We start from the raw sequence: 43,085 nt of genomic DNA on the forward strand, positions 1-43,085 counted from the left end.
ATCATCTGCACCTACGCGCCCATGAGCGAGAACGAGGTTCGCGAGTACAAGCCCAAGGTGGTGCTGCTCGACGAGAAGAACCGCGTCAAAGAAATTCGCAAACTTTAAGGATCAAGATGGAACACATCGTCAATCCGACCATCACCAACCTGATCATCTTCGTGCTGGCCATCTACGTGGGCTACCACGTGGTGTGGACGGTGACGCCCGCGCTGCACACGCCGCTGATGGCGGTGACCAACGCGATCTCGGCGATCGTGATCGTGGGGGCGATGCTCGCAGCGGCGCTCACCGAGACACCGCTGGGCAAGGGCATGGGTGTGCTGGCCGTGGCGCTGGCCGCGGTGAACATCTTCGGCGGCTTCCTCGTCACGCGGCGGATGCTGGAGATGTTCAAGAAGAAGGACAAGAAGCCGGCGGCCAAGGAGGGTGCCAAATGAGCATGAACCTCGTCACCTTGCTGTACCTCATCGCGAGCGTGTGCTTCATCCAGGCGCTCAAGGGGCTGTCGCACCCGACGACCTCCATTCGCGGCAACGTGTTCGGCATGGCGGGCATGGCAATCGCGGTGCTCACCACCGGCGCGCTGATCGTCAAGCTGGCCAGTGGCAACGTGGGCGGCCTGGGCTGGGTGCTGCTGGGTCTGGTGGCCGGTGGCGCCTACGGTGCCTACCGCGCCAAGACGGTCGAGATGACCAAGATGCCCGAGCTGGTGGCGTTCTTCCACAGCATGATCGGCCTGGCGGCGGTGTTCATCGCGATCGCCGCGGTGGTCGAGCCCGCCGCCCTGCTGCACGGGCTGGCCAAGGGCGACCCGATTCCCACGGGCAACCGGCTGGAGCTGTTCCTGGGGGCGGCCATTGGCGCCATCACCTTCAGCGGCTCGGTGATCGCCTTCGGCAAGCTGTCGGGCACCTACAAGTTCCGGCTGTTCCAGGGCGCGCCGGTGCAGTTCGCTGGGCAGCACATGCTCAACCTCATCCTGGGCCTGGTGACCATCGGGCTGGGCATCTACTTCGTGGCCACGCAGAGCATGCCCGCGTTCTTCGCGATGCTGGCGCTGAGCTTCGTGATGGGCGTGCTGATCATCATCCCGATCGGCGGGGCGGACATGCCGGTGGTGGTATCCATGCTCAACAGCTACTCGGGCTGGGCGGCCGCGGGCATCGGCTTCTCGCTGGACAACTCGATGCTGATCATCGCCGGCTCGCTGGTGGGGTCCTCAGGGGCGATCCTGAGCTACATCATGTGCAAGGCGATGAACCGCTCGTTCTTCAACGTGATCCTGGGCGGCTTCGGGGGCGAGGCAGCCACCACCGGCGGGGCGGCGCAGCCGCAGCGCAGCGTCAAGAGCGGCAGCGCGGACGACGCGGCGTTCGTGCTGGGAAACGCCGAGACGGTGGTGATCGTGCCGGGCTACGGGCTGGCGGTGGCGCGCGCGCAGCACGCGGTCAAGGAACTGGCCGAAAAGCTCACGCACAAGGGCATCACGGTGAAGTACGCGATCCACCCGGTGGCCGGGCGCATGCCCGGGCACATGAACGTGCTGCTGGCCGAGGCCGAGGTGCCGTACGACCAGGTGTTCGAGATGGAGGACATCAACGGCGAGTTCGGGCAGGCGGACGTGGCGATCATCCTGGGGGCCAACGACGTAGTGAACCCGGCGGCGCTGCAAAAGGGCACGCCCATCTACGGCATGCCGATCCTGGAGGCGTACAAGGCCAAGACCATCATCGTGAACAAGCGCTCCATGGCCGCGGGCTACGCCGGGCTGGACAACGAGCTGTTCTACATGGACAAGACCATGATGGTCTTCGGCGACGCCAAGAAGGTCGTCGAGGACATGGTCAAGGCCGTCGAGTAGCGCGGCCTTCGCCGCAGGCCGCGGCAACATGGCAAAAACCTCGGACAGGGTCCGAGGTTTTTTTGCGCCGTGTTCTTGATGATCCGTCTCCGATTGTGCAATTTTCTGTGGAATGAATTGCAGAATTCTGTGAGTTCGTGAGACCATCGTTCGGCGTTGTCCTCATCCGCCGCCTGCGCTGGTCGTGGGCATGACCGCGCATACACTCTCGGCTGAACCCTGCGGTGTTTACAGGTTGGCGTGGTCGACGGCCTCGCCAGAATCTCTCGTGAACGCTGCCTGCATCAAATGATGGCTCGCTGGCTTGAGCCCACAACGGAGAGCAACAAGGCTGATGGTTTCACCGGAACGACGTTCGTCCCAGCCTGCCTCTCCCGCACCCACCGAGGAGGAGTACCGCGAGTACCTCCACGACGTCCTGGCGCGCTACATCACCGGCAACGGCACGGCCAAGCAGTCGGCCGCGCTGAGTGAACTGGTGGAAGTCACCGGCCGGTCGATGAGTGCGGCCAGGAACTGGCTGGTGTACCGCCAGCACCTGCCTGACATCGAGTCAGTGGCCAAGATCGTGCGCCACTGGAACATCCCGTTGAGTGAGGTCTTCCCCCGCGAACTCCCGGCTGCGCGAGCGGTGGGGGCGGACGAACCGGGGGCTGCGGCGCCTGCGCCTTTCGACATCAACGACCTGTCGATGTTTCCGCTCTTCGGGCCTCATCAGGACGCGGCTGCGATGGAAAAGGCGCTCGCAGGCTACACCGAGCAGCCTCGCACCGCCATGCTGGTGCGCATGGCCTGGCCCGACCAGGAGCCGCTGATTCGCATGGGCGACCTGATGCTCGTGGATTCATCGCAGGAGCAGATCTCGCGCAACGGCATGTACCTGCTGCGGATCATCGTGGCCAGGGGTGCGCCGTTTACATGTGTGCGCATGGCCGTCCTGCAGCCCGGCTTGAACACAGTCAAGCTGGTCTGCACCAATCCGCTGTATGCGGCAAGCGAGGAGTCGCATGTGCTGGAGGATGGCCTGCTGCCGCCGCACATCGCGGTGCTGGCCCGGGTCGTCGGGGTCATGAACCGGTGCTGAAAAGAAGCCCGGTAGCTTTTTGAAACTTGTGCGAAATAGAATGTTTCGCACAGAAATCTGATAGTTTTCGTCAGAAAACTGTATCTTCTCCAGGTGCCGATGTCCGTGGACTTTCAGTCGACGTGAACAGGCGCTGAGGCTTCGGCCTGCGCGCGCCCGACATCGAGCGGCGCGAAAACCCTGGAGATTCGAAGATGCAATTCCATCTGAAGTCCTATCGCTTCGAAGGCCTGTACCGGGACCCGGGGCTGCTTCAAGAGCGATCGGGTGTCTTCGTCATCCTTGGTCGAGCCCACGACGACGCACCGTGGGTGGTGCTCGACCTGGGTGAGGCCGCCAGCCTGCGAGAGCACGTCGCCAACCACGTGCGGTGCGAGGCCTGGAGTCGGTTGGGGCACCGAGACCTGGCCTGTGCGGTGTTCTATTGCGACGAATGGGACCGGCGCTCGATTGACGAAGAATTGCGCGGGCACTTCGACTTGCCGGGCGGCTTGCCGGACCTGTGCTTGTGAGTTCGCCCCCTGCCCCGCGTTGTGCGGTGTGCTGCCAACTCTGGATGAGCCAGGCCGACATGGCGGTGCTCTTTGGCACGACCACGCAGAACATCACCATCCGCATCAAGACGCTGTATGCCGCGGGTGTGCTCGATCCGAACGACACCCGCCGCCGCATCCTTCAATCGTGCATGGAGGGCAGGCGGGAAGTGCGGCGCCATGTGTACATCTACAACCTGCAGGTCATCGTGGCCATTGGCCGAGGCATCCGCGGCAGGCTGGGCGAGGTGTTTCGCCGCTGCTGCCACGACGTCAACGACGGCGCGGATCTCTGACGGCGGCACGCTGCACCGTCAAAGCCGGGGCACACCTGGCGCAAAGCTTGCTCGTGCGACCCGCGGATAGGGTTTCCGTCAGCCCCTGCTCAGGGGGGAGGCGGTCCGCACGACGGAACCATTCGGTTAAAACCCATGAGTCCGAGATCACACAACCATCGGAGGATCCCTTGATTTCCACCAGATTCCGTGCGGCACTTGCCGCAGTGCCTCTCGCGCTGGCCTTCACCCAGGCCGCGCATGCCGTGTCGTCCACCGACGATCCGGCTGGCCGCGTGCTCAATCCTGGCGCGTTCGGCGGAGCATTCGACGGCGTGGCCAAGCTGCTGTTTTCCAACAGCAGCGGCAACTTCGTCTGCTCCGGCTCGCTGCTGTCGGGTGGGCAATACGTGCTCACGGCCGCCCATTGCGCCGATGACTTCACCTCGATGACCGTCGACTTCAAGCTCGGTGGTGTGGTGCGCACCGCCGCCGCCGCCTACGTGCACTCCGGCTGGAACGGCACGCTCGACACCGGCGCCGACATCGCGATCATCAAGCTCGACTCGAAGGTCACGGGCATCCAGGGCTTCAACCTGAGCACCACCAACGACGTGGGCAAGAACGTCCTGCTGGCCGGCTACGGCCTGGTCGGCCAGGGCCTGAACGGTGCCACCGGCTTCGACCGCGACCCGCCCGGCACGGTGCCGCGCATCTGGCGTCCGCACTTTGGCTACAACACCATCGATGCCACCGGCAAGCAACTGGACGACCTGCTGTTCGGGCCGGGTGCCGGCGACAACACCTATGGCGAGAACTACGTCTACGACTTCGACGACGGCACCTACGAACACAATGGCCTGCAGCGCCTGAAGGACGACTTCGGTGCACCGTGGGCTGACAGCAGCGCCGGCCTGGGTGCCGACGAGGCACTGATCGCCGGCGGCGACTCCGGTGGTGGCGACTTCGTCTGGACCGGCAGCGAGTGGCTGCTGACGGGCGTGCACTCCTGGGGCTGGGGCGTTTGCGGCGAGATCTATGCCGACTGCGACACCTCACCGGGCACGAACTCCAGCTTCGGCGACTTCTCCGGCTCCACCGCGGTGTTCTCGCACACCGACTGGATCAAGAGCGTGACGGCCGTGCCCGAACCCGATACCTATGCCCTGATGCTGCTGGGCCTGGGCGTGGTGGGCAGCGTGGCGCGCCGCCGCAAGGCCGCTGCACGGTAAGCGACAGGAAGCCGCCCTTGGTGGCTTTCGTAGACACGGCACCTTCGGGTGCCGTTTTTTTGTCGGGTTCCGCGGCAGGCGGCATGGGCCAGGGGCTGCGGCTGTGGCGGTCGGCCTGGGGCCGACTGCGCTGCGCTGCTCGCACCGAGGGGTGCACGGGGAAACTCCCGCCGCGCCCCTGCGGTGCGCTGTGGTCAGACAGTCCCGGTGAGTCAGAAGACGAAGCGTGCTGCGCACGCCACCCCTCGGTGCTGCGCTGCTCGCCGCCACAGACGCAGCCCCTGGCCCATGCCGCCTGCCGCTCAAGTGGCGAAGGCTTGGCTCGACGAGAAAACCCAAAGCCGCAACAGCAAAGGCGTGGGTGGGCTGGCTGGGGCGCGCATCAGGAAGCGGCGAGGAGCGCAGGCTTCATGGGCACGCGCGCAGCGCGCTTCGTCTTCTGACTTGCCGCAGCATGTTTGAACGCAGCGCACCGCAGGGGCGCGGAGTGAGTTCTGCGGCAGCCCATGAAGCCGAGCACCGCAGCGGAGTCGGCCAACGGCCGACCGCTTCCGCCGCGCGCCCCAGCCAGCCCACCCACGCCTTTGCCCAACCCGCCCCATCCCCCAAAGGTGGGTACTCCTAAGCGCACTGCCCTAGAAACGTCTATCGAATCCCCTCATACGTGCCTGTCAGTGATGCGTCAGAATCGCCCACCGATCAGGAGAGCAAGCACCAATGGAAAAAACCTGGCTGAAGCACTACCCCAAGAGCGTGCCGGCGACCATCGACGTCGAGCAGTACACCTCCCTCGTGGCTCTCATCGAGGAAAGCTTCAAGAAATACCGTGATCTGGCGGCCTACAAGTTCATGGGCAAGACGATCACCTTCGGCCAGGTGGATGATGCTTCCCGTGCCTTCGCGGCCTACCTTCAGGCGCAGGGCTTTGCCAAGGGCGACCGCATCGCGGTCATGATGCCCAACATCCCGCAGTACCCGGTGGCCGTGGCTGCCATCCTGCGGGCCGGGTACGTGGTGGTCAACGTCAACCCGCTGTACACCCCGCGCGAGCTGGAGCATCAACTCAAGGACTCAGGCGCCAAGGCCATCGTGATGGTGGAGAACTTCGCCACCACGCTGCAGCAGGTGCTGTCGGCCGTGCCCACCAAGAAGGTCATCCTCACCGCGCTGGGCGACATGCTGGGCTTCCCCAAGAGCATGATCGTCAACTACGTCGTGCGCCGCGTGAAGAAGATGGTGCCGGCCTACGACATCCCCGGTGCCGTCAAGTTCATGGACGCGCTGTCGCAAGGCCGCGGCAAGTCGTACAAGCCTGCGCAGATCAGCGCCGACGACATCGCCGTGCTGCAGTACACCGGCGGCACCACCGGCGTGAGCAAGGGCGCGGTGCTGCTTCATCGCAACCTGGTGGCCAACATCCTGCAGTCCGAGGCCTGGTACCAGCCCGCTCTTTCGAAGATTCCAAAGGGCGAGCAGATCGTCACCATCTGCGCGCTGCCGATCTATCACATCTTCGGCTTCAACACGAACATGATGCTGTCCATGCGCATGGGCGGCTGCAACATCCTCATCGCCAATCCGCGCGACCTGCCGGCGGTGTTCAAGGACCTGCAAGGACAGAAGTTCCACAGCTTCCCCGCAGTGAACACGCTGTTCAACGCCATGGCCCACCACGCGCAGTTCAGCACCGTCGACTGGTCCAGCCTGGTCATCAGCGTGGGCGGCGGCATGGCGGTGCAAAGCGCCACGGCCAAGCTCTGGCTGGAGAAGACCGGCTGCCCCATCGTCGAAGGCTACGGGCTGTCGGAGACCTCGCCCTCGGCCACCTGCAATCCGGTGGACAGCACGGCCTACAGCGGCAACATCGGCATGCCCATGCCCAACACCGAGCTCACGCTGCTCGATGACGACGGCCGCGAAGTGCCCTTGGGCGAGCGCGGCGAGATCGCGATCAAGGGCCCGCAGGTCATGGCCGGCTACTGGCAGCGTCCCGACGAGACCGCCAAGGTCATGACGAGCGATGGCTTCTTCCGCACCGGCGACATCGGCGTGGTCGACGAGCGCGGCTACTTCAAGATCGTGGACCGCAAGAAGGACATGATCCTCGTCAGCGGCTTCAACGTGTACCCCAACGAGGTCGAGGATGTGGTCAACAACATGCCCGGCGTGCTGGAGTGCGCGGCGGTGGGTGTGGCCGACTCCAAGGCCGGCGAGGCGGTGAAGCTGTGCATCGTCCGCAGCGACCCGTCGGTGACCGAGGCCCAGGTGCGGTCCTATTGCGAAGCCAACCTCACCGGCTACAAGCGGCCCAAGGTGGTGGAGTTCCGCACCGAGCTGCCCAAGTCGCCGGTGGGCAAGATCCTGCGCCGCGAGTTGCGCGACAAGGTCTGAAGCCGGCCCGTTCGCCATTGATCTGGGACAGTTCGCGGCGTTGACGGCGGGGCAAAAGCCCCGCAGGATCACGACAATTGCAACATGCTTGTACGTGCTTGCTGCTAATCTGTGAGTAAGAGCGACTAGGCAAAGCAAAGAATTCAGCCCTGTCGCAGTCAACCTTCAGGATGCATCGGTGATCTGGGCCAAGACAGAAGCTGGGCGGGTGGAAATGCAAGCGAAGGCGCTCGTGAAGGAGCGCGCGCAACGCAATCTTCTCTTGTTGATCGACGGGCAGAAGTCCGAGGAAATGCTGCTGGCCAACGTGGTCGGCATCAAGGCTGATGACTTCACCGCGCTCGAGGCCATGGGCCTGATCGAGCCGCTGGCCGGACCGGCCGGCCGGTCTGCACGCCCGGTGGCTGCAGCGCCTGCAGCCGCTCCCGCAGCGCCCGCGGCAGCACCGACCACGGTGGACATCTCCACCGAAGCCGCCCCGCTGGACTACGCCCATTTCACCGAGACCCTCACCCAGCTCATCTCCAAGGAGCTCGGCCTGCGCGGCTTCACGCTGACGCTGGCGGTCGAGAAGGCCGGCACCATCGAGGAACTGATGGAAGTGGCCCGCCGCGCGATCGACCAGATCCGCGACCGCAAGGGCGCACCCGCTGCGGACGCCGCCCGCAAGGCGCTGTTCGGCGCCTGATCCTTCCTGTCCTCGCTGTCGGATCGGGCCATGGCGATGCGACCGTTGGCCATCGTCAGCGCCATGCACGAGGAGCTGCATGCACTGCTGCCGCTGCTTGACGCGCCCTCGCAGCGCACCCTGGCGGCACGGCGCTTCCACATCGGCACGCTGGCCGGGCAGCCGGTGGTGCTCGTGCTCTCGGGCATCGGCAAGGTGGCTGCGGCCACCACCGCAGCCTTGCTCATTCATGAGTTCGATGCGCAGGCCATCGTCTTCACCGGCGTGGCCGGCGGGCTGGGTCCCGGAGTGAAGGTCGGTGACGTGGTGGTCGCCACGCAGGCACTGCAGCACGACATGGACGCCTCGCCGATCTTCCCGCGCTTCGAAGTGCCGCTCACCGGCCGCTCGCGCTTCGATGTGGACGAGGTGCTCAGCGGCCACCTCGCCACCTCCGCTGAAGACTGCCTTCACCGTGCGGATGAGCTCATGGTCCGCGCCCACCTCGAACCCTTCGGCATCGCCGCGCCGCGCGTTCATCGCGGCCTGGTCGTGAGCGGCGACCGCTTCGTGTCCACCGCCGCCGAAAGCCGCGCCCTGGTCCAGGCCCTGCCCGACGCCCTCGCCGTGGAGATGGAAGGCGCCGCCCTCGCCCAGGTCTGCGCCGACTTCGGTTGCCCCTTCGCGGTCATGCGGACCATCTCCGACCGTGCCGACGACGATGCGCATGCCGACTTCTCGCGCTTCATCGCCGAGGTCGCGAGTGTCTACACCCGGGTGGTCGTCCTGCATTGGCTGCAGCAACTGCCGGCCTACACTGGCGCAATGGGAATCCAATCCTCTGATCGATGAAGGCGGTCTTCAGGCTGCCGTGGCGGGTGCTTCGCGTGGCATTCCTCGCGCTGGCGGCCATCGTCATCGCCATCGAGGAATGGGGCTGGCGGCCGCTCACGGCCATGGCCGCGCGCTTCGCGAAGTGGCCCCCCATCGGGCGTCTCGAAGACTGGATCCGCCACGCGCCGCCTCGCGTGGCGCTGCTGTTGTTCCTCGCACCCGCGGTGCTGCTGTTTCCCATCAAGCTGCTGGCGCTGTGGCTCATCCACCTGGGCCGCACGACGCTGGGCGTGGTCGTCATCCTGGCCGCCAAGGCGCTGGGCACGGCTTTCGTCGGGCGACTGTTCATCCTCACCGAGCACCAGCTCATCACCTTCCCCTGGTTCGCGCGGTCTCTGTCCTGGTGGCGTGCCACCAAGCTGCGCGTGAAGTCTGCGGTGCAGACCTCGCTGCTGTGGCGAGGTGCCGCGCGGCTCAAGCGCCGCATCTCGATCTGGGTACGTCGCCGTTCCCGTGCCCTGCGGCCCCATTGATCCTCACCCCATGCCCCGCCTCTTCGTCGACCTGCCGCTTCACGAGAACGCCGAACTCACGCTGCCGCCCGGTCCTGCGCGGCACGTGCAGGTGCTGCGCATGCAGCCCGGCGACACGCTGACCTGCTTCAACGGCGCAGGTGGCGAGTGGACGGCCGAAGTCCTGCGCATGGGGCGTCAGGATGTGGAGGTTCGCATCGGTGCCCACGACGCCGTCGACCGCGAGCTGCTGGTCAAGGTCACGTTGGCGGTGGGCATGCCGGCCAACGATCGCATGGACTTCCTCGTCGAGAAGGCCACCGAGCTGGGCGTGCACGCCATCCAGCCGCTGGTGTGCGAGCGTTCGGTGCTGCGGCTGTCGGGCGAGCGAGCCCTCAAGAAGGTCGAGCACTGGAAGGGCGTGGCCGTCGCGGCCGCGGAGCAGAGCGGCCGAACCCGCGTGCCCGCCATCGAGCCGGTGCTCGCGCTGCCGGCATGGCTGGCAGGGCATCGCTGCGATGCACAACGATGGCTGCTCAGCTTCTTGCGCAGTGCAACATCACTGGGTCATGCTGCACCTGCACATGATGTCGTGTTCGTCAGCGGGCCCGAGGGTGGCTTGAGTCCTGCGGAGGAAGGACTCGCACAGCATGCCGGTTTCGCGCCGGTGACGCTTGGTCCACGCGTGCTGCGTGCCGACACCGCGCCGCTGGCGGCCCTGTCTTTTCTTGCGCTGCAGCATCGTTGAACCGATTCCAACTGCGTGAGGGCTTTGCCCACCTCGCTTGCCACGCGCCTGAAGACCGCCGCAGAATGGGCCAGCGAGTGACTTCCGGAGATCATCATGGGTCTGCTCGATTCGGTGATCGGTGCACTGTCCGGCGTGCGCAGCACGAGCGGCAGCGGAGACATGCTGAACGTGGTGCTTCAGATGCTGGCCAATGACGGCGAAGGCATCGGCATCGATGGGCTGGTCGAGCGCTTCAAGGACAGCGGCATGTCCTCGGTGCTGGAGTCATGGATCGCGCGCGGCAGCAACCTGCCCATCTCCGCGGAGGACTTGCAGCGTGTGCTCGGCACCGAGACCGTCGAGGAGATCGCGCAACAGGCCGGACTGTCGCGCCGCGTCACCGCGGACCGTCTCTCGCAGATGCTGCCCTTCGTGATCGACAAGCTCACGCCGCATGGCCGGCTGCCGGCCAATGGCCTGGGCGATCTCGGCCAGCTCATGGGGCGCATGGCGGGGCGCTGAAGCCCTTCAGTGCGCGCGCATCGTCCCCGACACGAGATCGAAGCGGAACAGACGGCACTCGATCGGGCCATTCCACATCGGCACCCGCCGGCTCTCCTTCAGGCGCATCGCGCCGGGCAGCTTCATGTCCGGGCTGAGCACGAACGCCGTCCATCCAGCCGGATGCTGGGTGTAGGCGCGCTTCCAGTGCGACGCCAGGCGGGGGAAGAAGTCGTCGGGGGTGTCACGGTCCTGTGCTGAGGGACGCGCAGCCTTGCCGCCGACCTCGATGCGTTCGCCATAGGGCGGGTTGAGCATCAGCGTGCCTTGCAGCGCATCGGGCAATGCCGGCGCAGGGCGCTCCAGCGCATCACCGCCGTTGAAGGTGATGGCCGCCTCCACGCCCGCGCGCTGCGCATTGCGCCGCGCGAAGTCGACCATGCGGAAAGACACGTCGCTCGCGAAGATGGGTACCGCGCTCGGATGGATGCGTGACTGTGCGTGGCTCTTCATGCGCTGCCAGGCGGCGCGCATCTCGGTGGATGCGAAGGGCAGCAGGCGCTCGAAGGCGAAGCGGCGCTTCAGGCCAGGCGCGATGCCGCAGGCGATCTGCGCAGCCTCGATGGCGATGGTCCCCGAGCCGCAGCAGGGGTCGTGCAAGGCGCCGCCATGTTCGGGCGTGCCCTTCCATCCGGCAGCGGCGAGCATGGCCGCGGCCAGCGTTTCCTTCAGCGGCGCGTCGCCCTTGTCCTCGCGCCAGCCGCGCTTGAACAGCGGCTCGCCCGAGGTGTCCACGTAGACGGACGCGCGCTGCGGACCCACGTGCAGCACGACCTGGAGATCGGGCCGCTGCGTGTCCACGCTGGGGCGCTCGCCGGTGGCTTCGCGCATCTCGTCGCACACGGCATCCTTGATGCGCAGCGCGGCGAAATTCAGGCTCTTGAGCGGGCTGCGCTGCGCGGTCGTGTCCACGCGCAGCGTGTGCTGCGGCGTGATCCACTGCGTCCAGTCGACCGTGCGCGCGAGCTTGTAGAGATCGGTCTCGTCGAAGTACTCGCCTTCGGCCACTTCGACCAGCACACGCTGAGGCAGTCGGCATTCGAGGTTGAGCGCCATGACCTCGTCTGGGCCGCCTTCGAGCATCACGCCGCCGCGCTCGGTCTGCAGCTGCGCATCGGGCAAGATGGCGCGCACTTCGTCGGCCAGCAACTCTTCGACGCCGGCTGCGCAGGGCAGGAAGATCGGCAGCCCCATCAGAGCGCCTTGCGCAGGTTGGCCGGCGCGATCTTCAGGGCTTCGCGGTACTTGGCGACGGTGCGCCGCGCGACCTGGATGCCCTGCTCTTCCAGCATCTGCGAGAGCTGGCTGTCCGACAGCGGCTTGGCCGGGTCTTCGGCAGACACGAGCTGCTTGATGAGGGCGCGCACCGCGGTGCTCGACGCATTGCCGCCGGCCTCGGTGTTCAGCGACGAACCGAAGAAGTACTTCAGCTCGAAGGTGCCGAAGGGCGTGGCCATGTACTTGGCGGTGGTCACGCGAGAGATGGTGGATTCATGCAGGCCCAGCTCGTCGGCGATCTCGCGCAGCACCAGTGGCTTCATCGCGATCTCGCCGTGCGTGAAGAAGCTCTTCTGCCGCTCGACGATCGCCTGCGACACGCGCTGGATGGTGTCAAAGCGCTGCTGGATGTTCTTCATGAACCAGCGCGCCTCCTGCAGCCGCGAGCTCAGGCCGGCACCGGCGCCCGAGGCACCGCGTGACGAACGGATGGCCTGTGCATACAGGTCGTTGATGCGCAGCTTGGGCATCACGTCCGGGTTGAGCACGACCTTCCAGTTGCGGCCCGACTTCTGCACGATCACGTCGGGCACGATGATGTTGGCTTCGGCCCGCGCGAAGGGGCGCGCCGGCTTGGGCTCCAGCGAGGTGATGATGCCCTGCGCCTCCTTGAGCAGCGCCTCGTCGGCGCCGGTCGCTGCGATGAGCTTCTTCACGTCGCGCCTGGCGAGCAGATCGAGATGCTGCTTGCAGATGATGATGGCGATCATCTGCGCCTCGCTGCGCGGCAGCAGCCGCAGCTGCAGGATGAGGCACTCCGACAGGTTGCGCGCGCCGACGCCGGCGGGCTCCATGCTCTGCAGCCACTTGAGCGCGCATTGCAGGCGGTCGATCAGTTCCTCTTTCGCCTCGGGGTCCTCGTCGCCCACGAGTTCGGCGGCGATCTCTTCGAGCGAGTCGGCGAGGTAGCCGTCTTCGTTGAGCGATTCGATGAGCACATGCAGCGCCGCGGCATCTTCGGGCGACAGCCGCATGCCCGGCAGTTGCTCGCGCAGGAACTCCTGCAGCGTCTGCGAGGCCTGGTTGCGTTCCTGCGGGTCGAAGTCGTCGTTCTCGCCCGTGCCGGAGCCCGCGCTGGGCGTCTCGCGGATGCCGTCGAAGTCGTCGCGCTCGGTGCCGTTCTCCCAGTCCTCGCGCTCGGTGGCGCCGAACTCGGCGCTGTCCACGCCCGCGGCGTCGTCGCTGCCGGTCGCGGCTTCGGAGGCGTTTTCGGATTCGCGCTCACCCGCCCGCTCGGCCGTGCTCAGCCGCTCGGTCATGGGCTCGTAGGTGGGCGTGAGGTCCTCTTCCGCTTCGAGGAAGGGGTTCTGTTCGAGCATCTGCTCGACTTCCTGGTGGAGTTCGAGCGTGGAGAGTTGCAGCAGTCGAATCGATTGCTGCAGCTGTGGCGTGAGCGCCAGATGCTGGGAAAGCCGAACCTGTAGCGAGGGTTTCATGACCTACATGCGGAAGTGTTCGCCCAGGTACACCTTGCGAACATCCGCGTTCTCGACGATTTCGGTCGGCGTGCCTTCGGCGAGCACCCGGCCTTCACTGATGATGTAGGCGCGGTCGCAGATGCCCAGCGTCTCGCGCACGTTGTGGTCGGTGATGAGCACGCCAATGCCGCGTGCCTTGAGGAAGCTGATGATGCGCTGGATCTCGATCACCGCGATCGGGTCCACGCCCGCGAAGGGCTCGTCCAGCAGGATGAAGCGCGGCTGCGTGGCCAGTGCCCGGGCAATCTCCACGCGGCGGCGTTCGCCGCCTGACAGTGCCGGAGCCGGCGAGGCGCGCAGCTTCTCGATGCTGAGGTCGCGCAAGAGGCCGTTGAGCAGCTCGTCGATGAGCGATGCCTTGAGCGGCTTGCCGTGCTCGTCCAGCTGCAGCTCCAGCACGGCGCGGATGTTCTCCTCCACCGTGAGCTTTCGGAAGATGGAGGCTTCCTGCGGCAGGTAGGACAGGCCCAGCCGCGAACGGCGGTGGATGGGCAGGCGCTCGACCGCTTCGCCGTCGATGGTGATCTTGCCGGCATCGGCGCGCACCAGGCCCACGATCATGTAGAAGCTGGTCGTCTTGCCCGCGCCATTGGGGCCCAGCAGGCCCACCACCTCGCCGGCATCGACGGCCAGGTGCACGTCCTTCACGACCTTGCGCACGCCGTAGGTCTTCTGAAGACCCTGCGCGGCCAGGCGGCCGGAAGATCGCGGCGCGGCGGCCGCCGCGCCGCTCACTTCTTGTCTCCGAGGGTGGTGCTGGGCTTGAGCGCCGCGGCTGCGGCAGCCGATGCGGCTTCCGCAGCGGCCGGCGTGCCCTCGCGCGGCGTCAGCACGGCGCGCACGCGCCCGCCCGTGGATGGATTGGCGCCGGCATTGCCCTGCGCGCCGCCGGACACGCTGAACACCTCGGTGGTGTTGTCGTAGGTGACCTGGCTGCCCGTGATCTCGTCGCCGATGCTCTCGCCACGCAGGCGCCGCACGGTGGCGTTGTTGACGAAGCGGATGGTGTCGGGCTTCTCGTCGTATTCCAGCCGGTCGGCCTGGCCATCGATGAACTCGTCCACGCCGTCGCGCTTCTGGCGGAAGGTGGCGGGCTTCTGGGCGGAGCCGAAGGCGGTGGCCACCTTGTAGCCGTCAGGCCGCTCGCGCACTTCCACGCGGTCGGCCTTGATGACGATGGTGCCCTTGGTGATGACGACGTTGCCGGCAAAGACCAGCACCTGCTTGAGCAGGTCGAAGTTGCCTTCCTTGTCCGCCACCACGTTCAGCGGCTTGGTCCGGTCGGCCTTTTCGGCCAGGGCCGGGGCACTCAGGCCGAACGCGAGCGCGGCGGCGAGCAGGGTGCGGACAGGGGTGGAAAGCAGATGTGTCATAGAGGCATGAAACTTGCAGACCATTCTAGCCCGAAGAGTTTCATGCCGAGGGAAAATCCTTGTCCGCCTGACGAACAAGCCCGCCGCCACCGGGGAAAGGCACGGCCGGACGAACGTGCGGCCCGCCGATTCTGCCGTGATGTCTGCCGCCGGCGGCTGGTCTAGACCACCTGGCCGGTGGCCTAAAGCAAGATTTGTGCGGTAGCTGCGAATCTGAGCCTGGGCGGGCGTTGTGGACTACGTGGCCGGCGTCCTCAGGTACAGCGAGGTCAGCCGCACCATTTCTGCCGTTGCCTCCTCCAGCGTCACGCCGGAGGGCCGCTCGTACACCACCGCGTGCACCAGGGCGTGCAGCGAGTGCATGAGCACGTAGATGGCCAGGTCCAGGTTGGGCACGCGGATCTCGTCCGTGTAGCGCGACAGCAGGGTGCGCAACTGGCTGCTGATGCGCGCCTCGACCGCGGCATGCTCGTCCAGCGTGTCCAGCCCGGCGAGCTGTGTCTCCAGCACGCGGTGCAGGCCGGCTTCCATGCGGTGGGCCTCCACCAGGCCACTGATGATCGCCTGCAAGGCGGCTTCGAAGGCCAGGCCTTCGCAACGCATGATCTCGCGTTCGACGACCTCGTTCATCTGCCGGGCGTGCCGGTCGTGCAGCGCGGCGATGAGCGCGTCCTTGTTCGGGAAGTACTGGTACAGCGAGCCCACGCTCACGCCGGCGCGCTCGGCCACCAGGTTGGTGTTGGTGGCCGCGTAGCCGCGTTCGACCAGGATGCGAGCCGTCGCATCCAGGATGGCCTCGCAGGTGGCCTGCGAACGCGCCTGGCGCGGCGATTTTCTTGGGGCGACGGCGGTCTTCATGGGCTTGTCCGAATGCGAGTAGCAAATACGAGCAATGACTCGCATAGTGTGGTCCATGCCGCGACACGGCGTCAACCCTGCCCCCGGCTCCAGGAATCCACCATGACCACCACCTACTCGGTCTTCATGCTACTCAAGGCCACGCCCTACTGGCACTCGCTGGCCCGCGAGGAGCGCATCGCGATCCGCGACGACGCCCTGTCGCGGGTGTTCAACCACTTCGCCGCGGTCACGCTGCGCTTCTTCGACGCCAGCGGGCTGCATGCCGGCTGCTCGGAGGTGCTGATCTGGGAGACCACCGACATGGCCGAGTACCGCGCCGCGGTCGAGGCACTGCAGGCGCATGCCTTCTTCGGCGCGCCCTGCTTCGAGGTGATGGATGTGATCCCGACGCTGGCCGAGGAGTGGCCCGCGCTGCCGTGGCCCGCCGGTGGTGTGCCGGCACGGGCCATGGCGCTGTGACTCAGCCCTTGTTGCGGACCTTGTCGATCAGGAAGTTGGACACGGCGATCACGCCTTCCATGTTCCCGACCAAGCCGCCGGAGGTGTAGAAGCGGCCCTGGATGCCGATGGCCGGCACGCCATCGATCTTGTAGTCGGCGGCGAGCTTGGCAGCCTGCTTGGCCTTGCTCTGCACGCTGAAGGAGTCCAGCCGCTCCAGGAACTTCACGCTGTCCACGCCCTGGGACTGCATGTAGTCGCCGATCTCCGGCGGTTTGTCCAGGCGCATGTGGCGGCCGTGGATGGCGTAGAACACCTTGCGCTGCATCGTGGGGATGAGGCCCATTTCGTCCAGCGCGTAGAAGATCTTCTGGTGCATCACGAAGGGCTCGGCGCGGAAGGCCACCGGCACGCGGCGGAAGGCCACGTCGGACGGGAGCTGCTTGGACCAGGCATCGAGCATGGGCTCGAACTCGTTGCAGTGCGGGCAGCCGTACCAGAAGAACTCGATGACCTCGATCTTGCCCCCCGCCACAGGCACAGGCTGGTTCAGCTTGACGTAGTGCTTGCCCTCGACCGGTGCAGTGCCTTGTTGAGCCAGGGCCAGCGGAGACAGGCCGGCACAAGCCGCGGCAACGCCGGCACTCAGGGCCTGGGCAGAAAACTCACGACGGTTCATCGTTCTTCCTTGGGGTGGACTGGGGACGCCATGGGCTGAGTCTGCCGGTCCGGCTTGGTTCAATCGATCAGCGCTGAACCCGGACCAGCGAGGACTCCATGCCCGCGGCATCGAGTTTTTCCTTCGTGCCGTCGGCCTCTTCCTTGTGGTCAAAGGGGCCCACGCGCACACGGTACACCGTGCGGCCGGCCTGCTCACGCTCGGTGATCTTGGCGCCCATGCCCATCATCGCCAACTTGGCGCGCTGGGCATCGGCGTCCTCCGGACGGGCGTAGGCACCGACTTGCACGAAGAAGCTGAACGCCTCCGCGCCGGCTTTGGTGGACGCGGCGGCGGCCACCGGTGCGGCTTGCGCCGGCTTGTCGGCGAGGATGTCCGCCGGATCGCGCCTGGCCACGGCCGGCTTGGACGCCGCAGGGGCCGTGGCGATCGGCGCCGGCGCCGTGTTGCCCGCCTGCGGCGGGTTGGCGGGCGTCGCCTGCGGCGGTGCCGCGGGTGGCGGGGCCACCACGCCGGACGCGGCGTTCATGTTCGGCTTGGCCGGATTCTTGCCGTGCAGCGGTGCGTTCGGATCCCAGTTCTTGTTTTTCTCCGCCTCGGCGGCGTCCTGCTCGGCCGTGCGCTGCGGCACCTTGTTGACGAAGGGCACCGGCACCTTGGTGACGTACAAGGCCACGCCCAGCGCAATCGCCAGGCCGACCATCAGGCCCACGATCAGGCCCATCACGAAACCGCCACGTTGGAATTTCATCGATCGGTTCTTTCCGTTCTTCACATCTTGTCGGGAGCACTCACGCCGAGGATGGCGAAGGCGTTCTGCAGCACCTGGCGCGTGGCGGCAAGCAGCGCGATGCGCGCGCGCGTCAGCTGCGCATCATCGTCGACCAGGAAGCGCACTTCCGCGTAGTACGAGTGGTAGGCGCTGGCGAGCTTGCGGGCGTAGAACGCGATGTCGTGCGGCGCCAGGCCGGCCGCGGCATTGGACAGCACGTTCGGGAAATCCGCCAGGTCCAGCATCAGCGAGAGCTCGATGGGCTGCGTCAGCAGTTCCAGCTTCGCCGTTGCGAGCGTGGACTCGTCACCGCCCTTGTCCGTCACCCAGTTGCGGATCACCGAGCAGATGCGCGCATGCGCGTACTGCACGTAGTACACCGGGTTGTTGTTGTCCTGCTCCAGCGCCAGGTCCACGTCGAACACGAACTCGGTGTCGGCCTTGCGGCTGATGAGGAAGAAGCGCACCGCGTCGCGGCTGGTCCACTCGATCAGCTCGCGCAGCGTCACGTAGCCGCCGGTGCGCTTGGAGATCTTCACCTCCTCGCCGCCCTTCATCACCGTGATCATCTTGTAGAGCAGGTAGTCGGGGTAGCCCTGCGGGATGCCCACGCCCGCCGCCTGCAGGCCCGCGCGCACCCGCGCGATGGTGCCGTGGTGGTCGGTGCCCTGCACGTTGATGACCTGCCCGAAGCCACGCTCCCACTTGGTGACGTGGTAGGCCACGTCCGGCACGAAGTAGGTGTAGGTGCCGTCGGACTTGCGCATCACGCGGTCCTTGTCGTCGCCGTACTCGGTGCTGCGCAGCCACAGTGCCCCATCCAGCTCGTAGGTCTTGCCGGCCTTCTGAAGCAGGTCCACCGCCTTCTCGACGCGGCCTTCGGTGTACAGGCTCGACTCGAGGTAGTAAACGTCGAAGTGCACGCCGAAGGCCTGCAGGTCCAGGTCCTGCTCGTGGCGCAGGTAGGCCACGGCGAACTGGCGGATGCCGTCGAGGTCGTCCGGATTGCCCGAGGCGGTGAACTCGCGGTCGTCGGCCTTGACCGTCTTGCCCGCGAGGAAGTCGTCGGCGATCGCCTGGATGTAGTCGCCGTTGTAGGCGTTCTCCGGCCAGCCCTCGTCACCCGGCTTCTTGCCCTGGATGCGCAGCTGCGTGGAATTCGCCAGCGTGGCGATCTGCACGCCCGCGTCGTTGTAGTAGAACTCGCGCGACACCGTGCAGCCCTGCGAGGCCAGCAGGTTGCTCACCGAGTCGCCCAGCGCGGCATTGCGTCCGTGCCCCACGTGCAGCGGCCCGGTGGGGTTGGCCGACACGAACTCGACCATCACCCGGCGGCCGTTGGCCGGCCGGTGGCCGAACCGCGCGCCGGCGGACAGCACCTCGGTCACCACCGCCTGCTTGGCCGCCGGCGCCAGGCGCAGGTTGATGAAGCCGGGGCCGGCGATCTCGGCCGCTGCCACGTAGCGCTTGGCGGCCTCGCGCCGCTGGAATGCATCGATCAACGCCTGCGCCACCTCGCGCGGGTTCTTCTTCAACGGCTTGGCGAGCTGCATGGCCGCCGTCACGGCCAGGTCGCCGTGCGCCGCTTGTTTGGGGGATTCGAACGCCGCCTGCGCGGCCGTACCGGGGCTGACTTCCTGGATGGCTTCGGAAAGCGCGTCCAGCAGCGCCTGTTTTGCTTCAATCATGATGGGGATGGATTCTATGGTGCGCCCTCGGCCACCATTCGCCCTGGACTCGCGCCTTGACCCTCTGGCCGACCCGGCAGATACAAGCAGTTTCGACACCGTGCCGTTGAAAGTGCACGATCAGGGGGTCTTTCGTGCTCTTTTCGGCCAGCACGAAGGCGCGAGGCTTGGCACAGTGCGAGGACCGGTCTCTCCCGGTGGACATTCGAACATGCTCAACCCGCCCCAATCCGCCGATCTCGACGTGGAGATCCCAGAGCTGCCTGCGCAAATCGGCAAGTACCGCGTGCTGCGGAAGCTGGGCGAAGGCGCCACCAGCGAAGTCTTCCTTTGCCACGACGATTTCAACAACCGCGACGTGGCGGTCAAGCGTGTTCGCGTCACGAACGATGACCCGACCGACGGGCGCTATTCCGAGCGCTTCTTCAATGCCGAAGCGGCGCTGGTGGGGCGCCTGCAGCACCCCAACGTCGTCAAGATCTACGACGCGGTGGTGGAGCCCGACACCGCCTACCTGGTCATGGAATACGTGGCCGGCAGCACGCTGCGGCCGTTCTGCCGCGCCGACCAGCTGCTGTCGCTGGAGCTGATCGTCGAAATCGGCTTCAAGTGCGCGATGGCGCTGGGCTACGTGTACCGGCAAGGCCTCATCCACCGTGACGTGAAGCCGGCCAACCTGCTGGTGGTGCTCAACAACGGCTCCATCACCGACGTGAAGATCACCGACTTCGGCAGCGTGCTCAACCTCGCGTCGGACGTGACGCAGGTCTACCGCGTGGGGTCGCTGGCCTACATGTCGCCCGAGCAGCTCGACGGCGGCACGCTGGACTGCCGCGCCGACATGTATTCGCTCGGGGCCGTGTTGTACCACTTGATCGCCGGGCGCCCGCCCTTCGATGCGCAGGTGCAGTCGGCGATGATGAACCAGATCTACAACCAGCAGCCGGTGCCGCTCACCGGCTTGCGCTCGGGCCTGGCCGACGCGGTCGACCAGGTCATCCAGCGCGCGCTGGCCAAGAACCCGACGATGCGCTACGAGAACTGGGAAGAGTTCGCCCAGGCCTTGTCATCGCTCATCGTCAACCACGAGGTGCCGCGCGGGCAGCTGCAGGGCGTGCTCGATTCCGAGCGCTTCAACCTGCTGCGTTCGCTGGACTTCTTCACCAGCTTCGGCGACGTCGAGCTGTGGGAGGTGGTGCACCGCGCGAAGTGGCAGCGCTTCTCCTTCGGCCATGCGCTGTACCGCAAGGGCGAAGAGGGCAGGACCTTCCACATCATCGCCCAGGGCGAGGTGGAGGTCTTCCGCGACGGGCTCAAGGTGGCGCAGCTCGGCTCGGGCACCTCGGTGGGCGAGATGGCCTACCTCGCACCCAGCCCGGAACTGCGCCTGCACAGCACGGACGTGATCGTCACCGAGGCGGCCACCACCATTTCCTTCACACCGGAGACGCTGGCGCAGGTGAGCCCGAGCTGCCGGCACCACTTCGACGACGCCTTCATCCGCGTGCTGGTGCGCCGGCTGCATGCCGCGCACGAGGCGCTGGCGCATCCACGGCGCATCCTCTGACCGCCGCTTCATCCTTGATGACCGGGTTTGTCCCTGGGCGCTGATCGCCCGGGCAGGTCTGCCATGTTTCCAACACTTGCGTTGTGAGCCTTGCCGGCCACGCGTCGCGATGTTGCAATGCGCCCGGTTCCGTCCCGTTCGCTCAATCGAGGAGATCCTGAGATGAAGAAGCTGCTGTCCGTGCTGGTCCTGGCCCTGGGTTCCCTGTCCTTCGCGGCGCATGCAGCCGACGCAGGATGCGATGCGAAGGCCACCGAGAAGAAGCTGGCGGGCGCCGCCAAGACCAGCTTTATGAAGAAGTGCGAGGCCGACTCGGCAGCCGATGCCGCCAAGGCCACCTGCGAGACGCAAGCCGGCGAGAAAAAGCTGGCTGGTGCCGCGAAGAACAGCTTCGTCAAGAAGTGCTCGGCCGACGCGAAGGCCGCTGCGAAGGAAGACGCCAAGAAGACGGCGTCTGCTGCCTGCGAAACCCAGGCCGGCGACAAGAAGCTGGCGGGCGCCGCGAAGAACAGCTTCGTCAAGAAGTGCGTCGCCGACGCCACCAAGTGATGTGAGCTATGGCGCGGCGTGCTTCCAGTACGCCGCGTCGCCGTAGGTGTGCTTGAGGAAGTCGATCCACAGGCGCACCCGCAGCGGCAGGTGCTTGGCATGCGGGAACACGGCGTAGATGCCGTTGGGCGGCGCGGCGAAATCGTCGAGCAGGCTCACCAGCTTTCCCGCGGCCACCTCATGCTCGACTTCCCAGGTCGAGCGCCACGCGATGCCCAGGCCCGCGACGCACCAGTCGTGCAGCACCTGGCCGTCGCTGCAATCCAGCCGTGCGGCGGGCCGCAGGTGTGTCACGCTGCCATCGATGGTGAAGGCCCAGCCGCGGGTCTGGCTTGCGTCGCTGCTGAGGGTGAGGCATTCGTGGCGGTTCAGCTCGCCGGGATGCTGCGGCACGCCTGCGCGCTTCAGGTAGGCGGGCGAGGCCACGCACAGCCGCCGGTTCTCGGCCAGCCGCACGCTCACCAGCGATGAATCGGGCAGGTCGCCCACGCGCACGGCGCAGTCCACACCTTCGTTGACGATGTCCACGATGCGGTCGCTCAGGTTGAGCGACATCGACACGTCCGGGTGTTGCGACAGGAAGGCCGGCACCAGCGGCGCGACGTGGCGGCGGCCGAAGCCTGCCGGCGCGGTGATGCGCAGGTGCCCGCTGGCCTTCACGCCGCCGGCGCTCACGCTGGCCTCGGCATTGGCCAGCTCGGCCAGCAGGCGCTGGCAGTCTTCCAGGAAGGCGCTGCCTTCGTGCGTGAGCGTGATGCGCCGCGTGGTGCGCACCAGCAGCTTCACCCCCAGGCGCTCTTCCAGCGCGTCGATGCGCCGGCCGATCACCGCGGGCGCCACCCCTTCTGCATTGGCTGCCGCGGTGAGGCTCCCCTTGGCCGCCACCGCCACGAACGATTCGATCTGTTTTAACCGGGCCATGGGCGCAGATTACCTGCGCCTGGGGTTGGAATCAATCAATCGAGCTTGACGTTGGCCTCCTTGACGGCCGCGCCCCATCGCGCCTGCTCCGCCTTGAGGAAGGCCGCCATCGCCTGCGGCGAGCCGCCCATTGGTGCGCTGCCTTCGGCCAGCAGCCGAGCGATGGTGTCGGGCTTGGCGAGCGCCTTTTCCACCTCGGCGTTCAGGCGCTTGACCACGTCGGGCGGCGTGCCAACCGGCGCGACCACGGCTTTCCAGTCGGCCGCCTCGAAGCCCGCATAGCCTGACTCGGCCACCGTCGGCGTGTCCGGCAGCACCGGCAGCCGCTTGGCGGAGGTGACGGCCAGCGCACGCAGCTTGCCGGACTTGATGAAAGGCAGGCCGCCTTGCGGCGTGATGAAGAAGAAGTCGGTCTGGCCGCCGAGCAGGTCGGTCAACGCCGGGCCTGCGCCTTTGTACGGGACGTGCATGAACTTCGCGCCGGCCTTCTTCGCGAACATCTCTCCGGCCAGGTGCCCGACCGTGCCGTTGCCGGCGGATGCCATCGTGACGGCGCCCGGCTTGGCCTTGCCGGCGGCGACCAGGGCGGCCAGTGTCTTGTACGGCGACTCCGCACGCACCACCAGCACCACCGGCTGCGAGGCCACCAGCGCGACGGGCGTGAAGTCCTTGAGCGGGTCGTAGGGCATCTTCGGGTACAGCGTGGGATTGATGGCGAGGTTGGCCGTCTGGCCCATGCCCAGGGTGAGGCCATCCGGTTTGCTCTTGGCGACCGCGTCCAGCCCGATGTTGCCGCCCGCGCCGGCCTTGTTCTCCACCACGAAGACCCAGCCGGTGTTGGCCGCCAGGCGATCGGCCAGCATGCGGGAGACCACGTCGGTTCCGCCCGCGGGCGGGAAGGGCACGATGAGGCGGATGGACTCCCTCGGGTAGCCGGCCTGTGCCTGCGCCAGCAAGGGCATGGCGGATGCGGCGAGCGCGGCCAGCAGCGTGCGGCCGAGGGTGAATGGCGTCATGTCGTGTCTCCGTCGAGTCGAAATCGTTCAGGCGTTGTCGGGTTCGCCGCCATCGGCGCTCACCGGCATGGATGCGGCGGCGACCACGCCCGCCGCATGCAGCTCGGCAATCTGCGAGGGCATGTAGCCCAGGCTCGCGAGCACGTCGTTGGTGTGCTGGCCGATGCCCGGCGCCGCGTGCCGCAGCGGCAGGCGATGGCCGTCCAGCGTGACCGGCAGCAGCGGCACGTGGGTGTCGATGTCGTGGTCTGCGCCGCAGCTGCCGGCGGCGATGCGCACCGGCGCGAGGCCGCCGGTGGCGTTGAGGTGCGGGTCGTCGAAGAGGTCGTGCGGCCGGGTGATGGGTGCGTGCGGCAGACCGTGCGTCTCGAAGCGGCCGGCGATCTCCGCGGCGTCCAGCAAGGCCATGCGTTCTCGCAGCATGGGCATCAGCCAGTCGCGGGACTGCACGCGCTGGTTGTTGGTTGCCAGCCGCGCGTCGCACTTCAGGTCGGCGAAGGCGAAGGCATCGCAGAACAGGGCCCACTGCGTGTCCGACACCACCGCCAGGAAGATCTGCTCGCCGTCCCTGGCGCTGAACACGTCGTAGATGCCCCAGGCCGAGATGCGGTTGGGCATGGGCGCTGCCGCCTGGCCGGTGACGGCGAACTGCATCATGTGCTGGGCTACCAGGAACACGTTGTTCTCGAACAGCGCGCTTTGCACCTCCTGGCCTCGGCCGGTGCGCTGCCGCTGGTTGAGCGCCGCGAGTGCGCCGATGGCGCCGAACATGCCGCCCATGATGTCGTTCACGCTCGCACCGGCGCGCAGCGGCCGGCCCTCGGGACCGGTCATGTAGGCCAGGCCGCCCATCATCTGCACGACCTCGTCCAGCGCGGTGCGGTGCTCGTAGGGGCCCGGCAGGAAGCCCTTGTGCGATACGTAGATGAGCCCCGGGTTCAGCAGTTCGAGGTTCTTGGGGCCCAGGCCGAGCCGCGCCATCGTGCCGGCCTTGAAGTTCTCGCAGAACACGTCGGCCGTGCCCACCAGCTTGAGCACCAGTTCCAGCCCGCGCGGCTCGCGCACGTCCACCGCCAAGCTTTTCTTGTTGCGGTTGAACATGGGGAAGAAGCCTGCGCCCGAGCCGAGCAGGCGCCGCGTGTTGTCGCCAGTGATGGGCTCGACCTTGATGACCTCCGCACCCAGGTCGCCGAGGATGAGCCCGCAGCTGGGTCCCATCACCATGTGCGTGAACTCGACGACGCGGATGCCCGCGAGCGGCAGGTCCTGCGGTGCGGCCTCAGGCATGAAGCGCTCCTTGCGTGAAGCCCTTGGGCAGGCCGGCATCGGGGGTCATGCCGTACAGCGGTTCACCGGGCAGGCCGGCCTTGAGCGGCTCGCGCGCGGCGATCAATCGTTCGAGGTTCACGCCGGTGCGCACATCCATGGCCTCGAACATGAACACCAGGTCTTCGGTGACCACATTGCCTGAAGCACCCGGCGCGTAGGGGCAGCCGCCCAGGCCCGCGAGCGAGGCGTCGAAGGTGGTGACGCCGGCCTCGAAGGCCGCCAGGCAATTGGCCAGGCCCAGGCCGCGGGTGTTGTGCATGTGGGCGGCACCCGCCTTCGGGCCGATGGCTTGCCGCAGCCGTATGAACAGGCGTTTGACCTGCGCCGGATTGGCGTGGCCGGTGGTGTCCGACAGGCCTGACTCGTCGACACCGGCTTCGATGCACTGCTCGGCCAGGCGGATCACGTCGTCTTCGGGCACGGGGCCTTGCAAGGTGCAGCCGAAGGCGGTGGAGATCCCGGCCTCGATCTTCACCGACGGCGCGGCGTCGTCGCGCAGCGCGACGATTTGGCGCACCTCGTCCACCATCTGCGACGGCGTCTTGCGCACGTTGGCCATCGAGTGTGCTTCGCTGGCCGACACGGGGATGGTGAGCTTGTGCACGCCCGCGGCGATGGCCGCCTGGGCACCGCGCAGGTTGGGCACGAGCGCCATCACCGTGAGTCCCGGCAGCGTGAGGGCATGGGTCACCACCTCGGCGGCATCGGCCATTTGCGGCAGCAGCTTGGCAGGCACGAAGGAGCACACCTCGATCTCGCGCAGGCCGCTGGCATGCAAGGCGCTGATCCAGCGCAGCTTGTCGGCGGTGGGCATGGTGCGCGACACGCTTTGCAGGCCATCGCGCGGACCGACTTCGCTGATGAGGACGGTGGGGGTGGGCATCGGATTCTTTGTCTGTTCGCTTGACAGGTTCTATTGAATAGAACTATATTCTGCTAAATAGAATACTGTGCGGATGCCATCGCCGTCAAGCGTGGGGCTTTCGCCGCGTCTTTTGGCTGCATTCCCATGCCCCGCAAGTCATCCCAGCTTCCCGACGGCGCACCCAACACTGAAGGCGCCCCCGCCAGCGGCGGCGTGGTCGCGGTGGACCGCGCGCTCATGCTGCTCAAGGCCTTCCAGGAAGGCGACTCCTCGCTCACCCTGGCCGACTTCGCCGCCCGCACCCAGCAATACAAGAGCACGGTGTTGCGGCTGCTGGCCTCCTTGCAGCATTTCGGCTTCGTGCAGCGCAACGACGACGGCCGCTACCGCCTGGGCCCCGAAGTCGCGCGCCTGGCCCGGCTGTACACCGGCTCCTTCTCGCTGGAACCCCTGGTCATGCCCGTGCTGCGCGACCTGGTGGACCGCACGCGCGAGAGCGCGGCCTTCCATGTGCGGCAAGGCGACCAGCGCCTGTGCCTGTACCGCATCGACTCGCCCCAGCCCATTCGCGACCACATCCGCGCCGGTGACCTGCTGCCGCTGGACCGGGGTGCCGGCGGCCGCGTCATCCTCGCCTTCGAAGGCGCCCGTGGCGAGGTCTACGACCAGATCCGCCGCGACAAGGTGCTGGCGCTCAAGGGAGACCGCGAGGACGGCGTGGCCGGCGTCTCAGCACCCGTCTTCGGCGACCAGGGCCAGCTCCTGGGTGCGCTCACCCTCACCCTGCCCACCCAGCGCTTCCAGGCCGAGTTCAAGAAGGTGGTGAGGCAGGCGGCCGAGCAGCTCAGCCAGCGTCTGAAGGCTTGATTCCAACCTTCAAGTCACAAATCAAACGCCAATCAGGTACTTAATCTTCGTCCCGGTCGCGAATACAGTCCGGGCGATGGAAAAGCCGGCCGCTCCCCGCGCCGTGGTGTTCGACGCCTACGGCACCTTGTTCGACGTGTACAGCGTCGGGCTGCTGGCTGAGCAGCTGTTTCCGGGCAAAGGCGACGCGCTGGCCGTGCTGTGGCGCGACAAGCAGATCGAGTACACGCGGCTCGTCTCCATGAGCGGGCGCTACAAGCCCTTCTGGGATCTCACCCGCGCCGGCCTGCGCTTCGCGGCCGAGCGGCTGAAGCTGAACCTCACGTCCCAGGCCGAAGACCGGCTGATGAACCAGTACCGGCACCTCAGCGCCTTCCCCGAGAACATCGAGGTGCTGCGCGAGCTGAAGTCGCGCGGCATTCCCACCGCCATCCTCAGCAATGGCGACCCCGAGATGCTGGCCGTGGCCGTGAAGAGCGCGGGCTTCACCGAGTTGCTGGACCACGTGCTCAGCGTGGACGCCGTGCGCAAGTACAAGACCGACCCCGCAGCCTATGCGCTGGCGCCGCAGGCTCTCAAGCTCAGCGCCAAACAGATCCTCTTTGTGTCGAGCAACGGCTGGGACGCGATCGGCGCCACCTGGCACGGCTTCACGACGCTGTGGGTGAACCGCCACGGCCTGCCGCTGGAGCGGCTCGACACCGAACCGACGCGCATCGGCACCAGCCTGCGCGACGTCCTCTCGTTTTTCTGACCTTCAAGGGAACACACCATGAGCATCCAACTGCCCCAGGGCATGCAGATCAACGCCCCGATCCTGCCGGGCTTCGAGACCGTCCTCACCCTGCCCGCGCTGGAACTGGTGGCCAGGCTGCACCGTGCGTTCGAGCCGCGCCGCCAGCAACTGCTGGCCGCGCGTGTCGAGCGCGCCAAGCGGCTGGATGCCGGCGAGCGCCCGGACTTCCTGGCAGAGACCCGTGCCATCCGCGAAGGCGACTGGAAGGTCGCGCCGATCCCGAAGGCGCTGCAGTGCCGCCGCGTGGAAATCACCGGCCCGGTCGAAGCCAAGATGGTGATCAATGCCTTCAACTCCGGCGCTGACTCCTACATGACCGACTTCGAGGACAGCAACTCGCCGGTGTGGGCCAACCAGATCCAGGGCCAGATCAACCTCGGCCAGGCGATCCGCCGCACGCTCACGCTGGAACAGAACGGCAAGACCTACAAGCTCAACGACAAGATCGCCACGCTGCAGGTGCGTCCGCGCGGCTGGCACCTGGACGAGAAGCACGTGCTCATCGACGGCCAGCGTGTCTCGGGCGGCATCTTCGACTTCGCGCTCTTCATGTTCCACAACGCGAAGGAACAGATCGCTCGCGGCGCCGGTCCTTTCTTCTACCTGCCCAAGATGGAAAGCCATCTCGAGGCACGCCTGTGGAACGACGTCTTCGTGATGACGCAGGACGCGCTGGGCCTGCCGCAAGGCACGGTCAAGGCGACGGTACTGATCGAGACCATTCTGGCCGCGTTCGAGATGGACGAGATCCTCTATGAACTGCGCGAGCACAGCGCCGGCCTGAACGCGGGCCGCTGGGACTACATCTTCAGCTGCATCAAGAAGTTCAAGCTCGACCGCAACTTCTGCCTGGCCGACCGCGCCAAGGTCACGATGACCTCGCCCTTCATGCGTGCCTACGCGCTCTTGCTGCTCAAGACCTGCCACAAGCGCGGCGCGCCGGCCATCGGCGGCATGAGCGCGCTGATCCCGATCAAGAACGATCCGGAGAAGAACGCGATCGCGATGCAGGGCATCATCAACGACAAGAAGCGCGATGCGACCGACGGCTACGACGGCGGCTGGGTGGCGCACCCGGGCCTGGTGGAGCCGGCGATGAAGGAATTCCTCGCGGTGCTGGGCGACAAGCCCAACCAGTTCGAGAAGCAGAAGCCCGAGGTTGAAGTGGTTGCGGCCGACCTCCTGAACTTCCAGCCCGAGACGCCCATCAGCGAAGCGGGCCTGCGCATGAACATCAACGTCGGCATCCACTACCTGGGTGCGTGGCTGGCAGGCAATGGCTGCGTGCCCATCCACAACCTGATGGAAGACGCCGCGACGGCCGAGATCAGCCGCTCGCAGGTGTGGCAGTGGATCCGCTCGCCCAAGGGCGTGCTGGAGGATGGCCGCAAGGTGACGGCGGAGCTGGTGCGCTCCTACATTCCCGAGGAACTGGCCAAGGTCAAGGCCGCAGGCGCCGAAGGCAAGTTCGACCGCGCCGCGCAGATCTTCGAGACGATGAGCACGCAGGAGTCGTTCGCGGAATTCCTGACGCTGCCGTTGTACGAGGAGATTTGAGTGGTGTGACGAGGGGCGAGGCGAGCCCCTCGTCCATGGCTGCCCGACCTTCATTGGCAAGGATTGCCAATCATGCTATGGTGCCAGCATGGTTGCCACTCTGAACATTTCCATGCCTGAATCGCTCAAGGCCTTCGTGGATGAGCGAGTCAAAGCGCGCGGCTACGGCTCGCACAGCGAGTACCTGCGTGACTTGGTGCGCAAAGACGAACTGGAAGCTGCGAAGGACCAGCTTCGTTCACTGCTCATGGAGGGCCTGAATTCGAAGGCAGGTCGTCCATGGGATGACTTGAAGTCCGACTTGCTCAAGCGTGCACGCCGCAAGTCGTCCAGATGAAACGGACTCTTCTGCGAGAGGCAGCGGAACGGGACGTCGAAAGAGGGTTCTCTCACTACCTGGAGGAGGCGGGCGCGGACATCGCCCTTGCTTTCATCGAGGAGATCGACACGGCGCTCGAACACATCGAACGCCATCCTGGCACGGGGTCGCCTCGCTACGGTGAGTTGTTCGACTTCCCGGGCCTGCGATGCTGGTTGGTCAGCCGATTTCCGTACGCACTGTTCTACGTAGAGCACGACGAGTACCTCGATGTCATCCGGGTGCTCCATCAACAGTCCGAAATACCGGCGCAGTTGCCCATCGAATAGACAAACGCCACATCGACCGATGTGGCGTTTGTCTTTCGGCTGACGGACGATCAATGCTGAACTGATCCACCCACCGACCCATTCACCGAGGTCGAGTGGCCATCGGTGGAGGCACTGCCCTCGGCCGCGCCGGACGCAGTCGTCTTGCGCGTGGCGACGTCGGCCTTGCCCGAGCCTGTCAGCGATGCACCGGGCTTGCTCGTGGACGTGGTGGCGTCACCCGTGCCGGAGGTGTTGGCGTTCTTGCCGACCGATCCGGCGAGTGCGCCGGTGGCCGAGCCTTCGGCCTTGGTCGATGCAGCCTGGTCCTTGAGCGACGACGCCTTGTCGCCGATCGCGCCCTTGGTGGCGGCGGCCTTCTCGGCGACGGCATCCTTCGTGGCCGCAGCCTTGTCGCTCACCGCGTCCTTGGTCGATGCGGCCTTGTCAGCGGCCTGGTCCTTCACGTTGCCCGTGGTGTCGCGGGCCTTGTCGATCACCGGCTGCGGCGACGGCGTGCGCAAGGCACCTTGCCCGCTCAAAGCGCCGTTCAGGCCGCCACCGATGGGGCCGATGCCGCCGCTGAGGCCGCCGCCCACGCTGCCCGATCCGCCGATGAGTCCGGCGTGCGCGGGGAAGGCTGCGGCGACGAGCGCGGTCACGAGGGTGGCGCTGGTGAGGATGTGGCGATGCTTGGTCATGGTGTGCTCCAACGTTGCTGTCTTGCGGCGATGCGGCCCATCCGCGTCGCATGACAGGTACAACGAGGGCGGAAGCCAGCTTCTTCCACGCGTCACAACTTTTTACGTCTCCAGGGCCCGGTCAACGGGCCATGACGTAGGACGGCTCCGTGCGCAGCTCGCGGCCGACGAGGCCGAAGCCATAGACGACATCCCGTCCTGGCGCACCTGCATCGACGGCGCTTCGGGCCAGTGCGCTCACGGCCGCCTGTGATGCAGCGGCATCGCCCGGACGAAGCGATGCCAGCAGCAAGCCCGCCACGATCGGCGAGGCGAAGGACGTCCCGCGCGCAATGGTGAAGCCCGAGCTGCCACCGCTGGCCACTGCCATCTGCGACCCCGGTGCCGCGAAGGCCACATGCGGCCCTCGGCAGGCTTCGGGCAGCACCTGGCCCTTCGCATCCACGCCCGTCACCGCGATCACTTCGGGATACGCCGCCGGATACAGCGGCGGCGATGCCGGCCCATCGTTGCCCACCGCCGCCACGAGCAGCATGCCCCTGGCGCTTGCCTTCTTCACCACGGTCTCCAGCAAGCGGTTCGGCGGACCCACCAAGCTGATGTTGACCACCGGCACCTGCTCGCCCAGCAGCCAGGCCAGTGCCGCAGCCACCGCCTCCACCGTGCCGCCCACGGGGTCGTTGCAATAGACGTCGGCCGCATACAGCACGGCCTGCGGTGCCGCGCTGCGGAACTTGTCCGCCCGGCCCACCAGCAGCGACGCCACGGCCGTGCCGTGGGCGCTGGGCACCTTGGTGCTGTTGCAGCCCCAGGCGTGGATGGACGCGCCCTTGAGCGCCGCATGGTCGGTCTCCACGCCGCCGTCGATGAGTCCGACCTTCAGCTTGCCACCCACCGCCGGCGAAGCAGCAGGCGCGGATGCAACGGGGCGTGACGCTGCGGGCGACGCCACCTCACCACTCTCCAGGTACAGATGATTGAAGTCCACCGCCGCCTGCGGATCGATCTGCCGCAGCCGCGCCAGCGCCCTCGGTGTGTCCCAGCCCGCAGGCGCCCGCAACGTGACGATCCGCAGATCGAGTTCGTCCAGCCGCCGCTCTCGCACGACGGTGAACCCATCCGCACGTGCCGCCGCCAGCAAGGCCGCGTCAGGCGCGCTCACCACCAGCTCGCTGCGCACGATCGCCTCGCCGGCCGGATCGGCCTCCACCAGCGGTGATCGTTGCGACAAGATGTCTGCGATTCGTTGCCGCCTTTGCTGGATGAGGTCCGCCACCTGTGCAACATCCCGTCGAACTTGTTGCGTGAGCTGACCTGTTCCCGGGAGGTTGGTGGCCGGCAGACTGGGCAAGCTCGGGAGGGAGGGCAGCCGCAGCTGCGCGCAAGCCCACACAGGCATCAGTGCCAAGGCGGCGAAGGACAGAAGGCGTTTCATTCCAATGGCGATGGTAGTGGCGGCCGCCGATCCGGGCGGTTACTTCTACAACGTCCGGGCCATGGAAGAAAATCCGCCCTCCTGTCGTTCTACCGTCAAGGCATGAGTGATTCGCATGAGGAACTCCGCAAAGAGGTCGTGGCATTGCTGCCGCGAATGCGCCGCTTCGCGAGAACCATCACGCGCAACCGCGAGGATGCCGACGACCTGGTGCAGCTGGCGGTCGAGCGCGCCTTGATGCGCCTGGACCAATGGCAACGCGGGACACGACTGGACAGCTGGATATTCATGATCATGAAGAACGCCTGGATCGACGAAGTGCGCTCGCGCGTGCGGCGCGATGCCGTCTTCCTGCCGGAGGAGGCGGGCGAGAACGTCGGCCAGGCCGCGGGCGACTGGCCCGCCGATCGGCAGCACGTGCGCATGGATGTGCAGCGTGCAATGGAACAACTGAGCGAAGACCAGCGCATGGCCGTGGGCCTGGTGCTGGTCGAAGGCCTGCCTTACAAGGAGGCGTCCGAGGTGCTGGGTATTCCCATCGGCACCTTGACCAGCCGACTGGCGCGGGCACGGGAAAGTCTGCAAGCGATCCTGGCGGGACCGCAGGGAGCTACGGGATGAGCAGTCACGGAATTTCGCAGGAAACGCTCTACGCCTATGTGGACAACGAGCTGAACGCCACCGACACGGCCAAGGTCGAGGCCGCGATGGCACACGACCCGGACCTGAAGAGCCTGATCGAAGAGCAGCGGGCCTTGCGTGCCTTGCTGGGCAACGCGTACTCGCCGGTCCTGGAAGAGCCGGTGCCTGAGCGCATCACGGCGGCGGCACAGGCCAGGTCGGCGGCGAAGCCCAAGGCCAAGATCGTCCGGCTGGCGGCGGCCCGCGAGCGCAAGCAGGCCGCCAGCGAGGACACCGCGCCACGCGAAGCCGCCAACGACTGGACCTGGAAGCATTGGGGCGGCATGGCGGCCTGCCTGGTGGTGGGCGTGTTCGCCGGCTACAGCGGCTGGCTGTCCAACGCCACGCACGACGTGGCCACCATCGACGGCAAGCTCGTCGCGCGCGGCCAGCTCGCGCAGGCCTTGTCCACCCAGCTGGCCAGCACCCAGACCAAGGATGCCGCGGTGAAGATCGGCCTGAGCTACGTCTCCAAGGCCGACGAGCTGTGCCGCAGCTTCACGGTGAAATCCGCCGGCACCGACGGCCTGGCCTGCCGCCGCGGCAGCGAATGGATGCTGCGCGTCATTGAGCAGGAACAGCCCAAGCCCGGCGACCAGTCCGACCTGCGCATGGCCGCCTCGCCCGTGCCGGCCGCCGTGCTCAAGGTGGTGGACGAACAGATCCAGGGCAGCCCGCTGGATGCCGAGGGCGAGAAGGCGGCGATGAACAAGGGGTGGCGGGCGAAGTAGGACGGCGACTCAGCGCTGCCTGGCGACATGCCAGACCTGAAGGATCTGAACCTCCGTGGCCCGAACCCGATAGGTGACGAGGTAGTTGCGGTGCACCACGAGTTCACGCGTGTCGTCGTGAATGCCGGCACGGCCGAGCAAGGGAAACGATTGCAGGCGTTGAACCCGTTCGCGAAGCTCGTTGACGAAGGGTGCAACAGCTGCGGGCTTGTCCGCAGCAATCCGGTCGGCAATTCTCGTGAGGTCGGCCAGTGCTCGACGTGTCCAGACCAGCCTCACTTCTGACGTGCACCGCGCTTGCCGGCACTGTTGCTTCGTTTGGGCGATGGTGCCGCGGCCGAGTAGCGCGCAAAGGTGTCTTCGACCTCTTGGTCAGATGCGAATTCGCCATGGTCCGCAGCGGCGATGGCTTCCTTCAAGTCCGCAATTTGCGGCTCACGCCACACCAGATATTCCTTCAGAGCTTCCATGGCCACATGGCTCTTTGACCGGCCGGTGAGTTGGGCGTAGGTCTCGACGCGGCTCTTCAGTTCGGAGGGCAGCCGAAGACTGACTTGTGAATCTTTTGAGGCAGTGGACATGGGCAACCCAGACAGGGACAGATGGAATGCCTTGCAATGTAATACAACGCATTGCATGCAGTGCAGGGCCGTGCGATCCAGACCCGATCTACGGGTTTGCCCCCTTTGGCTTTCGTGACTTCGATCACGATGCTGTGAGAGTCGATCCGCCCCTCAAAAACGCAGGAGACACTCATGGCCATCACGATGAAGGTGAACGGCAAGACGGTCAGCGTCAAAGCCGAGCCCGATACCCCCTTGCTTTGGGTCATCCGCGACGAAATCGGCCTGACAGGCACGAAATTCGGATGCGGCATGGCGCTGTGCGGCGCCTGCACGGTGCAGCTGGATGGGACGCCCATCCGATCGTGCCAGACGCCCGTGTCGGCGGTGGCCGGCAAGTCCGTCACCACGGTGGAAAGCCTCTCGCCCAACAACTCGCATCCGCTTCAGAAAGCCTGGATCGCGCACGACGTGCCGCAATGCGGCTACTGCCAGTCCGGCCAGCTCATGAGCGCGGCGGCGCTGCTGGCCAAGAACAAGAACCCGAGCGATGCCGACATCGATGCCGCCATGAGCGGCAACATCTGCCGCTGCGGCACCTACCCGCGCATCCGCGCCGCCATCAAGTCGGCGGCTGCTGAAATGCGCAAGGCCTGAACGGGGAGATCGTCATGACACAAGCCACGATCCGCACCGCCGTCTCGCGCCGCTCCTTCCTGCAAGCCTCCACCGTCGCCGGTGGCGGGCTGATGCTGGGGGTCTCGCTGCCCGGCATGGAAGCCATGGCCGCGGGCACGCTGTACACGCCCAATGCCTGGGTGCACATCGCCGATGACAACACCATCACCTTGCTCTCGGCGCGCTCCGAGATGGGCCAGGGCGTGTACACGTCCATGCCCATGCTCATCGCCGAGGAGCTGAACGTCGACCTCAAGACCGTGAAGGTCGAGATCGCGCCGCCCGGCGCGGTCTACGTCAATGCGCTGCTCGGAGCGCAGATCACCGGCGGCTCGACGTCGGTGCGCGACGGCTGGGAGAAGCTGCGCACCGCAGGCGCCCAGGTGCGCGAGATGCTCATCAGCGCGGCTGCCGATGAATGGAAGGTCGACCGTGCCACGCTCAAGGCCGACAAGGGTTTCGTCACCGGGCCCAAGGGCAAGAAGGCCAGCTATGGCCACCTGGCCGAGGCGGCGTCCAAGCTGCCGGTGCCGGAGAAGGTGGCGCTGAAGGACCCGAAGGACTTCAAGATCGTCGGCAAGCACACCAAGCGCCTGGACACGCCGATGAAGGTCAGCGGCCGTGCGGAGTTCGGCATCGACGTGAAGCTGCCGGGCATGGTGTACGCCTCGCTGGAACAGCCGCCGGTCATTGGCGGTACCGTCAAGAGCCTGGATTCCTCCAAGGCCAAGGGCATGCCAGGCGTCATCGACGTGGTGCAGATTCCCGACGGCGTGGCGGTGGTGGCCGACACCTACTGGCATGCGAGGAAGGCGCGCGAGGCGCTGGCCATCGAGTGGGATGACGGCGCAGGTGGCGCGCTGAGCACGCAGGCCATGGCCGATGGCATCAAGGCAGCGGCCAACAGCGCCAAGCCCATTCCCATCAAGGCGCAGGGCGACGTGGCCGAGGGCATGAAGAAGGCCGTGAAGGTCGTGAAGGCCGAATACCAGATGCCGCTGCTCGCGCATGCGCCGCTGGAACCGATGAACTTCACCGCCAGCGTCACCGGCAACAAGGTGCTGCTGATCGGCCCCACGCAGTTCCAGCAGGGCGCGCAGGGCGCGACCGCGGCAGCGCTGGGCGTGAAGCCGGAAGACATCACGCTCAAGACGACCTTCCTCGGCGGCGGTTTCGGACGGCGGCTGGAGCTGGACTTCATCGTGCAGGCCGCGCAGATCAGCAAGGCCGTGGGCAAGCCGGTGAAACTGCTGTGGACGCGCGAAGACGACATGACGCACGACTTCTACCGGCCGATGGCGCTGAACCAGCTTGAAGCCGGCCTGGACGCGAACGGCATGCCGGTGGCCATGACCTTCAAGGTGACCTCGCAGTCCATCACGCAGCGTGCCTTCGGCCTGCCCAAGGACACGCTGGATCCGTTCATGGCCGAGGCCTCGGTGGCGGCCTACGAGATCCCGAACACGCGGCATGACCTCGTCATCCACGATGCCGGCCTGCGCGTGGGCTACTGGCGCGCGGTGAGCCACAACATGAACGCCTTCGCCAACGAAAGCTTCGTGGACGAGATGGCCGCCGCCGCGGGCAAGGACCCGCTGGCGTATCGGCTGTCGCTGCTCAAGGAGCATCCGCGCTTCGCCAACGTGCTCAAGGCCGCGGCCGACAAGGCGGGCTGGGGCAAGGCGCCGGCAGGGCACTCGATGGGCGTGGCGCTGATGGAGGGCTACGACACCTACATGGCGCAGGTGGCCGAGATCTCCATGGAACAAGGCCAGGTCAAGGTGCACAAGGTGACGGTGGCTGCGGACCTGGGCCGCATGGTCAACCCCGACACCGTGGTCGCGCAGATCCAGTCCAGCGTGGTGTTCGGCCTGAGTGCGGCGCTGATGGACGAGATCACGCTCGACAAGGGCCGCGTGCAGCAGACCAACTTCCACAACTACCCGGTGCTGCGGATGAACGAGGCGCCGCCCATCGACATCGTGCTCATCCCGAGCACGGAGAAGCCGGGCGGCATCGGCGAGCCGGCGACGGCGCTGATCGGGCCGGCAGTGGCGAATGCGATCTTTGCGGCGAGCGGCAAGCGGGTGAGGAAGATGCCGTTCACGGCGGAGAACATCGCCGCGGCGTGAGCCTGTCTCGGGGGCGGGGGAAGGTATCCTTGTCGGGTTTTTCCTCCGCCAGCCCCCTGAGATGACCGCCGTTCCCGCGTCCTACAACCTCCCGCCCGACCAACTCCCCGCCTCCTGCGACGTGCTCGTGATCGGCGCAGGTCCGGCGGGCACTGCCGCGGCGACCACGCTCGCACGGGCGGGCTTCGACGTGGTGCTGGTGGACCAGCACAGCTTTCCTCGCGACAAGATCTGCGGCGACGGGCTCATCCCCGACGCGCACAAGGCCTTGCAGAAGCTGGGGGCGCTCGACGAGGTGATGGCCGTCGCCCAGCCTGCGGCCCACATCGGCTGCATCGGTCCGCGCGGCGGGCGCATCGACGTGCCCGGCACGCTGGCGGTGCTGCCGCGCAAGGAACTCGATTTCATCCTGCTCAAGAACGCCGTGAAGCATGGCGTGCGCATGTTCGCACCGGTTCGCTTTGCCGCGCCCATCGAGGAAGGCGGCCGCGTCCTCGGCGCCCAGCTTAAGGCCGGCGACAGCACGCATGAACTGCGCGCCGGCTGGACCATCCTCGCCACCGGCGCCGTGCCGCAGGCCCTCATCGCTGCGGGCATGTCGCGGCGGCAGACGCCCAGCGGCGTGGCGCTGCGCGGCTACGTCAAGAACGACAAGATGGTGGGCCGCATCGACAAGCTGGAGATCATCTGGCACCGCGCGGTGAGCCCGGGCTACGGCTGGATCTTCCCGTGCCGCGACGGCATCTTCAACATCGGGGTGGGCATCGCCGACAGCCACGGCGAGGCGCGCAACGGCAAGCTCGCCAAGAAGGAAGCCAACCTGCGCGAGATCTTCGATGACTTCACCCGCGTGTACGCACCCGCCAAGGAACTGGTGGACGGCGGCGAGTGGACCAGCCCGCTCAAGGGCGCGCCGCTGCGCTGCACGCTCGAAGGCGCGCAGTACTCCCGGCCGGGACTCATCGTGACGGGCGAGGCCGCGGGCAGCACCTATTCGTTCAGCGGCGAGGGCATCGGCAAGGCGATGGAGACGGGTATCCTCGCGGCCGAAGCGGTGCTCGCCGGGCGTGAGTCGACGCTCGATGACGCCACCGTGCGCCAGCGCTACGAAGCCGGCCTGCTCGCGCTCAAGCCACGATTTGACCTCTACCAGCGGGCCAACAAGGTCAACCGCCACCCCTGGCTCGCGGACTTGCTCATCTGGCGCGCGAAGAAGAGCGAACGGCTGCTGCGCCGCATGAGCGGCGTGCTCAACGAGACGAGCAATCCGGGGAACCTGGTGTCGATGAAGGGCATCGTGCGGCTGTTCACCGAATGAAGGCAGCGCTTCGCATCCTTGCCATCGTTCTCCTGGCCAGCCTGGCCATGGTGGGCCGTGCGGACGACACCTTGCAGCCCGGCGACTACGTGCTCGGCCGCGACGTCGGCACCTTGACCGTGCAGCCGGCGTTCCGGGGCACGCAGGTGTTCTCCATCTCGGTGGTGGGCGCCAACGCCCACACCTGCGAGCTGGGCGGCAAGATCAAGGGTGGACGCAGCACGCCCGACGACCAGGACCAGAAGCCCCTGTGCGAAGTGCGCTTCGAGAAGTCCGGTCCGTCCAGCCTCTCGGTGAAGACCAACGAGGCGGACTCCTGCCGCAGCTACTGCGGCGCACGCGCCTGGTTCGAAGGCACCTATGTGCTGCCGCCTTCAGGCTGTAGCAGTGCGGAGATCCGGCGCTCGCGCGATGCCTTCAAGAAGGCCTATGACCGCCATGACCATGCCGAGGCCGAACGCCTGCTGTCGCCGATGCTGGTCCAATGCAAGGCGGTGATGAGCCCCTGGGATGAAGACTGGATCCGCAACGACCTCGCCCTCGCGCAGCACAAGCTGGGCCGCGATGCCGCCTGCCTGGAGCTGCTCGCCCCGCTGGCCAAGGACGCCCAGGACTCCGAGCGCGACCCGCAGGCGTGGAAGGACAACCTGGAGCTGCCGCCGGTCGAGTCGGACATCTACGCCGGCATCATCGCCGCCACCCGCACCAACCTCAAGCTCTGCCGGGGGCGCAGGAAGTAACGACGAACGCCAAGGCCTGAAGTCATGTGCCAACTCCTCGGAATGAACGGCAACACGCCGACCGACATCGTGTTCAGCTTCACCGGCTTCTGCACGCGCGCCGAGGAGCACAAGGACGGCTTCGGCATCGCCTTCTTCGAGGGGCCGGGCGTGCGGCTGTTCGTGGATGCGCAAAGCGCGCGCACCTCGCCGGTGGCCGAGATGGTGCGGCAATACCCCATCCGCAGCGACAACATCATTGCCCACATCCGCAAGGCCACGCAGGGCCGCATCGCGCTGGAGAACACCCACCCCTTCCAGCGCGAGCTGTGGGGCCGCTACTGGGTGTTCGCCCACAACGGCGACCTGAAGAACTTTGCGCCGCGCCTGCACGCCTCGTTCAGGCCGGTGGGCAACACCGACAGCGAGCTGGCGTTCTGCTGGCTGATGCAGGAGCTGTCCAAGGCGCATGCGAGCGTGCCCTCCATCCCCGAGCTCACCGCCACCTTGCGCGAGCTGGTGCCGCAGCTGGCTGCGCACGGCACCTTCAACTGCATGCTCAGCAACGGCGAGGCGCTGTGGGCGCATTGCTCCACCAAGCTGTGGTACCTGGTGCGGCAGCACCCCTTCCAGCGCGCGACGCTGCAGGACGAAGACATCAGCGTGAACTTCGCGGAAGAGACCTCGGCCGCCGACCGCGTCGCGGTGGTGGTCACCGAGCCGCTGACGCGCGACGAGAACTGGGTGGCCTTCCGGCCCGGCGAGCTGAAGGTGTTCGCCGGCGGCCTGCCGCTGGACCACTGAGGTTTTTCGCGACGCACTGTGCGAATGGCGCGGCCTTCACCCTGACGCTGCCAACAAACCGTGAGTTCCCCGGGATGGCTTGCGGCACACTTTCGCCGCATCCGCCCGAGCCCTCCGAGGACCTGCCGCCATGACGCTCCCGGCCACCCCCACGCCGCGCTTCGACACCTTCTACAAGTACGACGCGCTCACGCGGTTGCTGTTCGACTATGCCGAGTCCAACCCGGCCATCGTGTCGCTGCAGTCCATCGGCAAGAGCTACGAGGGCCGCGACATCTGGGTCGTCACGCTCACCAATGCGGCCACCGGCCCCGACACCGACAAGCCCGCGTTCTGGACCGACGGCAACATCCACGCCGCCGAACTCACCGCCAGCACCGCCTGCCTGTACTACCTGCACCACCTCGTCACCGGCTATGGCGATGACCCGCAGATCACCCATCTGCTGGACACGCGCACCATCTACATCTGCCCGCGCCTGAACCCCGACGGTGCCGAGCTCGCATTGGCCGACAAGCCGCGCCACATCCGCTCGTCCACCCGCCGCTACCCCTTCGAGGAAGACCCGGTGGACGGCCTCACCATGGAAGACGTGGACGGCGACGGGCGCATCCTCTTCATGCGCATTCCCGACCCGCACGGCGCGTACAAGAAGAGCGCGCAGGACCCGCGGCTGATGGTGCCGCGCGAGCCCGGAGAGTTTGGAGGCGAGTACTACCGCCTCATGCCCGAAGGCACGCTCAAGCACTACGACGGCCTGAGCGTGACGGTGAACAAGGACAGCGAAGGCCTGGACCTGAACCGCAACTTCCCGAGCGGCTGGCGCCAGGAATTCGAGCAGGTGGGAGCCGGCGCCTACCCGACCAGCGAGCCCGAGGTGCGCGCCATGGTGGACTTCATCGTCCGGCACAAGAACATCGGCGCGGCCATCAGCTACCACACGCACAGCGGCGTCATCCTGCGGCCCATGGGCACGCAAAGCGACGACGACATGATCCCCGAGGACCTGTGGACCATCCGGCGCTTCAGCGACATCGGCGCCAGGCTCACGGGCTACCCGGCCATCAGCATCTGGCACGACTTCAAGTACCACCCGAAGGAAGTCATCACCGGCACGCAGGACTGGGTCTACGAGCACCTGGGCGCGCTGTTCTGGGTGGTCGAGATCTGGTCGCCCAACAAGGAAGCGGGCATCGAGAACTACAAGTGGATCGACTGGTTCCGCGAGCACCCGGTGGAAGACGACCTCAAGCTGCTCAAGTGGAGCGACGAGCACTGCGAAGGCCAGGCGCACGTGGACTGGAAGCCCTTCCTGCATCCGCAGCTGGGGCAGGTGGAGATCGGCGGCTGGGACAAGATGAACTTCTGGCGCAACCCGCCGGCGAAGCTGCGCGAGCGCGAGGCTGCGCGCTTTCCGGCGTGGATGAATCAGATTGCGCTGAGCTTGCCCAGGCTGGAGCTGGTGCGCAGCGAGGTGCGGGCGCTTGGGCCTGACACCTGGCGCATCCGCCTGGCGGTGGCCAATGCGGGCTACCTGCCGGCCTACGTGAGCAAGCGGGCGCTGGAGCGCAAGGTGGTGCGCGGGGTGATCTTCGAGATCCACCTGCCCGAGGGTGATCCGCACATCACGCTGGTCAGCGGCAAGGAACGCGAGGAAGGGCCGCAGCTGGAAGGGCATCACGTGAAGATGAGCCTGCAGGCTTTTTTGCCGACGCGCGACATCACGGCGGATCGGGCGGTGCATGAGTGGGTGGTCAAGGCGCCCAAGGGCACGCGCATTGCCGTGAGCGCGCGGGCGGATCGGGCGGGGGTGGTGAAGACTGAGGTGACGTTGGATTGAGCTGAGGCGCGTCGCTGCGGCCGAGCACCTCCTGCACCGTGCGGATGTCATAGCCTGCCTGGAGAAGGTGCGTCGCAAACGAATGGCGAAGGATGTGCGGCGAGCAAGGCTTGGCAATGCCGGCGCGTTTGGCGGCGGCACTCACCGAGCGCTGGATGCTGGACTCATGCAGGTGATGTCGGTGCTCTGCACCACTGCGCGGGTCGATGGATCGAGAGGCTGCGGGGAAGACCCATTGCCAGCCCCAGCTTCGCGGCGCCGCGGGGTACTTTGTCGCCAGCGCATTCGGTAGCCACACGGTCCCGAAACCCGCGGCCAAGTCCTTGTCATGAAGTACCTTGACGCGCAACACATGGTCCTTCAAGGGTAGGAGCAAGTTCTCCGGCAACACGGTGACGCGATCCTTGCCGCCTTTTCCGTTGCGAACAAGGATCTCCCGCCGCTCGAATTCAATGTCCTTGATTCGCAGGCGAAGTGCTTCCAGCAGCCGCATTCCGGTTCCGTAGAGCAGTGAGGCCACCAGTCCCATGGTGCCGCTGAGTTCAAGAAGCAGGGCGTGGGTTTCCGAAGGCGTCAGGACCACTGGGAGCCGGTTTGGCACTCTTGCTGCGACGATCTCGTCTAGCCATGGCAACTGGATGCACAGAACCTCTCGATACAGGAACAACAGTGCCGACTTGGCTTGATTCTGAGTTGACGCCGCCACGTTGCGCTCGACGGCCAAGTGGGACAGGAACTCCTGGACCTGCACCGCGCCGAGGCCGTCGGGATGACGCTTGCCGTGAAAGACGATGAACCGGCGGATCCAGTCCACGTAGGCGGTCTCGGTTCGAATCGAGTAGTGACGCAGCCGGATCTCGTCACGCACACGATCGAGCAGGCGGCGAGGCGGGGCGGACGGTGGGTCGGCGGTTTCCTTGTCGAATGTCACATTCGAGAGGGGCCGCGGGGTCAAATCGGGGAGTCGACGCATCCGCGGAAATTTAGGCAGCCTAAACTCACCGGGAAATCACCCCGCCGGGTGGGTTCAGTGTCCTTCTGTAGAGGGGAAAGGCGATGCAACTGGTGGATGTGAGAATGCGCGTTAGGCCGATGGCGAGGGTCTTTCTTGATCGGCCTATTTAACGTTAGAGCGCAACGCGCGCATGGAGACCGAATTGGCCTTCCCATTCAATGCTGGCGCGGTCGTCTATGCGATAAACGTGCCCAAGGTCAGCGCGTTCTATGTAGAAGTAGCTGGGCTGCGCACCACACATGCGGAGCAAGGACATGCCGTGCTTGAGTCAGCCGGCTTCCAGCTCGTTGTCGTCGCCATTCCTCCCCACATCGCGGCGTCCATCCAGGTCACTGTGCCACCGCAGCGCCGCGAGGACACTGCCGTCAAGCTTGTCCTTCCTGTCTCCAGCATCGCCAGCGCACGTCTGGCTGCGCAGGCGTGCGGTGGTCAGCTCAACCCACCGGAGCGTGAGTGGGAGTTTCAAGGTTCGCGCGTCTGCGACGGTCACGACCCTGAGGGCAATGTCGTGCAGTTTCGCCAGAATGCGCTCTAACCCTTCCATCGAGCGGACGGTTTCCAGCGGACTGCGCCCGCTTCCAACCGCCGCTCATGTCAAACGTTAGGCGCCACCAAATGCGGACAGTCCCGTTGATCCTGCCGTTTGCGCTAGTTTTGGGCGGCTGCTACACACTCGATCAGCCGAAGTTCGAGCAATACGTGAACGAGCGGGTGAGTCAAGGCATGAGTTTGTCTGAAGCAGAGCTGAGGCTAGCTCGGGAGGGCTTCACGTGCGAAGCTACCTCGGCCGCTCCGGCAGCTTCCTGCGCGCGAACCAGGCAAAGCGTGCTGCCGTATTCCTGTATCGAGAGAGTCTTGCTTCAATCCTCAGAGGGGAGAGTCACTTCCGTGGAAGTGCCGAAGATCGCATGTGCAGGGTTCTAATTGCGTCAAGCCAAGCGCCTAACCCTTCCATCGAGGGGACGTGTTCCAGCAGGCTTCGCCTGCTTCCACACGCCCCTCATGTCAAACTACAAGGGCTTCTCCCTCTGTCAAGCGAAGGGCATCGCTGACCCGCACTGAGGGGCCTCATCGCATCAACAGATCAGCTCAGCCGGGTTTGGCAACAAACGAGCGAAGGTGCG

Annotated in this window: 47 protein-coding genes (1 of these 47 cut by a window edge); 30 read left to right on the plus strand and 17 right to left on the minus strand. The window is 66.3% G+C overall.

What is annotated here, in order from left to right; genetic code table 11:
• From panD to DZC73_RS14745, 13 genes are all read left to right on the plus strand, one after another.
• Positions 1–108 carry the end of an aspartate 1-decarboxylase gene (panD, locus tag DZC73_RS14685; protein ID WP_124541056.1) on the plus strand. Its footprint begins 255 nt before the window's first position, so 108 of the gene's 363 nt are visible here — the last part of the coding sequence; its start codon lies beyond the left edge, outside the window; it ends in the stop codon at positions 106–108.
• Between the two features lie 8 nt (positions 109–116).
• Positions 117–440 (plus strand): NAD(P) transhydrogenase subunit alpha, encoded by a 324-nt coding sequence (locus DZC73_RS14690; RefSeq protein ID WP_124541057.1) that lies wholly within the window; start codon positions 117–119, stop codon positions 438–440.
• Positions 437–1,864: an NAD(P)(+) transhydrogenase (Re/Si-specific) subunit beta gene (locus DZC73_RS14695; protein ID WP_124541058.1), complete on the plus strand. Its 1,428-nt coding sequence runs from the start codon at positions 437–439 to the stop codon at positions 1,862–1,864. Before DZC73_RS14690 ends, DZC73_RS14695 begins: the two co-directional genes overlap by 4 nt.
• Positions 1,865–2,198: 334 nt before the next feature.
• Positions 2,199–2,948, plus strand: a complete 750-nt coding sequence (locus tag DZC73_RS14700) for a hypothetical protein (protein ID WP_124541059.1) — start codon at positions 2,199–2,201, stop codon at positions 2,946–2,948.
• 194 nt (positions 2,949–3,142) lie between these two features.
• Complete coding sequence (locus DZC73_RS14705; protein WP_124541060.1) at positions 3,143–3,460, plus strand: hypothetical protein; 318 nt, start codon at positions 3,143–3,145, stop codon at positions 3,458–3,460.
• A gap of 44 nt (positions 3,461–3,504) precedes the next feature.
• Positions 3,505–3,777 (plus strand): hypothetical protein, encoded by a 273-nt coding sequence (locus DZC73_RS14710; protein ID WP_124541061.1) that lies wholly within the window; start codon positions 3,505–3,507, stop codon positions 3,775–3,777.
• 170 nt (positions 3,778–3,947) lie between these two features.
• Positions 3,948–4,988, plus strand: coding sequence for a trypsin-like serine protease (locus tag DZC73_RS14715; RefSeq protein WP_124541062.1), 1,041 nt, complete (start codon positions 3,948–3,950; stop codon positions 4,986–4,988).
• 717 nt (positions 4,989–5,705) lie between these two features.
• Positions 5,706–7,379 carry a long-chain-fatty-acid--CoA ligase gene (locus tag DZC73_RS14720; protein WP_124541063.1) on the plus strand — a complete coding sequence of 558 codons (1,674 nt, stop codon included), beginning with the start codon at positions 5,706–5,708 and terminating at the stop codon, positions 7,377–7,379.
• Positions 7,380–7,587: 208 nt separating this feature from the next.
• A complete protein-coding gene (locus DZC73_RS14725) occupies positions 7,588–8,067 on the plus strand; it encodes a hypothetical protein (protein WP_124541064.1) in 480 nt (159 codons plus the stop codon).
• 36 nt (positions 8,068–8,103) lie between these two features.
• Positions 8,104–8,898, plus strand: coding sequence for a 5'-methylthioadenosine/adenosylhomocysteine nucleosidase (locus tag DZC73_RS14730; protein WP_124541155.1), 795 nt, complete (start codon positions 8,104–8,106; stop codon positions 8,896–8,898).
• Positions 8,895–9,413: a hypothetical protein gene (locus tag DZC73_RS14735; RefSeq protein ID WP_124541065.1), complete on the plus strand. Its 519-nt coding sequence runs from the start codon at positions 8,895–8,897 to the stop codon at positions 9,411–9,413. Before DZC73_RS14730 ends, DZC73_RS14735 begins: the two co-directional genes overlap by 4 nt.
• 10 nt (positions 9,414–9,423) lie before the next feature.
• Positions 9,424–10,140, plus strand: coding sequence for a 16S rRNA (uracil(1498)-N(3))-methyltransferase (locus DZC73_RS14740; protein ID WP_124541066.1), 717 nt, complete (start codon positions 9,424–9,426; stop codon positions 10,138–10,140).
• Between the two features lie 96 nt (positions 10,141–10,236).
• Positions 10,237–10,644 (plus strand): YidB family protein, encoded by a 408-nt coding sequence (locus tag DZC73_RS14745; protein ID WP_124541067.1) that lies wholly within the window; start codon positions 10,237–10,239, stop codon positions 10,642–10,644.
• A gap of 6 nt (positions 10,645–10,650) precedes the next feature.
• Here the strand turns inward: DZC73_RS14745 and DZC73_RS14750 are convergent, their stop codons facing one another.
• The 5 genes from DZC73_RS14750 to DZC73_RS14770 form a co-directional block, all read right to left on the minus strand.
• The gene (locus DZC73_RS14750) at positions 10,651–11,877 is read right to left on the minus strand and encodes a THUMP domain-containing class I SAM-dependent RNA methyltransferase (protein ID WP_124541068.1); all 1,227 of its coding nucleotides are present in this window, start codon (positions 11,875–11,877) and stop codon (positions 10,651–10,653) included.
• Positions 11,877–13,397, minus strand: coding sequence for an RNA polymerase factor sigma-54 (locus DZC73_RS14755; protein ID WP_124541069.1), 1,521 nt, complete (start codon positions 13,395–13,397; stop codon positions 11,877–11,879). The genes DZC73_RS14750 and DZC73_RS14755 overlap by 1 nt, the downstream gene beginning before the upstream one ends.
• A gap of 3 nt (positions 13,398–13,400) precedes the next feature.
• Complete coding sequence (gene lptB, locus DZC73_RS14760) at positions 13,401–14,174, minus strand: LPS export ABC transporter ATP-binding protein (RefSeq protein ID WP_124541070.1); 774 nt, start codon at positions 14,172–14,174, stop codon at positions 13,401–13,403.
• Positions 14,171–14,812 carry a lipopolysaccharide transport periplasmic protein LptA gene (lptA, locus tag DZC73_RS14765; protein ID WP_235835129.1) on the minus strand — a complete coding sequence of 214 codons (642 nt, stop codon included), beginning with the start codon at positions 14,810–14,812 and terminating at the stop codon, positions 14,171–14,173. The genes lptB and lptA overlap by 4 nt, the downstream gene beginning before the upstream one ends.
• A 237-nt stretch (positions 14,813–15,049) precedes the next feature.
• A complete protein-coding gene (locus tag DZC73_RS14770) occupies positions 15,050–15,670 on the minus strand; it encodes a TetR/AcrR family transcriptional regulator (RefSeq protein WP_161974595.1) in 621 nt (206 codons plus the stop codon).
• Positions 15,671–15,772: 102 nt separating this feature from the next.
• Here DZC73_RS14770 and DZC73_RS14775 point away from each other — a divergent pair, with 102 nt between their 5' ends.
• Positions 15,773–16,132 carry a darcynin family protein gene (locus DZC73_RS14775; RefSeq protein ID WP_161974596.1) on the plus strand — a complete coding sequence of 120 codons (360 nt, stop codon included), beginning with the start codon at positions 15,773–15,775 and terminating at the stop codon, positions 16,130–16,132.
• A gap of 1 nt (position 16,133) precedes the next feature.
• Here DZC73_RS14775 and DZC73_RS14780 read toward each other — a convergent pair whose 3' ends face one another.
• The 3 genes from DZC73_RS14780 to argS all read right to left on the minus strand — a co-directional run bounded on the left by DZC73_RS14780 (position 16,134) and on the right by argS (position 19,250).
• Positions 16,134–16,790 (minus strand): thiol:disulfide interchange protein DsbA/DsbL, encoded by a 657-nt coding sequence (locus tag DZC73_RS14780; RefSeq protein WP_124541074.1) that lies wholly within the window; start codon positions 16,788–16,790, stop codon positions 16,134–16,136.
• Between the two features lie 67 nt (positions 16,791–16,857).
• On the minus strand, positions 16,858–17,541 hold the full coding sequence (locus DZC73_RS14785; RefSeq protein ID WP_124541075.1) for an SPOR domain-containing protein: 684 nt from the start codon (positions 17,539–17,541) through the stop codon (positions 16,858–16,860).
• Positions 17,542–17,561: 20 nt separating this feature from the next.
• Positions 17,562–19,250: an arginine--tRNA ligase gene (gene argS / locus DZC73_RS14790; RefSeq protein WP_124541076.1), complete on the minus strand. Its 1,689-nt coding sequence runs from the start codon at positions 19,248–19,250 to the stop codon at positions 17,562–17,564.
• A gap of 211 nt (positions 19,251–19,461) precedes the next feature.
• On the opposite strand from argS, the gene DZC73_RS14795 reads away from it, so the two are divergent.
• Positions 19,462–20,817, plus strand: coding sequence for a serine/threonine-protein kinase (locus DZC73_RS14795; protein WP_124541077.1), 1,356 nt, complete (start codon positions 19,462–19,464; stop codon positions 20,815–20,817).
• Positions 20,818–20,979: 162 nt separating this feature from the next.
• On the plus strand, positions 20,980–21,366 hold the full coding sequence (locus tag DZC73_RS14800; RefSeq protein ID WP_124541078.1) for a hypothetical protein: 387 nt from the start codon (positions 20,980–20,982) through the stop codon (positions 21,364–21,366).
• A gap of 6 nt (positions 21,367–21,372) precedes the next feature.
• On the opposite strand, the gene DZC73_RS14805 is transcribed toward DZC73_RS14800, so the two are convergent.
• The 4 genes from DZC73_RS14805 to DZC73_RS14820 are packed head-to-tail and all read right to left on the minus strand — an operon-like array spanning position 21,373 to position 25,515.
• Positions 21,373–22,287: a LysR family transcriptional regulator gene (locus DZC73_RS14805; protein WP_124541079.1), complete on the minus strand. Its 915-nt coding sequence runs from the start codon at positions 22,285–22,287 to the stop codon at positions 21,373–21,375.
• A gap of 35 nt (positions 22,288–22,322) precedes the next feature.
• On the minus strand, positions 22,323–23,303 hold the full coding sequence (locus tag DZC73_RS14810; protein WP_198414855.1) for a Bug family tripartite tricarboxylate transporter substrate binding protein: 981 nt from the start codon (positions 23,301–23,303) through the stop codon (positions 22,323–22,325).
• A 27-nt stretch (positions 23,304–23,330) separates the two neighbouring features.
• Positions 23,331–24,590 carry a CaiB/BaiF CoA transferase family protein gene (locus DZC73_RS14815; RefSeq protein WP_124541080.1) on the minus strand — a complete coding sequence of 420 codons (1,260 nt, stop codon included), beginning with the start codon at positions 24,588–24,590 and terminating at the stop codon, positions 23,331–23,333.
• Positions 24,583–25,515, minus strand: coding sequence for a hydroxymethylglutaryl-CoA lyase (locus DZC73_RS14820; RefSeq protein ID WP_124541081.1), 933 nt, complete (start codon positions 25,513–25,515; stop codon positions 24,583–24,585). The genes DZC73_RS14815 and DZC73_RS14820 overlap by 8 nt, the downstream gene beginning before the upstream one ends.
• Before the next feature lie 126 nt (positions 25,516–25,641).
• Between DZC73_RS14820 and DZC73_RS14825 the strand changes: the two genes are divergently transcribed.
• The 5 genes from DZC73_RS14825 (at position 25,642) to DZC73_RS14845 (ending at position 29,365) form a co-directional block, all read left to right on the plus strand.
• Positions 25,642–26,364, plus strand: a complete 723-nt coding sequence (locus DZC73_RS14825) for an IclR family transcriptional regulator (RefSeq protein WP_124541082.1) — start codon at positions 25,642–25,644, stop codon at positions 26,362–26,364.
• A gap of 76 nt (positions 26,365–26,440) precedes the next feature.
• Positions 26,441–27,118, plus strand: a complete 678-nt coding sequence (locus DZC73_RS14830; RefSeq protein ID WP_124541083.1) for a haloacid dehalogenase type II — start codon at positions 26,441–26,443, stop codon at positions 27,116–27,118.
• Between the two features lie 18 nt (positions 27,119–27,136).
• Entirely contained in the window at positions 27,137–28,717 is a 1,581-nt protein-coding gene (gene aceB, locus DZC73_RS14835; protein ID WP_124541084.1) for a malate synthase A, read from the plus strand.
• A 112-nt stretch (positions 28,718–28,829) separates the two neighbouring features.
• Positions 28,830–29,054, plus strand: coding sequence for a ribbon-helix-helix domain-containing protein (locus DZC73_RS14840; protein WP_235835130.1), 225 nt, complete (start codon positions 28,830–28,832; stop codon positions 29,052–29,054).
• Complete coding sequence (locus DZC73_RS14845) at positions 29,051–29,365, plus strand: type II toxin-antitoxin system RelE/ParE family toxin (protein ID WP_124541086.1); 315 nt, start codon at positions 29,051–29,053, stop codon at positions 29,363–29,365. Before DZC73_RS14840 ends, DZC73_RS14845 begins: the two co-directional genes overlap by 4 nt.
• A gap of 50 nt (positions 29,366–29,415) precedes the next feature.
• On the opposite strand, the gene DZC73_RS14850 is transcribed toward DZC73_RS14845, so the two are convergent.
• Both DZC73_RS14850 and DZC73_RS14855 read right to left on the minus strand, forming a co-directional pair.
• The gene (locus tag DZC73_RS14850) at positions 29,416–30,045 is read right to left on the minus strand and encodes a hypothetical protein (protein ID WP_124541087.1); all 630 of its coding nucleotides are present in this window, start codon (positions 30,043–30,045) and stop codon (positions 29,416–29,418) included.
• A gap of 121 nt (positions 30,046–30,166) precedes the next feature.
• Positions 30,167–31,276 carry a S8 family serine peptidase gene (locus tag DZC73_RS14855; RefSeq protein WP_161974598.1) on the minus strand — a complete coding sequence of 370 codons (1,110 nt, stop codon included), beginning with the start codon at positions 31,274–31,276 and terminating at the stop codon, positions 30,167–30,169.
• Between the two features lie 306 nt (positions 31,277–31,582).
• Between DZC73_RS14855 and DZC73_RS14860 the strand changes: the two genes are divergently transcribed.
• Positions 31,583–32,101 carry an RNA polymerase sigma factor gene (locus DZC73_RS14860; protein WP_124541089.1) on the plus strand — a complete coding sequence of 173 codons (519 nt, stop codon included), beginning with the start codon at positions 31,583–31,585 and terminating at the stop codon, positions 32,099–32,101.
• On the plus strand, positions 32,098–32,892 hold the full coding sequence (locus DZC73_RS14865; protein WP_124541090.1) for an anti-sigma factor family protein: 795 nt from the start codon (positions 32,098–32,100) through the stop codon (positions 32,890–32,892). Before DZC73_RS14860 ends, DZC73_RS14865 begins: the two co-directional genes overlap by 4 nt.
• Positions 32,893–32,901: 9 nt before the next feature.
• On the opposite strand, the gene DZC73_RS14870 is transcribed toward DZC73_RS14865, so the two are convergent.
• Together DZC73_RS14870 and DZC73_RS14875 are read right to left on the minus strand one after the other, a co-directional pair.
• Positions 32,902–33,171, minus strand: a complete 270-nt coding sequence (locus DZC73_RS14870; RefSeq protein ID WP_161974599.1) for a type II toxin-antitoxin system RelE/ParE family toxin — start codon at positions 33,169–33,171, stop codon at positions 32,902–32,904.
• On the minus strand, positions 33,168–33,473 hold the full coding sequence (locus DZC73_RS14875; RefSeq protein WP_124541092.1) for a CopG family ribbon-helix-helix protein: 306 nt from the start codon (positions 33,471–33,473) through the stop codon (positions 33,168–33,170). The genes DZC73_RS14870 and DZC73_RS14875 overlap by 4 nt, the downstream gene beginning before the upstream one ends.
• A gap of 174 nt (positions 33,474–33,647) precedes the next feature.
• Between DZC73_RS14875 and DZC73_RS14880 the strand changes: the two genes are divergently transcribed.
• The 6 genes from DZC73_RS14880 (at position 33,648) to DZC73_RS14905 (ending at position 40,946) form a co-directional block, all read left to right on the plus strand.
• Positions 33,648–34,112, plus strand: a complete 465-nt coding sequence (locus DZC73_RS14880; RefSeq protein WP_124541093.1) for a (2Fe-2S)-binding protein — start codon at positions 33,648–33,650, stop codon at positions 34,110–34,112.
• A gap of 14 nt (positions 34,113–34,126) precedes the next feature.
• The gene (locus DZC73_RS14885; protein ID WP_124541094.1) at positions 34,127–36,265 is read left to right on the plus strand and encodes a xanthine dehydrogenase family protein molybdopterin-binding subunit; all 2,139 of its coding nucleotides are present in this window, start codon (positions 34,127–34,129) and stop codon (positions 36,263–36,265) included.
• A 61-nt stretch (positions 36,266–36,326) separates the two neighbouring features.
• Positions 36,327–37,583 carry an NAD(P)/FAD-dependent oxidoreductase gene (locus DZC73_RS14890; protein ID WP_124541095.1) on the plus strand — a complete coding sequence of 419 codons (1,257 nt, stop codon included), beginning with the start codon at positions 36,327–36,329 and terminating at the stop codon, positions 37,581–37,583.
• Positions 37,580–38,323, plus strand: a complete 744-nt coding sequence (locus DZC73_RS14895; protein WP_124541096.1) for a hypothetical protein — start codon at positions 37,580–37,582, stop codon at positions 38,321–38,323. Before DZC73_RS14890 ends, DZC73_RS14895 begins: the two co-directional genes overlap by 4 nt.
• Positions 38,324–38,347: 24 nt before the next feature.
• Positions 38,348–39,106 (plus strand): class II glutamine amidotransferase, encoded by a 759-nt coding sequence (locus DZC73_RS14900; RefSeq protein ID WP_124541097.1) that lies wholly within the window; start codon positions 38,348–38,350, stop codon positions 39,104–39,106.
• A gap of 130 nt (positions 39,107–39,236) precedes the next feature.
• Complete coding sequence (locus DZC73_RS14905) at positions 39,237–40,946, plus strand: M14 family metallopeptidase (protein WP_124541098.1); 1,710 nt, start codon at positions 39,237–39,239, stop codon at positions 40,944–40,946.
• On the opposite strand, the gene DZC73_RS14910 is transcribed toward DZC73_RS14905, so the two are convergent.
• A complete protein-coding gene (locus DZC73_RS14910) occupies positions 40,861–41,877 on the minus strand; it encodes an integron integrase (protein WP_235835132.1) in 1,017 nt (338 codons plus the stop codon). The two genes, DZC73_RS14905 and DZC73_RS14910, sit on opposite strands and share 86 nt — an antisense overlap.
• A gap of 214 nt (positions 41,878–42,091) precedes the next feature.
• Between DZC73_RS14910 and DZC73_RS14915 the strand changes: the two genes are divergently transcribed.
• A complete protein-coding gene (locus DZC73_RS14915) occupies positions 42,092–42,496 on the plus strand; it encodes a VOC family protein (protein WP_124541100.1) in 405 nt (134 codons plus the stop codon).
• Positions 42,497–43,085: the final 589 nt, after the last annotated feature.

The organism is Rhizobacter terrae, from assembly GCF_003852895.1.
Lineage (GTDB): Bacteria > Pseudomonadota > Gammaproteobacteria > Burkholderiales > Burkholderiaceae_C > Albitalea > Albitalea terrae.

What these genes read in the sequence shown, in the direction of transcription:
- DZC73_RS14690 (WP_124541057.1), top strand. Translation starts at nt 117, where the DNA reads ATGGAACACATCGTCAATCCGACCATCACCAACCTGATCATCTTCGTG.
- DZC73_RS14695 (WP_124541058.1), top strand. Translation starts at nt 437, where the DNA reads ATGAGCATGAACCTCGTCACCTTGCTGTACCTCATCGCGAGCGTGTGC.
- DZC73_RS14700 (WP_124541059.1), top strand. Translation starts at nt 2,199, where the DNA reads ATGGTTTCACCGGAACGACGTTCGTCCCAGCCTGCCTCTCCCGCACCC.
- DZC73_RS14705 (WP_124541060.1), top strand. Translation starts at nt 3,143, where the DNA reads ATGCAATTCCATCTGAAGTCCTATCGCTTCGAAGGCCTGTACCGGGAC.
- DZC73_RS14710 (WP_124541061.1), top strand. Translation starts at nt 3,505, where the DNA reads ATGAGCCAGGCCGACATGGCGGTGCTCTTTGGCACGACCACGCAGAAC.
- DZC73_RS14720 (WP_124541063.1), top strand. Translation starts at nt 5,706, where the DNA reads ATGGAAAAAACCTGGCTGAAGCACTACCCCAAGAGCGTGCCGGCGACC.
- DZC73_RS14730 (WP_124541155.1), top strand. Translation starts at nt 8,104, where the DNA reads ATGCGACCGTTGGCCATCGTCAGCGCCATGCACGAGGAGCTGCATGCA.
- DZC73_RS14735 (WP_124541065.1), top strand. Translation starts at nt 8,895, where the DNA reads ATGAAGGCGGTCTTCAGGCTGCCGTGGCGGGTGCTTCGCGTGGCATTC.
- DZC73_RS14740 (WP_124541066.1), top strand. Translation starts at nt 9,424, where the DNA reads ATGCCCCGCCTCTTCGTCGACCTGCCGCTTCACGAGAACGCCGAACTC.
- DZC73_RS14745 (WP_124541067.1), top strand. Translation starts at nt 10,237, where the DNA reads ATGGGTCTGCTCGATTCGGTGATCGGTGCACTGTCCGGCGTGCGCAGC.
- DZC73_RS14750 (WP_124541068.1), bottom strand. Translation starts at nt 11,877, where the DNA reads ATGGGGCTGCCGATCTTCCTGCCCTGCGCAGCCGGCGTCGAAGAGTTG.
- DZC73_RS14755 (WP_124541069.1), bottom strand. Translation starts at nt 13,397, where the DNA reads ATGAAACCCTCGCTACAGGTTCGGCTTTCCCAGCATCTGGCGCTCACG.
- lptA (WP_235835129.1), bottom strand. Translation starts at nt 14,812, where the DNA reads ATGACACATCTGCTTTCCACCCCTGTCCGCACCCTGCTCGCCGCCGCG.
- DZC73_RS14770 (WP_161974595.1), bottom strand. Translation starts at nt 15,670, where the DNA reads ATGAAGACCGCCGTCGCCCCAAGAAAATCGCCGCGCCAGGCGCGTTCG.
- DZC73_RS14775 (WP_161974596.1), top strand. Translation starts at nt 15,773, where the DNA reads ATGACCACCACCTACTCGGTCTTCATGCTACTCAAGGCCACGCCCTAC.
- DZC73_RS14780 (WP_124541074.1), bottom strand. Translation starts at nt 16,790, where the DNA reads ATGAACCGTCGTGAGTTTTCTGCCCAGGCCCTGAGTGCCGGCGTTGCC.
- DZC73_RS14785 (WP_124541075.1), bottom strand. Translation starts at nt 17,541, where the DNA reads ATGAAATTCCAACGTGGCGGTTTCGTGATGGGCCTGATCGTGGGCCTG.
- argS (WP_124541076.1), bottom strand. Translation starts at nt 19,250, where the DNA reads ATGATTGAAGCAAAACAGGCGCTGCTGGACGCGCTTTCCGAAGCCATC.
- DZC73_RS14795 (WP_124541077.1), top strand. Translation starts at nt 19,462, where the DNA reads ATGCTCAACCCGCCCCAATCCGCCGATCTCGACGTGGAGATCCCAGAG.
- DZC73_RS14800 (WP_124541078.1), top strand. Translation starts at nt 20,980, where the DNA reads ATGAAGAAGCTGCTGTCCGTGCTGGTCCTGGCCCTGGGTTCCCTGTCC.
- DZC73_RS14805 (WP_124541079.1), bottom strand. Translation starts at nt 22,287, where the DNA reads ATGGCCCGGTTAAAACAGATCGAATCGTTCGTGGCGGTGGCGGCCAAG.
- DZC73_RS14810 (WP_198414855.1), bottom strand. Translation starts at nt 23,303, where the DNA reads ATGACGCCATTCACCCTCGGCCGCACGCTGCTGGCCGCGCTCGCCGCA.
- DZC73_RS14815 (WP_124541080.1), bottom strand. Translation starts at nt 24,590, where the DNA reads ATGCCTGAGGCCGCACCGCAGGACCTGCCGCTCGCGGGCATCCGCGTC.
- DZC73_RS14820 (WP_124541081.1), bottom strand. Translation starts at nt 25,515, where the DNA reads ATGCCCACCCCCACCGTCCTCATCAGCGAAGTCGGTCCGCGCGATGGC.
- DZC73_RS14825 (WP_124541082.1), top strand. Translation starts at nt 25,642, where the DNA reads ATGCCCCGCAAGTCATCCCAGCTTCCCGACGGCGCACCCAACACTGAA.
- DZC73_RS14830 (WP_124541083.1), top strand. Translation starts at nt 26,441, where the DNA reads ATGGAAAAGCCGGCCGCTCCCCGCGCCGTGGTGTTCGACGCCTACGGC.
- aceB (WP_124541084.1), top strand. Translation starts at nt 27,137, where the DNA reads ATGAGCATCCAACTGCCCCAGGGCATGCAGATCAACGCCCCGATCCTG.
- DZC73_RS14840 (WP_235835130.1), top strand. Translation starts at nt 28,830, where the DNA reads ATGCCTGAATCGCTCAAGGCCTTCGTGGATGAGCGAGTCAAAGCGCGC.
- DZC73_RS14845 (WP_124541086.1), top strand. Translation starts at nt 29,051, where the DNA reads ATGAAACGGACTCTTCTGCGAGAGGCAGCGGAACGGGACGTCGAAAGA.
- DZC73_RS14850 (WP_124541087.1), bottom strand. Translation starts at nt 30,045, where the DNA reads ATGACCAAGCATCGCCACATCCTCACCAGCGCCACCCTCGTGACCGCG.
- DZC73_RS14860 (WP_124541089.1), top strand. Translation starts at nt 31,583, where the DNA reads ATGAGTGATTCGCATGAGGAACTCCGCAAAGAGGTCGTGGCATTGCTG.
- DZC73_RS14865 (WP_124541090.1), top strand. Translation starts at nt 32,098, where the DNA reads ATGAGCAGTCACGGAATTTCGCAGGAAACGCTCTACGCCTATGTGGAC.
- DZC73_RS14875 (WP_124541092.1), bottom strand. Translation starts at nt 33,473, where the DNA reads ATGTCCACTGCCTCAAAAGATTCACAAGTCAGTCTTCGGCTGCCCTCC.
- DZC73_RS14880 (WP_124541093.1), top strand. Translation starts at nt 33,648, where the DNA reads ATGGCCATCACGATGAAGGTGAACGGCAAGACGGTCAGCGTCAAAGCC.
- DZC73_RS14885 (WP_124541094.1), top strand. Translation starts at nt 34,127, where the DNA reads ATGACACAAGCCACGATCCGCACCGCCGTCTCGCGCCGCTCCTTCCTG.
- DZC73_RS14890 (WP_124541095.1), top strand. Translation starts at nt 36,327, where the DNA reads ATGACCGCCGTTCCCGCGTCCTACAACCTCCCGCCCGACCAACTCCCC.
- DZC73_RS14895 (WP_124541096.1), top strand. Translation starts at nt 37,580, where the DNA reads ATGAAGGCAGCGCTTCGCATCCTTGCCATCGTTCTCCTGGCCAGCCTG.
- DZC73_RS14900 (WP_124541097.1), top strand. Translation starts at nt 38,348, where the DNA reads ATGTGCCAACTCCTCGGAATGAACGGCAACACGCCGACCGACATCGTG.
- DZC73_RS14905 (WP_124541098.1), top strand. Translation starts at nt 39,237, where the DNA reads ATGACGCTCCCGGCCACCCCCACGCCGCGCTTCGACACCTTCTACAAG.
- DZC73_RS14915 (WP_124541100.1), top strand. Translation starts at nt 42,092, where the DNA reads ATGGAGACCGAATTGGCCTTCCCATTCAATGCTGGCGCGGTCGTCTAT.